This window comes from Nonomuraea sp. KM90 (genome assembly GCF_052246675.1).
In the GTDB taxonomy this organism is placed as follows: Bacteria; Actinomycetota; Actinomycetes; order Streptosporangiales; family Streptosporangiaceae; genus Nonomuraea.
The window spans coordinates 112720-170000 of sequence record NZ_JBQQCB010000007.1; the positions used below are offsets into that span (position 1 = coordinate 112720).

Here is a 57281-nt window from a genome sequence, read left to right on the forward strand (position 1 = left end):
TTCTTCTACGTTTCCGAAAACCTTTAAGTCCAGGAGCACATCATGAGACGAAGGCTGGCCGGGATCTCCCTCCTCGGTGTGTTAACGCTCACAGCGGCGGCCTGCGGCAGCGGCGGCGGCGGGGGCGGCGGCACGCAACCGGCGGACGGTCCCGTGACGATCACCATGTGGACCCGCGCGGCCACCCAGACGCAGAGCGAGCGTCTGGTCAAGGCCTACAACAGCACGCACAAGAACCAGGTCAAGCTCACGGTCATCCCGACCGACAACTATCAGCCCCGCATCGCCGCCGCGGCCGGTGCCAAGCAGCTCCCCGACGTGTTCGCGGCGGACGTCATCTTCGTCCCGAACTACACCTCGCAGGGCCTGTTCATGGACGTCACCGACCGGGTCGCGGCCCTGCCGTACAAGGACAAGCTCGCCCCCTCGCACATGAAGCTCGGCACGCTCGACGGCCGGCAGTACACGCTCCCGCACACGCTCGACCTGTCGGTCTGGTTCTGGAACAAGGACCTGTACGAGAAGGCCGGCCTGGACCCCGAACAGGGGCCGAAGACCCTCAAGGAGTTCGCCCAGCACGCCACCACCATCCAGGACAAGCTGGGCAAGGACGGCAAGGTGCACGGCACCTTCTTCGGCGGCAACTGCGGCGGCTGCTACGTCTTCACCTTCTGGCCGTCCGTCTGGGCCGCCGGCGCGCAGGTCATGAACCCCGAGGGCACCACCTCGCTCAACGACCAGCAGGCGATGACCGACGTGTTCAAGATCTGGCGCGAGCTGTACGAGAAGAAGGCCACCGGCCCGACGGCCAAGGAGGAGCAGGGCCCGACCTGGACCGGCTTCTTCCCCAAGGGCGAGATCGGCGTCATGCCGATGCCCTCCACCACGCTCGGCCTGATGCCCAAGGAGATGAAGATCGGCGTCACCCCGATCGCCGGTCCCGACGGCGGCGAGTCGACGTTCGTGGGCGGCGACTCCGTGGGCATCTCGTCCACCTCCAAGAACGCGGACGCGGCCTGGGAGTTCCTGCCCTGGACGGTCTCCGACGAGGCCCAGGTCGAGGTCATGGCCAAGAACAAGGACGTGCTCGCGCGTACCGACCTGTCCAGCAACAAGTACTCGGCCGAGGACCCGCGCGTGGTGCTGATCAACTCGCTGGTCGCCAAGGGCCAGACGCCGTTCGCGCTGCGCTTCGGCCAGACCTTCAACGACCCGCAGGGCCCGTGGCTGCGCCTGGCGCGCGAGGCCGTGTTCGGGGACGCCGCGAAGGTCACCCAGCTCAACGCCGAAATCACGAAGTCGCTGCAGCAATGAGTTTGACGATCACCCGATCCAGGCGGGCGGCTCACTCAGCGCCGTCCGCCCGGTGGGGGAGCAGGAAGGTCCAGGGCTGGCTGTACGCGGCGCCGACGGCGGTCATCGTGGGCGTGCTGTTCATCGCGCCCCTGGTGCTGGTCGTCTGGATGTCGCTCAACCGCTGGCCCCTGCTCGGCCAGGCCACGTTCAACGCCCCCGCCAACTACCTCAAGATCGCCGACAACCCGCTCTTCATCGACGCGGTGCTGTTCACGCTGAAGTACACCGCGATCACCACCGTCCTGCTGTCGGGGGTGGCGCTCGGACTGGCGCTGCTGGTGCAGGAGCGCCGGCCGGGCGTGGCGTTCTTCAGGACCGCGTTCTTCCTGCCCGGCGCGGTCGGGTTCGCGGCGGCGGGCCTGCTGTTCTACGGGATGCTGAACAACGACTTCGGCCCGATCGACCCGATGCTGCGGGCACTGGGCGTCACCAGCGAGCCGGTCAAGTGGATCGGCACGCCGAACATGGCGCTGTTCTCCACGATCACGCTGGTCATCTGGCGCTTCGCCGGGTTCAACATGCTCATCCTGCTGACCGGCCTGCAGGCCATCCCGACCGAGGTGTACGAGGCCGCCAGGAGCGACGGCGCCAACCGCTGGCAGATCTTCACCAAGATCACCCTGCCGCTGCTGCGCCCGACGCTGGCGCTGATGCTGATCCTCAGCGTCACGGGCTCGCTGCTGGCCTTCGACCAGTTCTTCGTCTTCACCAACGGCGGCCCGGACAACAGCACGGTCTCGATGGTCATGGTCGTCTACCGGGACGCGTTCTTCCGCTTCGACCTCGGCGGTGCGGCGGCGCTCTCGGTCGTGCTGCTCGTGGCCCTCGTCGGGCTCAACACGCTCATGATGCGGAGGCTGCGATGAGCCGGTATCTCACGCTGTCCGCGCTGGCGGTGCTGTTCCTGTTCCCGCTGGTGTGGAGCGGCTACGCCTCGCTGGAGGAACCGTCCAACTACCTGGAGATGGCCCAGTTCGGCGAGGGGGTGGGGACGTACGCGACCAACAGCGTGCTGGTGTCGGTCATGACCGTGGGCGGCACGCTGGTCGTCTCGGCGCTCGGCGGCTACGGCTTCGCCCGCTTCGACTTCCCGGGCAAGAACCTGCTGTTCCTGGCCACGCTGGCGATCCTCATGGTGCCGTACGCGACGATCCTGATCCCGCTCTACGTCCTGCTCGGCTACCTCGGCCTGCAGAACTCCCTGGTCGGGCTCTCGCTGGTGTTCGTGATGTTCCAGCTGCCGTTCGCGCTGTTCATGATGCGCAACGCGTTCGAGGCGGTGCCGCGCGAGCTGGAGGAGGCGGCGCTGGTGGACGGGTGCGGCACGTTCCGGGCCTTCTCCAGGATCCTGCTGCACGCCGTGCGGCCGGCGCTGATCACGGTGGGCCTGTTCGCCTTCCTGGCCTCGTGGAACGACTTCTTCGCGCCGCTCATCCTGCTCAACGACGGCTCGTCGTTCACGCTGCCGGTGGCCGTGGTGAGCATGACGCAGCACACGTTCGGCGCGATCGACTACGGCATGCTCCAGGCCGGCGTCATGGTCATGGCCATCCCCTGTCTCATCCTCTTCATCGTGTTGCAGCGCCACTACGTGCGCGGATTCATGTCAGGAGCTCTGCGTGGCTAACCCTGTCCTGCCCTCATCGGGCGTCCTGTCCCCCCTCGGCCTCGACTCCGTACGCCTGCTGCCCGGCTTCTGGGGAGACCGGGCGGCGCTCAACCGTGAGGTCACGATCGCCCACTGCCAGGAATGGGAGGAGCGCGAAGGCTGGATCGGCAACTTCCGGGGCGAGCGGCCCCGCAGGGGGCGGGAGTTCAGCGACTCGGAGATCTACAAGCTGCTGGAGGCCATGGCCTGGGCCGACCACCCGGGCCTGCCCGCGCTGGCCCAGACCGTGGCCCAGGCCCAGGAGGGCGACGGCTACCTCAACACCCGCTGGTCCGGCAGCCGCTACACCGACTTCGAGTGGGGCCACGAGCTCTACTGCTACGGCCACCTCATCCAGGCCGGGGTCGCCCGGCTGCGCATGCACGGCGAGGACCAGCTGACCCGGGTCGCCGTCCGGGCCGCCGACCACGTGTGCCGCCGGTTCATGGAGGGCACCGAGACCTGCGGGCACCCGGTGATCGAGATGGCGCTCGTGGAGCTCTACCGCGTCACCGGCGCCGAGCGCTACCTGGAGATGGCCCGCCGCTTCGTCGAGCGGCGCGGCCTGCCCGCGCTCGCCGACATCCCCTTCGGCCGCGCCTACTACCAGGACGACCAGCCGGTCAGGCAGGCGCAGGTGTTCCGCGGGCACGTGGTGCGCGCGCTCTACCTGGCCTCCGGGGTGGTCGACGTGGCGGTCGAGACCGGGGACCAGGAGCTGCTGAAGGCGGTCGAGTTCCAGTGGGAGCGGACCGTCGCGCGGCGTACCCACCTGACCGGCGGCATGGGCTCGAGGCATGCCGACGAGTCGTACGGCGAGGACTGGGAGCTGCCGCCGGACCGGGCCTACAACGAGACCTGCGCGAGCATCGCCTCCATCATGCTGGCGCACCGGCTGCTGCTGGCCACCGGCGACGTCCGCTACGCCGACCTCGCCGAGCGCACGCTGTACAACATGCTGGCCACGGGCGTCGCGCTGGACGGGCGCTCGTTCTTCTACGCCAACCCGCTGCAGGTACGCGTGCCCGCGGTGCCGCTCGAAGGCGTCAACCACGCCGCCGAGGGCGGGCTGCGCTCGCCCTGGTTCGACGTGTCCTGCTGCCCGAACAACATCGCCCGCACGCTGGCCTCGCTGCCCGCCTACGTGGCCGGCGCCGCCAGGGACGGGATCGTGATCCACCACCTCACCCCGTCGGAGATCCGCCACGACGGCCTGGCGGTGCGGGTGGAGACCGGCTACCCGTGGACCGGCTCGGTGAGCGTACGCGTGCTGGAGGACGGGCAGGGCCGCATCGGCCTGCGCGTCCCGGCCTGGGCCACGGACGCGACGCTGGCGCACGTGCCGGTCTCGTCCCAGGACGCGCCGCTGCCCGACGGACCCGTCGTCCGGCCGGTGAACCCCGGTTACGCCTACGTCGAGGGCCCCTGGCGGGCCGGCGACGAGATCCGGCTGGAGCTGCCGATGCGGCCCCGGTGGACGTTCCCCGACCGGCGCATCGACGCGCTGCGCGGCAGCGCCGCGGTCGAGCGCGGGCCGCTGGTCTACTGCGCGGAGTCGGTGGCCGACGAGCCGCCGCTCGGCGACCTGACCGCGCGGGTCGACCCGCCGGTGGAGCACCCGGCGGGCGACGGGGCGGACGGCGTGGTGGAGCTGGAGGTGGCGGCCTCGATCGGCTCCGGCGGCAACGGCGGCTGGCCGTACGGTCCGGCGGGCGCGCACGGGGGTGGCGCGGACGTCCGGCTGCGGCTGGTGCCGTACCACCGGTGGGGCAACCGGGGCCCCGCCACGATGCGTGTCTGGCTCCCGACGATCTAGGAGACGTACGTGCGTAAACCGTTGGTGTGCTTAGCCGTGTTAGCGCTCACAGCCTCGCTGGGCGCGGCACCGTCCCTTGCCGCCCAGGACGATCTGGGCATGCCGGTGTTCACGGGTGCCGATCCCGTGCCCGCCGAGCCCGTGGGGTACCACCCGCGCAAGATGATGGAGGAGATCTACCGGAAGGAGAAGGGCGGCGACTCGTACTGGATCGACCGCATGCTCGCCCGGCCCGGGAACGATCCGGCGGGGCCGTGGTTGATGACGCGCGGGCGGGCGTTGTTCATGAAGGAGCACGACCCGCGCAAGCTCGGCTTCGGCGGCTATGTCGCGTACTGGGAGAGCATCGACAACCGGGACGCCTACGAGATCTCGCTCGGTGGCACGCTCACCGAGGACGTGTCCAAGCGCCTGCAGATGCCCAGCCACTGGACCGGCCAGTACGCCGGGGACGGCCTCGCGGTCGGGGTGAAGAAGTTCATCACCCACGAGAACGTGGCCGTGACCACCCTGGAGATCACCAACACCGGGTCCGCGGCGCGGTCGGTGCCCATCACCGTGACCTCGCCCTACACCAAGACCCCCGACGGGGACCGGGAGCTGACCGGCACCGTCTGGAGCAGGAACAAGCTCACCACGATCTTCCCCCGGCTCAGCGGCGACGGGCTGAAGGTCTCCGAGGGCGCGCTCAAGGGCTCGGTGACCGTCGAGCCGGGCAGGACCGTGCGGACCAAGGTGCAGATGGGCTTCGTCACCGCAGAGCTGGCGAGGTCGCGTTCGGAGTATGACGGCTACAAGGGCCGCTCGCCCGAGCAGGCGGTGCGGCGCCAGCTCCAGGACTACAACGCCTGGTGGGCGGAGAACCTGCCCTACATCGACGTGCCCGACGAGAACATCAAGAAGTTCGTCTACTACCGCTGGTGGCTGATGCGCTTCAACTTCCTCGACGCCGACATCCCCGGGAACGACTTCCAGTTCCCGACCTCGGTGGAGGGGGCGCTCGGCTACAACAACGCGATCGTGCTGACCGTGCCGATGTTCGTGCAGGACCTGAAGTACCTGCGGGACCCGATCTACTCGTACGGGCCGTGGGTGTCGGCGGGCGAGGTGTCGCGCAACTCCAAGTACACCGACAACCCGGGCGACCCGGAGAACTGGTCGAACAGCTACACGCAGTACATCTCGGCCTCGGCGCTGGAGAGCTACCAGATCCACGGCGGGCAGCCGTCGATCCTGCGCAACCTGGCCCGGTACGCGGAGAAGGACGTCTACGGGCAGCTCGACGCGTACGACTCCAACGACAACGGGGTCATCGAGTACGCGTGGGAGGCGATGACCGGCAACGACGCCGACGCGGTGTCGTTCCACTACTACGACCGGGCCAACGAGCGGCTGGAGGGCGCCTACGTCTACGCCAACGCGATGGCGGCGGCGCAGGCGTACGAGCTGTCCGGCGACCAGGCCAAGGCCGCCGAGATGCGCGGTGTGGCCGACAAGGTCAGGAACGGCATCCTGACCCTGCTGTGGGACGAGCAGAACAAGGTGTTCAAGCACCGCGACCTGCAGACGGGCAACCTGATCCCGTGGAAGGAGTCCAACAACTACATCCCGTACGCGACGGGGCTGGTGCCGACGGATGACCCGAAATATCGGGAGGCGCTGCGGTTGTGGGCTGACCCAGCGGAATATCCGATATTTCCGGCGTACACCGCCAATCAGAAGGACAAGGCGGAGGCCGCCGCCGCGGGCCACCCGGGCTCCAACAACTTCTCGCAGATCAACTCGACCCGGAACTTCCAGCTGTTCTCCAAGGCCATGCGCCAGTACACCACCCCGTACATCACGGCCGAGCAGTACAAGCAGCTCCTGTACTGGAACGCCTGGGCGCAGTACGTCGACGGCGACACCCGCTACCCCGACGCCAACGAGTTCTGGGCCAACTGGAACCCGCAGACCAAGACCATCGACTACCGCTCCTGGATCCACCACACGATCCTGGGCAGCAGCAACTGGACCGTCATCGAGGACGTCATGGGCCTGCGCCCCCGCTCGGACGGCAAGGTCGAGCTGTGGCCGGTGGACATCGGCTGGGACCACTTCACCGTCAACGGCGTCAACTACCGGGGCAGCGACCTGACCATCGTCTGGGACAAGCCCGGCGACGGCACGAAGCACTACGCCGGGGTGCCCGAGGGTTACTCGATCCTCGTCGACGGCAAGCGCAAGGTCACCCTGTCCGGCCTGGAGCACGCCGTCTGGGACCCGAAGACCGGCAAGGTCGACGGTGGCCCCGATGGGATCAGCACGGTGGTGCACGCCGAGAGGGCGCCGTCCATGAAGGCTCCCGGGCAGGTCGAGCTGGGCGGCGACCGGATCGAGGACCTGTTCCAGAAAGCGGGCGTGAACCTGCGCTCCACCCGTACGAACCTGGTGAGGTCCGCCACCGCCTCGCACGGCGAGCCGGCCGGGGCCGTGGACGGGTTCACGATCAACGAGCCGTACTGGAGCAGCAAGGGCTCGGGCCAGGCCCGGGACTGGCTGGAGGTGGACCTCGGGTCGGCCCAGAAGGTCGACCAGGCCAAGCTGTACTTCTACAACGACCGCAAGGCGGCCGGCCACAGCGAGCCCGCCTTCTACTCGGTGCGGTATCTCGACGGCGAGACCTGGAAGGACGTGCCGGGGCAGGACAAGCGGCCGCTCTACCCCCGGGCGAACCTCAACGAGGTGCGCTTCCCGGCCGTCACCGCGCAGAGGTTGCGGGTGCTGGTCACCCACCGGCCCGGCTTCGCCACGGGCCTGAAGGAGGTGCAGGTCTACCGCACGGGCGCGGACGCCGGCTCGGTCACGAACCGGGCCCCGTCGGTGGTCACCGTGGTCGACCCCACCTTCGGCCGGCCCGGTCAGGCCAGGATCGAGGCCGTGGTCAAGGACGACGCCCTGCCGAAGGGCGAGCTCACCACGCAGTGGACCAAGGTGGACGGACCCGGTGAGGCGTTCTTCACCGACCCGACCGGCACGACCACGGTGGTCGCGTTCTCCGAGCCGGGGACGTACCGGCTGAGGCTGGACGCCACCGACGGTGCGAAGAGCACCTCGACCACCGTGTACGTCACCGCCACGGCCCAGGCCGCGCAGGTGAACGTGGCTCCCAAGGCCACGCCCACCGCCTCCTACACCTCGCCGTGGGAGCGGATCGCCGCGATCAACGACGGCATCGAGCCGCCGCGCTCCAACGACGGGGCCAACCCGCGCTGGGGCACCTGGCCGCAGCAGGGCACGCAGTGGGTGCAGCTCGAATGGCCCGAGCCCGTGCGGGTGAACAAGGCCGAGGTCTACTTCTTCGACGACGGCGGCGGCGTGCGCCTGCCCGCCTCGTGGAAGATCCAGCAGTGGGACGGCGACTCCTTCGAGGACGTCACCGGCGCCGGCGCCTACCCGAAGGCGATCGACACCTACAACGCCGTCTCCTTCGACACGGTCACGACCTCGCGGCTGCGCGTCCAGCTGGAGTCCGGCGGGGCGTCGGTCGGGCTGCTGGAGACCAGGGTGTACGAGGTGCCGCCGGACTCGGTGCGGCCGGTCCACGTGCCCACCCTGGCCGGCACGCTGCCGAAGCTGCCGGACACGGTGGAGACCGCGTACGCGGACGGCACCCGCGGCCGGGCCGCCGTCACCTGGCAGCAGGTGACGCCCGACCAGGTCAGGACCGGCGGCACCAGCTTCACCGTGGCCGGCCTGGCCGAGGGCGTGCGCCAGACCGCCCAGGCCACCGTGTACGTCCGCACCACCTCGGCGGTGACGATCACCTCGATCGCCGAGGAGGCCGTCACGACCCGGGCCGGGGTCGCGCCCTCGCTGCCGAAGGCCGTCGTGGCGACGTACAACGACGGGTCGAAGGACAGCGCCGTGGCCGTCACCTGGGAGGCCGTCGCCCCCGAGCGGTACGCCCAGCCCGGCACGTTCACCGTGACCGGTCAGGTGGCGGGCACCACGATCGCCGCCAAGGCCACCGTCACGGTCGAGTAGCGCCTATTCTGTCCTGGCCCCACCCGTTTCGCGGGGCCAGGACACGGCGTGCGTGCCGGAGATCGGAGGACCGACGAGCGCGATGGCCGGATTCGCCGAGATCGCCGAGAACTCCGGCCGCCCCGCCCCGCGGGTGACCGGCGCGGTCATCCTCGCCGTCGCCATGGCGGTCGCCTCGCCGGTCCTGGGCCTGGCCGCGCTCCTGATCTGGGGCGGGCTGCCCCCGGAGTGGACGCCCGCCAGGACGACGAGCCCGCAGTCCGCGGTCATCTTCACCTTCCCCGCGGTCGGCGCGTTCCTCCTCTACCACCGGCCCCGGCTGAACATGGCCTGGCTCATGTGCGCCGGCGGGCTGGGGGCGGGCGTCAGCGACTTCGCCAACGCGCTGATGTTCCGCGCCGCCGCCGACGGCGAGCTCGCCTTCGCCGGATGGATGCGGCTGCCGACCCAGGTCGGGTGGGCGGTGTGCGGGCTGGCGCTGACGATGGTGCTGCCGTTGTACTCGCCCGACGGCCGGCTGCCCTCGAAGCGCTGGCGGCCGGCCCTGTGGCTGGGCGCCGCCGCCATCACGCTCGGGATGTTGCGGGCCGTGTTCAGGATGCCCCCGCCCTCGCAGGGGTACCCGTACCCGCGGGTCATCCCCAACCCGTTGCAGATCCCCGCGCTGGGGCCGTACTTCGACGTCGTGGGGACCATCAGCTGGGTGAGCATCTACACCGCGATGGCGCTGGCGGCGCTGTCGATGGCGGTGCGGATGCGGCGGGCCGACCCGGTCGTGCGGCGGCAGATCGGGTGGCCGCTGTTCGCGTTCTCCGGCTACATCGTGTTCCTGGTCGCGGCCGCGATCTGGCCCGGCCTGATGTGGCCGGCCATCCTGTGGGCGGGGATCATCCCGTTCGCGGTGGCGTTCGCGGTGATGCGCTACCGGCTCTACGGGATCGACACGGTGATCAGCCGCGGCTTCGTGGCGGCCGGCGTGGTGGCCGTGGTCAGCCTGGTCTACTTCGGCGCCGGCACGCTGTCGAGCGTGCTGGTGTCCGGCTACGACCAGGTGGCCGGGATCGCCGCCGCGCTGTTCGCGGGCGCGTTCTTCCAGCCGCTGCGGCGCGCGTTGCAGCGGGCCGTGGACCGGCTCCTGTACGGCGCGGTCGGCGACCCCGGCGTGCTGGCCGAGCGGCTGACCCAGGCCGTGCGCCGTGGCGACCCGGCCGAGGCGCTGACCTCGGTGGTGAGCGTGCTGCGCGACGGGCTGGCGGTCGAGGGCGTGGCCGTGGAGGTGGCCGACGGCGAGCCCCGCTACGTCGAGAGCGGCCGCGTCGGGCCCGAGCCCCGGGAGGTGCCGCTGATCTGGCACGGGGCCCGCGTCGGGCGCCTGCTCGTCGGCCCGCCGGGGCCGCGCCGCTTCCCCGCCGCCCACAACGAGCGGGTGCTGGCCACGCTCACGCCGTACGCGGCGGACGTGGCCCACGCCGTGCGGATGGCGGCCGACCTGCAGCGCTCGCGGGAGCGCATCCTGACGACCAGGGAGGAGGAGCGCCGCCGCCTGCGCCGCGACCTGCACGACGGGCTCGGCCAGACCCTGTCGGCGATGGCGATGACCATCAACATGGCCCGCCTCAGCCTCAGGAACTCCCCGGAGGCGGCCGACGAGCTGCTGCGGGAGCTGCACGCCGGCATGAGCGCGGTCACCGGCGACATCCGCGAGCTCGTGTACGGCCTGCGCCCGCCCGCCCTCGACGACCTGGGCCTGGCCCGCGCGGTACGCGAGCTGGCCGGCCAGTCGTCGCCGGACACCGAGATCGAGGTGACGGTCGAGGGCGACCTGGCGGACCTGCCCGCCGCCGTGGAGGTGGCGGTCTACCGGATCGTCCAGGAGGCCCTCACCAACGTCCGGCGGCACGCCCACGCGTCACGGACCGCGATCTCCGTCCAGCGGGAGCAGACGGCGCTGCGCGTGCTGGTCATCGACGACGGCAAGGGATTGCCCGAGTCGCACCGCGCGGGCGTGGGCCTGGGCTCGATGCGCGAGCGGGCGGCGGAGCTGGGCGGGATCTGCGTGGTGAAGGGCGAGCCGGGCGTGGGCACCCGCGTCGAGGTCATGCTCCCGCTCCCGGAGCCCTCGCCGGCGGGGCTGAGCGAGCCCGCGCTCCGGGCCGCCACGCCCTGAGCTGGTGCGCTCAGGGCCTCGTCATGAGCTGGTTCAGCTCGGGGTAGGGCAGCGCCCCGGCCACCGCCGTGTACGTGCCCGCGCCGAGCAGCTCGACCGCCGCGCGCCGGGCCACGGTGTAGGCCGCCTCGGCGATCGCCGAGCCCAGGCTGATCCGCGCCACCCCTTCCGCGGCCAGGGCGGCGACGTCGGGCGCTCCTGGCCCGGCGAGGATGTTCAGCGGCGCCCGGACCTTCCCGATCAGCGCCGCGATAGCGGCCAGGTCGGTGAGTCCGGGCACGAACACGCCGTCCGCCCCCGCCTCGACGTAGGCGGCGGCCCGCTCCAGCGTCTCCCCGAGATCCCCGCCACCGCCCAGGAACGTGTCGATCCGCGCGTTGACGAACAGCGGGATCCCGGCCTCGTCCGCCGCGGCCCGCGCGGCGGCCAGCCGCGCGACCTGGTCCTCGACCGGCCGCAGCGGAGCGGGCCCGGTGCGGTCGGCGTCCTCCAGGTTCACGCCCACCGCCCCGGCGCCGAGCACGCCGCGCACGGTCTCCGCCACCCCTTCGGGGTCGTCGGCGTACCCGCCCTCGACGTCGGCGCTCACGGGGACGTCCACGGCCGCGACGACCCGGGCGACCAGCACGAGCGCGAGATCGCGGCCGAGCCGGTCGCCGTCCGGCGCGCCCAGGCTCCAGGCCACGCCGGCGCTGGTGGTGGCGACCGCGGGCGCGCCGGCGGCCTCGACGACGCGGGCGCTGGCGGCGTCCCAGGCGTTGGGGAGCAGCAGGGGCTCGCCGGGCACGTGCAGCGAGCGGAACAGGACGGCTCTGTCCAGATGAGAGGTCATGAAGACCATCCCACCAGCCCGTCCGGCGGGAGGGCTGGCCATTTTCGGACATGAGCGTTCAGTCGTTACGGTTGTGGCGCCTCCGCCGTGACCAGGAGGGACGGCGGAGGCGGCGCGGTCAGGAGGCGGCGCGGGTCAGGAGGCGGTGCAGGTGTAGGGGCCGGGGGCCGAGGTGTCGCCGGTGGGGCGGGAGGCCTGGAAGCCGAAGCCGGCCGAGGCGCCGGCGGCGAGATTGCCGTTGTAGCCGGCGTTGCGGGCCGTGACGGTCTGCCCGTTCACCGTCAGGGTGGCGTTCCAGGAGCCGGTGATCGTGTGGCCGGCCGGCAGCGTGAAGGTGACCGTCCAGCCGGTGATCGCGGAGGAGCCGCTGTTGGTGACCGTGACCGGCTGCGCCACGTACCCGCCGCTCCACTGCCCCTGCACGGTGCCGGTGACGGTGCAGCCGCCGGTGCCGCCGCCCGACGTGGTGGTGAACGTCGTGGTGGGCGAGTTGCCGGACAGGTTGCCGGCGCCGTCGCGGGCGCGTACGTACACCTGGTACTGGGTGGAGGCGCTCAGGCCGGTCAGCGCGATGGAGTTGGTCGCCGTCTGGCCGAGGAGCGGGTCGGTGCTGCCCTGCTCGCGGTAGACGTTGTAGCCCGCCAGGCCCGACCCGCCCGCGTCCGTGGAGGCCGACCACGTCAGGGTGGCGCCGCTGGAGGTCACGCCGGAGGCCGAGGGGGTGCCGGGCGTCGTCGGGTTGGTGGTGTCGGTGCCGCCCCCGCCGAAGAACGTGGCCTCGCGCGCGGTCTGGCCGATGCCGTTCGCGCCGTTGAAGATGCGCTGGCCCCACGAGGTCAGGGCGGAGGGGTTGAAGTTGGTGACCATGTCGAGGTATTCGACGCCGCCGCCGTTGCCGCTCCACGACCAGCCGATGTAGCCGAGGCCCCGCGACTGGGCCTGGGACATGATCGTGTCCTCGTCCGGGTCGCCGTCGGAGTGGTTGTGCCCGAACTCGCCGATGACCAGCGGCAGGCCGGCGGTCTGGAAGGCGCCCAGGTACGCGGTGATCTCGGCGGCCGTGTCGAAGACGCCGTACATGTGGATGGAGAAGACCGTGTTGCGCTGCGGGTCGGCGTTGAAGACGGACTGGGCGTTGTCGCGCATCGTGAACTGCCAGTCCTGGCCCCAGTTGGGCGCGTCCACCATCAGCAGGTGCTGGAAGCCGAGGCCGCGCATGCGGGTGATCGCGTTCGTGGTCGCGGCGGTCCAGGCGGAGACGTTGTTGTTGCCGTACGGCTCGTTGCCGATGTTGACGACGATGAAGTCCTCGGTGCCGGTGAGCGCGCCGCGGACGCTGCTCCAGTAGTCGACCGCCTGGTCGAGGGTGTACGCGCCGCTCTGCTCGCCGTACCCGGTGGTGTCGTGGTTTTCGAGCACGCATATTAACCGGTTCTGCCGGCAGAGGGACACGACGTTGGCCACGTCGGCGGTCCCGTTGGCGGGCCACCGGCCGCCGCTCAGCACCACGCGCACCGTGTTGGCGCGCAGGGCCTTGATGCTCGCGAACGAGCCCGTCTGGCTGGTGTACCAGGTGTGCGCGTGGCTGACGCCGCGCATGACGAACGCGTTCCCGTTGGCCTCGAGGATCCGGGTGCCGCTGACCCGGAGGCCGACCGCGGCGTGTGCGGGAGCCGGGGCGATCAGCATCGAGACGAGGAGCGACAGGAGCGCCGCGACCGCGAGCCCGAGTCGTTTGGTCATGGGGGGTGCCCTTCTCTTGTTAACCGGTTAGGTTCACACGGGCACATGCTCTGCGGAATCGGCTCCGATGTACAGCGCGCCGGGGGATCGCGGTCAGGAATGCCTGGATCGGGGTGAAAGTTTCACTCCGGCTGCCGCAGCGTGGGCAGGCCCGCCGCCAGTGCCTGGAGCGCGCGGAGGAGGGTGGGCAGGAGCTCGGGACAGGCGGCGGCCAGCTCGGGGTGCTCGGCGTAGACCTGGGCGAGCGCGGGGGAGGGATGGGCGATCGGGTAGAGCATGCCGGCCAGCCCGCTGGCGGCGGCGACCAGCTCGAGGCCCTCGCGCTCGGTCAGGCCGGTATCCCTGGCGATCCGGGCGCCCATCTCGCCGGAGACGGCCAGCACCGTGCGCTTGAACGCGTAGGCCGCGGGGACGGACACGTTGTGTTCGAGCGTGGTGGAGGTGTGGCCCATCAGGTCGCACAGCAGCGGCCGCTCCACGACCGTCTCGGCCAGCACCTTCATGGCCTCGGCCGGGTCGGTGATCCCGGGCAGCCGGGCGGCGACGGCCTCGGCCCACTGCTCCCACTCCTCGACGCAGAGCTCGAGGTAGATCTCCTCGCGGGTGCCGAAGTAACGCACGATGTTCGACTTCGCCAGCCCGACCGCTTCCGCGACCGCTCCGAGGCTGACGTTGCGCACGCCGGAGGTGCGGGCGAGCTCGCGCGCGGCGGCGAGGATCGCCTCGCGCCGCTGCTGCTTGTGCTCGGGCCGCCTGGCACGAAGGAAGGTCATGGCGCTCAAAAGCATACTTCTCGATTTAAGAGAACACCGTTCGCTTGTTAAGGGAACGGTGTTCTGTTAGCGTCCGGTCTACAGCGGTATGGGAGGAAGAGCGAGTGACCGAGATACGGATGAAGGTGAACGGCTCCGTCGAGTCCCTCGACGTGGAGCCGTGGGTCAGCCTGCTCGACGCGCTGCGCGAGCGGCTCGGGCTGACCGGCCCCAAGAAGGGCTGCGACCAGGGCGCCTGCGGCGCCTGCACGGTGCTCGCCGACGGCATGCGGATCAACTCCTGCCTGGCCCTGGCCGTCCAGTACGACGGCCGCGAGATCACCACGATCGAGGGCGTGGCCCACCCCTTGCAGGAGGCGTTCGTGCGCCACGACGGGTTCCAGTGCGGCTACTGCACCTCGGGCCAGATCTGCTCGGCCATCGGGATGCTGGCCGAGCACGCGGCCGGCATGCCCAGCGCCGTGACGGAGTCCGGCGAGCTGAGCGAGGCCGAGGTCAGGGAGCGGATGAGCGGCAACCTGTGCCGCTGCGGCGCCTACAACGGCATCGTGGACGCGATCATGGACGTGGCCGGGAAGGACCCGCGATGAGGCCGTTCGCCTACGTCAAGCCCGCCGACGTCGAAGCCGCCGTGCGCGCCGCCACCACCGAGCCGGGCGCGAAATACCTCGGCGGCGGCACCAACCTCGTCGACCTGATGCGCGAGGGCATCGAACGCCCGGACACCGTCGTGGACGTCACCGGCCTGCCCCTCGACACCGTGGAGGAGCTGCCCGGCGGCGGCCTGCGGATCGGCGCGCTCGTCCGCAACAGCGTCCTGGCCGCCGACGGCCGCGTGCGCGCCCGCTACCCGGTGCTGTCGCAGGCGCTGCTGGCCGGGGCCTCGGCACAGCTGCGCAACATGGCCACCGTGGGCGGCAACCTGCTCCAGCGCACCCGCTGCCCGTACTTCTACGACGCCGCCTCGGCCTGCAACAAGCGCGAGCCGGACAGCGGCTGCGACGCCCTCGACGGGTTCAACCGGGGGCACGCGATCCTGGGCGTGAGCGAGAGCTGCATCGCCACGCACCCCTCCGACATGGCCGTGGCCCTGGCCGCCCTGGACGCCGTCGTCGAGGTGCGCGGCGTCAACGGCCCGCGCCGCATCCCGCTCACGGACTTCCACCGCCTGCCCGGCCACACCCCGGAGATCGAGACCGAGCTGGGCCCCGGCGACCTGGTCACCGCGGTCGAGCTGCCGCCGCTCGCCGCCGCCTCGCGCTACCGCAAGGTGCGCGACCGCGCCTCGTACGCCTTCGCCCTCGTCTCGGTCGCGGCCGCCCTGCGGGTGCAGGACGGGACGGTGGCGGAGGTACGCCTGGCGCTCGGCGGCGTCGCCACCAAACCCTGGCGGGCCCGCGAGGCCGAGCGCATCCTGCTCGGCGGCCCGGCGGCCGAGGCGGCCTTCCGCCACGCGGCCGAGACGGAGCTGGCCGCCGCGTCCGTCCGGCCGGGCAACGCGTTCAAGGCCGGACTCGCCGTGTCCACGATCACGGCCACGCTGCGCGAGCTGACGAGCACGGGAGGGACGGCTCGATGAGCACCAAGTACGCCGAGACCGAGCAGGCGACGGCGGGCACGAAATACGTCGGCCGCGCGGTCGACCGGCTCGACGGCCGGGCCAAGACCACCGGCGAGGCCCGCTTCGCCGCCGAGCACCCGTATCCGGACCTGGCGCACGCCGCGCTCGTGCACGCCACGATCCCCCGGGGCCGCATCACCGGCATCGACACCGCCGAGGCGCGGGCCGTGCCGGGCGTGATCGACGTCCTCACCCACGAGAACGCCCCGGCCATGAAACCCGCCCCCAAGGTGAGCTTCCTCGACCTCAGCACGCTCGTCTCGGGCACGTCGGTCAACTACCTGGCCACCGACGAGGTCCACTGGAACGGCCAGCCGGTGGCGGTCGTGGTCGCCGAGACGCCGGAGACGGCCCGGTACGCGGCCTCGCTGGTGCGTCCGGCGTACCAGGAACTGCCCGCCGCGGTGGACTTCGCGGCCGAGGAGCCGAACGCGGTCCCCCAGAAGGGCAGCCTGATCGCCGAGACCAAGGCGGACAAGGGGGACGCGCCGGCGGCGCTGGCCGCCGCGCCGTACGCGGTGGACCTGACCTTCACGACGCCGCCGCACAGCCACAACGCGATCGAGCCGCACGCCACGACCGCCGTCTGGGACGGCGACCGGCTGACCCTGCACGAGGGCACGCAGAACATCCCGTGGCTGCGCAAGCACCTGGCCCAGCGGTTCGGGGTGCCGGAGAAGGCGATCAGGGTGCTGTCGCCGTACGTGGGGGGCGGGTTCGGCGGCAAGGGGTCGGTCTGGGCGGGCACGCTGCTCGCCGTGCTGGCCGCGCGGGCGACGGGCCGGCCGGTCCGCCTGGCGCTCACCCGCGCGAGCGTCTACCACACGGTCGGCGGGCGCACCCCCAGCACGCAGCGGGTCGCGCTGGGCGCGGACGCGGACGGGCGGCTGACCGCGCTGATCCACACCAGCGTGTCGAGGACGGGACGGACCGGCGGGATGGGGGAGCAGATCACCGCGGTCTCCCGGCACCTCTACGCCGTGCCCAACATCCACCTGCGGCAGAGCACCGTCCCGCTCGACCTGCTGGCCAACACGTTCATGCGGGCGCCGGGCGAGTCCATCGGCACCTTCGCCCTGGAGTCGGCCGTGGACGAGCTGGCCTGGGAGCTCGGCGCGGACCCGGTCGAGCTGCGCATGCGCAACGAGCCCGAGCGCGATCCGCTCGGCGGGCAGCGGTTCGCGCAGCGGATGTTGCGGGAGGCGTACGCGCTGGGGGCCGAGCGGTTCGGCTGGCGCGAGCGCGACCCGCGGCCCGGTGCCATGCGGGACGGGCGGTGGCTGGTCGGCATGGGGGTGGCCACGGCGTACCACCCGTCGTTGCGGATGACGGCGAGCGTCACCCTGCGGATGGCCGCCGACGGCACGGTCGTGGTGCGCTGCGGCCTGCACGAGATCGGCGTGGGCGCGGCGACCGTGCAGGCGCAGATCGCCGCCGACGAGCTGGGCGTGCCGCTGGAGTCCGTACGCGTGGAGCACGGCGACTCGGACCTGCCGCCGGGCCCGCAGGCGGGCGGCTCGGTGCAGACCGCGAGCGCGGCGGCGGGCGTGCTGGCCGCCTGCGCCAAGCTGAAGCGCACGCTGCTCGGCCTGGCCCGCCGCGCCCCGGACTCGCCGCTGCGGGGCCGGCGGCTGGAGGAGCTGGCGGCCCGCGACGGCGGGCTGTACCTCGGGGGGCGCGGCCAGACGTACGCGGACATCCTGGCCGCGGCCGGTCGCACTCACGTGGAGGCGGCGGTCAAGGCGAACACGCTGGGGTTCCTCGCCCGGACCCTGCGCGAGCGCCGGAAGTGGGTGAAGGCGGCGACCGGCGCGCAGTTCTGCGAGGTGCGGGTGGATCCCGACACCATGGAGGTACGCGTGTCGCGCTGGCTGGGCGTGTTCGACGTCGGCCGGGTGATCAACGCCAAGACGGCGGCGAGCCAGCTGCGCGGCGGGATCGTGATGGGCATCGGCATGGCGCTGTCGGAGCAGACCCTGATCGACCACCGCGACGGCCGGATCGTGAACCCGAGCCTGTCGGAATATCACGTGCCCGTGCACGCCGACATCCCCCGCATCGACGTGCGCTACCTGGACGAGCCGGACCCGACGATGCCGCTGGGGCTGATCGGGGTGGGCGAGGTCGGCATCACGGGGGCGGCGGCCGCCGTGGCCAACGCCGTGCGCCACGCCACCGGCAAGCGCGTGCTCGACCTGCCGATCACGCTCGACAAGCTGCTGTGAGCACTCGGGCGGCCCGCCCGGCCGCCCGAGCCGCCGCCGCCCCGCGCTCCGGGTCCACCATGGCGGTGACGGTCGCGCCGTCCACCAGGACGAGCAGCTGGTCGGCCAGCACCTCGTCGTCCACCAGCCCGCCCAGGAATTCGCGCAGCCGCCGCTTGTGCCGCCGCACCACGTCCCTGACGGCCTCCGACGTGGCGCCCAGCTCCCCGTACGCGTTGACGAACCCGCACCCGCGGAAGTCGTCCTCGCCGAACCACCGCTCCAGCCACTCGAACACCCCTGCCACGTCGGTGGCATAAGCGGTGAGCGAGGCCATCCACCGCTCGTCCCGCCGCTCCAGGTAGGCCACGACGAGCGCCTCCTTGGACGGGAAGCACTGGTAGAGCCGCTTGAGCGACACGCCGGAGGCGGCCCTGACCTCGTCCATGCCCACGGCCCGCACGCCACGCCGGTAGAAGAGCTCGCCGGCCGCCGTCAGGAGTCGTTCGGCGTGTTCCATGGCACCTCGCTTGAACGGAGAACGGTCGTTCTCTAGGCTAGCTCGGAGAACGACCGTTCTCACGAGGAGGCCTCGCCATGTCACGCCCACCCGTCCCGCCGTTCACCGAGGAGACCGCCCGCGTCAAGGTCCAGGCCGCCGAGGACGCCTGGAACACGTGCGACCCCGACCGCGTCGCCCTCGCGTACACGGAGGACTCGGTCTGGCGCAACCGCGACGAGTTCGTGACCGGCCGCGACGCGATCAGGGCGTTCCTGCGCCGCAAGTGGGACAGGGAGCTCGACTACGCCCTGCGCAAGGAGTTGTGGGCGGTGCTGGGCGACCGCATCGCGGTCCGGTTCCAGTACGAGTCCCGCGACGCCGACGGCCGCTGGTGGCGCAGCTACGGCAACGAGCAGTGGGAGTTCGACGAGTCGGGCCTGATGCGGCGCAGGGAGGCCAGCATCAACGACGTGCGCATCGAGGAGTCGGAGCGGCGCATCTTCGGCCCGCGCGGCGACGACGAGCGCGGGGTGGACGTGCTGCCGCTCAGGTGAGGTAGCGCAGCCACAGGTACGGCACCGACAGCGTCACGGTCACCACCGTGACGACCAGCCCGTACTTGGTGAACTGCCAGAAGCTGATCGGGGTGCCGTTGCGGGCGGCGATGCCGAGGATCACGACGTTGGCCGCCGCTCCCACCGCCGTCGCGTTGCCGCCCAGGTCGGCCCCGATCGCCAGGGCCCACCAGAGCACCTGGGCGTGCTCGTTGCCGCCGTTGGCCTGGACGAGGTCGGCGACGATCGGGCTCATGGTGGCGACGTACGGGATGTTGTCGATCACGGCCGACAGCCCCGTCGAGGCCCACAGCAGCAACATCGTGGTCAGCGCGAGCTGCCCGTGCGTGGCCGCCGCCGCGGCCTCGGAGATCTGCTTGATGACGCCGGTCTCCACCAGTGCCCCGACCATGACGAACAGGCCGGCGAAGAACACCAGGGTGGGCCACTCGACCTCGCGCAGGGCGTCCTCGGTCGTCACCTTCGTCGCCGCCACCAGCACCCCGGCGCCCAGCAGGGCGACGACCGAGGGCTCGTAGTGCAGCACGGGATGCAGCACGAACGCCGCCATGACCAGCGCCAGCACGGCCAGCGACTGCCACAGGAGCCGCCGGTCGGCGATGGCCTCGCGCTCGTTGAGCGTCATGATCTCGGCGGCCAGGTCGGGGTCGTACCTGAAGGACTTCCTGAACAGCCACCGGCACAGCGCCACGAACACCGCCACCAGCACCACGATCAGCGGCGCCATGTGCGCGAGGAAGTCGTTGAAGGTCAGCCCGCCCCGGCTGGCGATGATGATGTTCGGCGGGTCACCGACCAGGGTGGCGGCGCCCCCGATGTTGGAGGCCATGGCCTCGGCGACGAGGAACGGCGTCACGGGCAGCTCCAGCCGCTCGCACACCAGGAACGTCACCGGCGCGATGAGCAGCACGGTCGTCACGTTGTCCAGCAGGGCCGAGGCGCCGGCCGTGATCAGGATGAGCAGCGCCATGAGCCGGAACGGCCGGCCCCTGGCCCGCTTGGCCGCCCAGATGGCCAGGAACTCGAAGACCCCGGTCTGTTTCAGCACCCCGACGATGACCATCATGCCGAGCAGCAGGAAGATCACATTCCAGTCGATCCCGGAATGCTCGTCGAAGAACGCCGCCTGCGCGCCGGTGGCGTGGATCAGCAGCATGATCCCGGCCCCGCCGAGCGCCGCGGCCACCCGGTGCACCTTCTCGGTGGCGATCAGCGTGTACGCCGCCAGGAAGGCGGCCACCGCCACCCACGCCGTGACCGTCACGCCATGACCGGCAGGGGATCAGCGACAAGGCGGCGTACGGGCATCGGCGGTGCTCTCCACGTTCGGCGACCGGGGCATCGGACGGCATACCCCCCGACAACCTATCAAGCACTACAAACCGGTCACGGGATCCGGATCCACCTCGGGTCGCCGTACCGCTGCTCCAGCCCGTCGGCGGGCAGGTAGTCGGGCGCCGTGCACAGCACGATCCGCCCCTGCACCTCCAGATACCGGATCAGCCCCGCCGCCACCGACAACACCGTCTCGACCCCGCCCTGCCCCTGCGGCATGCGCCCGTCGAGCACCCCCACCACGTCGGCGAGCCCGAACTCGTCGGGCAGCAGCGCCGCCACCTCCTTGACGAAGCTCTCGGTCACCCGCGCCTGGATCATCACCGGCCCGGACTCCGACTCGCCGGAGCCCTCACAGCTCGCGCAGCCGCCGCTCTCCCGCGGGTTGATGGACAGCTCGCCGGTGCCCAGGCACATGAGGCACCGGCCGTGCTCGGCGGCGTGCCGGGTGGCCGCCTCCCGGTCGGCCAGCGGCAGGTCGCAGGTGCACGAGAAGGCGTTGTAGGTGCCCTTTTCGTAGTCGTGGTAAGCGATCTCGTCGGGGGCGTTGACCCATTCGACGCGGATGACGTGCTCGTCCATGGAGACTTGTGCGCTCTCGTCTGTCGCTGGTGGCCGGGCACCCAAGATAGCCCGCGCACCCGGAGGCGATCACGGGATCCGGCGAAGCCGTCACGGCGCGTGAGGGCGATTCAGGTCCGGCTCCTCGTGGGGCCTGCCTTTCAGCTCGTGAAAACCTGGGGTTCCGGCCACCAGCAGCGTCCCGTCCCAGAGCCGGCCGGCCTGCTCGCCGGTGGGCACCCGGGACACGACCGGCCCGAAGAACACGACGCGCCCGCCGCCGCCGTCCGTGACCGCCACGATCGGGGTGCCCACGTGGTCGCCGCCGATCAGGGCCATGGCCTCGGCGTGCGAGGCGCGTACGTCGTCGTCGTGATCCGTGGACGTCCCGGCCCCGGCAAGCTCGACCGGCAGCCCGGCCACGGCCAGCGCCTCGCGCAGGTCGCCCAGCCAGTCGCCGGTGCCGGTCGTCCACAGCGCTGTGTACAGCCGGCCCAGCGCCTCCTGGCCGTGATCGCGCCGCACGGCCGCGCAGATGCGGACGGGGACCCAGAGGTATCCCTCCGGGTCCCCTTCCGGGTCGTCGTCGCGCCCCTCGTTGAGCACCGACAGGCTCATCACGTGCCAGCGCACCTCGACCGGGCGCACCTTCCGCACCTCCAGCAGCCACCGCGAGGTCAGCCACGTGTAGGGGCAGGAAGGGTCGAACCAGAAGTCGGCCACCACGGGGCCGCTCGTCTCAGTCACCCTTCCCAGGGTGCCAGCTAGATCTTCCCGACGCCGGACCCCGCCATGACGGCCGCCTTCACCGAGTTCGGGTCGGCCACGGTGTAGGCGTAGTACGAGCTCGGCTCCTGCACGCTCCCGGAGCAGTCAGGAGCCCCCGACTCGTCGGCGAATACGTTGTTCCGGGCCACGCACCGGCCCGCGGGTCCGGCGTACGAGTTGCTCACCGGCTCCTCCACCCGCTCGAAGTAGTTGCCCTCGACCAGGCAGCCGGCGTTCGCCTGGCAGGCCACGCCGACGTCGGTGTTGTAGACGTAGTAGTTGTTGAACACGTGCACCGGCTCCCCGAACCGCACGCGCGGGTTGCGCTGCGGCGTCCGGTCGAACCAGTTGTGGTGGTAGGTGACCTTGAGCCGCCCGACGTCCTGCGCGCCGTTGCCGTCGTCGTGGCCGAGCAGCATGTTCTTGGTGTGGTCGTGCGTGTGGTTCCAGGAGACGGTGACGTACGAGGAGCCGCGCTTGACGTCGATCAGGCCGTCGTAGCCGCCGGCCAGGTCGTTGTGGTCGATCCAGACGTGGTGGCTGAACATCTGGACGTTGATCGAGTCGTCGCTGGCGTTCCTGAAGGCCAGGTTGCGGACGATGACGTTGTGCACGGCGTCGGCCGGGGGCGAGGTGATCGCGTTGTCCGCCGGGAGGCCGATGTTGAGGCCGCCGCCGCTGATGCCCGAGCCGGAGCCGACGCCGACGATCGTCTTGTCGGACGCGACGTCGTACATGCCGGCCGGGACCGTGATCATCCCGCGCACGCAGACCGTCAGGGGGCCGCTGCGGCCGATCGAGGAGATCAGCTCGCTCGCCGTGTCCACCTCGACCGTCGGGCTGCCGGCGCCGCCGGTGGTGCCGTTCTGGCCCCAGGCGTTCACCGAGGCGAACCCGACGGGGGCGCCGGGGGAGGTGCACGTGCCGGTGGGCGGCGGGGTGGGGCTGGTCGGCGGGTCGGTGGGCCCGCCCAGGTCGGACACGAGCACGTCGTCGAACGTGGCGCTCGCGTAAAGACCGGCCAGGCCGGCCCGGCCGGAGGGGAGCGCGCCGTCGGTGGCCGTGACGAGCTGCACGTTGTTCACGAACCCGCGCAGCGTGCTGCCGAACGCCTCCAGCCTGAGGGTGTACCAGGTGCCGGGGACCGCCGAGGCGGCGGCGGAGGCGAGCGTCACCGGGGCGCCGCCGGTCCGCCTGCCCAGGACGACCGAGCCCGCTTCGGTCAGGCCGAGGAAGTAGTAGCTGCTGGTGCTCTGCGCCCTGGCCAGCACCGCGACGTGCCGTCCCGAGCCGTTGAACGCGATCGGCCGCACCCGCGCCTGGACCGCCTGGTCCGTCCACCCGGCGCCGGCCACGGCCCGGGCGTCCGCGCTGGTGCCCGACTGCCGGTACGCCCGGGAGCCGTCGGTCACCACCGACCAGCTCCCGCCCGACCGCGACCAGCCGGCGGCGTCACCGTCCTCGAAGTCGTCGCCGAACAGCGTCGCGGCCGACGCGCTCGGCATCCCCAGCAGGGCCGCCGCGACGAGCAGCGCGGCAGTGGTGGCCGCCGCGAGGGCGGCGAGGGATAAGCGGGTCTTGCGTGCTTTGCGTCTGCGCACTTCGGAGCCTCCGGTTCCGCTGGCGACCGGGCCGCGCTCCGCTCGGGCGAGCGTTCGTACGCGCGGCGAGCTTCACACCTTTATGCAACCGATTGTTAGCCGAGTCAATGCGTATGGTGTGCAGTTTTGTTGCATGTCGGCGATCTACTGCAATCGCTTGCCGCCGTGGCGGATGGTCATTTCCGCCGGTCGGGGATACGCTCCCGCTGAGCCGTTCTGAGGAGTACGCGTGACCCCGCTCCTGCGACAGGTCCTGAGCCAGATCGACGGGCCCGACCCCCGCGTCAACGAGGTGGTGGCGGCGCTCGTCAGCCACCTGCACGCCTTCGTCGAGGAGACGCGCCCCACGCCGGAGGAGTGGCTGGCGGGGCTGGCCTTCCTCGTCGAGACGGGCAAGATGTGCACGCCCGACCGCGACGAGTTCATCCTGCTGTCCGACATGCTGGGGCTGACCTCGGCCGTGGACGACGTCAACAACGCCGGACCGGCGAACATGACCCCCTCCTCCGTGGAGGGGCCCTTCCACTCGCCCGCCCCCGAGCGGAAGCTCGGCGACTGGATCAGCACCGGTCCCGAGCGCGAGCGCGGGGTGCCGACCGTCGTGCACGGGCGGGTGCTCGACTGCGACGGAACGCCGCTGGCCGGCGCGGTGGTGGACCTGTGGCAGGCCAACGACACCGGCCTGTACGACACGCAGGACGACAGCCAGGACACCGGCAACCTGCGCGGCCTGTTCACGACCGACGCCGACGGGCTCTACTGGTTCCGCACCATCCGCCCGAGCAGCTACCCCGTCCCCACCGACGGGACCGGCGGCACGCTGCTGCGCGCCATCGGGCGCCACCCGATGCGGCCCGCCCACCTGCACTACCGGGTCACCGCCGGCGGCCACCGGCCGCTGATCACGCACGTGTTCCTGGCCGGCGATCCCTATCTGGAGTCCGACGCCGCCTACGCGGTGAAGGAGGAGCTCGTCCGCGAGCCCCGGCCGGGGGCCGGTGAGTGGGGGATGGACGGGGCGTACGAGGAGATCGAGTTCGACGTCAGGCTGGTGCCCCTCGGCTGGACCGAGGAGAGGGCGAACCCGGCCTGACGAGAGCGGCCTCCCCCCGAAACTCGTTGGAAAACTGTCGGACCCCGGTGGTAGAAAACAGTTTCGATGTTCACCGAGCCGGGCCGGGGGAGGCCATGTCTGTGACCACCAGCAGCTCGGAGTTCTCGGTTTCCGGTCCGCCCTACAGCCGGCGCGGCCCGGTCCGCTGGCTCTGGTCCCATCTGCGCCGCCATCCGGTGCACCTAATCGGGTTTCCTCGGCGGCTCGCTCGTCATGACGGTGCTCAACGCCGCGGTGCCGCAGCTCACCGGCGCCGCCTTCGACGCCGTGCTCGGCGGGCGGGCCGATTCCGGCGCCGTGCTCGGGCTGATCGCGCTGGTCCTGCTGGCCATCGTGACGGCCCGCGGCCTGTTCGACCTCGTCGCCCGACTGTCGAGCGAGGTCCTGGCCAAGCGGCTGGAGCGCGACACCCGCGACGAGCTCTACGTGAGCCTGCTCGGCAAGAGCCAGACCTTCCACAACCGGCAGCGCGTCGGCGACCTGATGGCCCGCGCCGCCAACGACATCAGGCAGCTCTCCATCATGATCACGCCGGGCGTAGACCTGATCGTCGACTCCGGCCTCACCGGCCTCGTGCCGCTGTTCTTCATCGCCGCGATCGACCCGCGGCTGCTGCTGGTGCCCGGCGTCTTCGCGGTCTTCTTCGTGGCCGCGCTCTGGCACTACATGCGCCAGCTCAACCCGGTGGCCACCCGCATGCGCGAGCAGTTCGGCGACCTCAACGCCGGGCTCAGCCAGGCCGTGCGCGGCATCGAGGTGATCAAGGTGATGGCGCAGGAGGGGCAGGAGCGCAAGCGGTTCCGCGCCTACGCCCGCCTCTACCGCGACTCCTTCGTGCGCAACGGCCTGGTGCAGGCCCGCTACCTGCCGACGCTGCTGTTCGCCGCGGCGGTCGCCGGAGCCCTCTGGCACGCCCTCTACCTGCAGGGCATCGGCGCGATCACGGTCGGCGACCTGGTGGCGTTCATGGGGCTGATGGTCATGCTCGGCTTCCCCACCCAGATGTCGATCTTCACCTTCTCCCTGGTGCAGATCGGCATCGCCTCCGCGCGCCGGATCCTGAGCATCGTGACCTCCGAGGCCGAGCTGATGCAGCGCGGCGACGGGCACGCCGCGCCGATCAGCGGCGAGATCGTCTTCGACGACGTGACCTTCGGCTACGACGACGGCGAGCCGGTGCTGCGCGGGGTGACGTTCACCGTCAAACCCGGCGAGACGGTGGCGATCGTGGGCGAGACGGGGGCCGGCAAGAGCACGCTGACCAAGCTGGTACCGCGCATCTACGACGTCACCTCGGGCCGGATCCTGGTCGACGGCGTCGACGTACGCGACTGGGACCTCGACTCGCTGCGCTCCCAGATCTCCACCATCGAGCAGGACATCGTGCTCTTCTCCCGCTCCGTGGCCGAGAACATCGCCTTCAGCCTCGGCCAGCGGGCCGACCGCGAGGCCGTGGTCAGGGCGGCGGAGGACGCGCAGGCCGCCGAGTTCGTGGCCGAGCTCGACGAGGGCTACGACACGGTCATCGGCGAGCGCGGCGTCACGCTGTCCGGCGGCCAGCGGCAGCGGCTGGCTATCGCGCGGGCGCTACTCACCGACCCCGCGATCCTCGTGCTCGACGACTCCACCAGCGCCATCGACTCCGCCACCGAGGACAAGATCCAGCAGGCCATCGGCCGCATCCTCGACGGGCGCACGACGCTGCTGATCACCCACCGGCTCTCCCAGATCCGCTGGGCGGACAAGGTGCTGCTGCTGCGGCGCGGCGAGCTGGTCGACTGCGGCACGCACGACGAGCTGATCGAGCGGAGCCGCCTCTACCGGCGGATCTTCGCCCACTACGACGAGGCCGGCGTGGGGCCGGACGACGACGCCCCGGTCCTGGCGAGCGAGCAGGGGAGTGCGCGCTGATGGGCTTCATCATGGACGGCCTCGAGGCCGAGGACTACGACCGCACCTACAACGACCGCGACCTGCTGCGCCGGATCCTGTCCTACTTCCGGCCCAAGGCCGGCGCGATGTTCCTGGTCGCGGGCATGATCGTGCTGTCGTCGCTGAGCCAGGCCGCCGTGCCGCTGCTGGCGAGCTGGGTGGTCGACGCCATCGCGGACGGCACGATCGCCCAGGTCGGGTGGCTGTTCGTGGTGGGGCTGCTGGTCGCGGGCGGGCTCGGATGGGTCTTCAACTTCGTCCGCCAGTGGTTCAGCTCCAGGGTCACCGGCGACGTCGTGCTCCAGCTGCGCGAGGACGCGTTCGACGCCGTGTTGGAGCGCGACCTGTCGTTCTACGACGAGACGCCGTCCGGCCGGATCGTCAGCCGGGTGACGTCCGACACCGACGACTTCGCCACGGTCTCCACGCTCACGATGGACCTGATCAGCCAGGTGCTGATGGTCGGTTTCGTCACGGTGCTGCTGTTCGTGCGCAGCGTCGAGCTCGCCCTGCTGACGCTGCTCGTCGTGCCGATCGTGGTGGGGCTCGCGCTGCTGTTCCGCCGCCTGGCCAGGGCCGGCACCCGGCGGGCGCAACGCTCGCTGAGCCGGGTCAACGCCAACCTGCAGGAGACCATGGGCGGCATCACGGTGGCCAAGAACTTCCGCCAGGAGCAGCAGGTCTACGACGAGTTCCGGCCGATCAACCGGCAGAGCTACCAGGTGACGCTGCGGCAGGGGTTCGTCTTCTCGGCCATCTTCCCGGTGCTCTTCCTCGTGGCCGGGCTCGCGACGGTGGGTCTCGTGCAGCTTGGCGGCCTGTCGGTGCTGGGCGGCGGCATCTCCGCCGGTGACTGGTACCTGTTCCTCCAGGGGGTCTCGCTCTTCTGGTTCCCGCTGACGTCCATCGCCGCGTTCTGGTCCCAGTTCCAGCAGGGCCTGTCGGCCTCCGAGCGGGTCTTCGCCCTGATCGACGCCCCGCCCCGCGTGGTGCAGACCGACGCGCAGCCGGCCGGTGAGCTGGCCGGCCGCATCGAGTTCGACGGCGTCACCTTCGGCTACGACCCGGCCCACCCGGTGCTGCGCGGCTTCGACCTGCGCATCGAGGCGGGCGAGACCGTGGCGCTGGTCGGCCACACCGGGGCCGGCAAGTCCACGCTCAGCAAGCTGATCACCCGCTTCTACGAGTTCCAGGAAGGCCGCCTGCTGATCGACGGCCGCGACATCCGCACCCTCGACCTGGCCTCCTACCGCCGGCAGATCGGCGCCGTGCCGCAGGCGCCGTTCCTGTTCAGCGGCACGGTCGCCGACAACATCCGCTACCCGCGACCCGAGGCAAGCGATGACGAGGTGCTGGCCGCGGCGTCGGCGGTCGGCGGCGGCGACTGGGTCGAGGCCCTGCCCGACGGCCTGCGGACCGACGTCGGCGAGCACGGCCGCGCCCTGTCCATGGGGCAGCGGCAGCTCGTCGCGCTGGCCCGCCTGCTCATCCAGGACCCGGCCATCGTGGTCCTCGACGAGGCCACGGCCAGCGTCGACCCGCTGACCGAGGCGCAGATCCAGGAGGGGCTCGACGTGGTGCTGGCCGGCCGCACCTCGATCGTCATCGCCCACCGCCTGTCCACGATCGAACACGTCGACCGCATCATCGTGCTCGACCACGGACAGATCGTGGAGGAGGGCGACCACGCCACGCTCTTGGCCCGGGGCGGCCGCTACTGCCAGGTCTACAACACCTACTTCCGGCACCAGTCGCCCAACTACCGCGCGGGCGCCGGATTCGTCCCGGTCAGCTCACCGTGACCGAGCAGGCCGCGTCTCCGCGTCTCCGCCCAGTCGCCCAGTCGCCCAGTCGTCCAGGTGCCCAGTCGCCCAGGCACTCGCCCGCCCGCTCGCCCGCCCGCGTGCTCGCCCACCCGGGACATCACCACCCGGCCGCGCTGTCTCGTCTCGCAACGGGTCTCCCCGCCACCGGCGAGCGAGTGACGTCCCACCGGGTCGCCGCCCTGCTCGGTGGGGGAGCCCTCGTTCGTCAGGTGTTGTCGCGCAAGGCGCGGAGGGTTTCGGCCTGTTCGGCGGTGACGCCTCGGGCGCGCTGCTCGACGGCCTCCTCCGGGGTGAGGCCCGCGCCGGCCCAGGAGGCGGTCTCCTCGAACGGGATGCCGGCCTGCCACCAGGCCCGCGCGACCGCCATCGGGTTGAGTCCGCGCTGGAGGTAGCGCTTCGCCTCGGCGGGTCTGAGCCCGAGGTCCTGCCACATGCGCGCGGTTGAGGCGTCGACGCCGTGCCGGGCCCATGCGATGGCCTCGTCGTCGAGCCAGTCGTCGTTGATGTAGCCGAACAGCAGGAAACCATCGGCGTTCCCGGCCCGTGCGACGAACCGCTGGGTACGGTCCTGCGGATCGCCGGTCCGGGCTCCAACTCCGGCTCCGGCCCCTCCTCCGGCGAGGGACATGAGGCTGCTGAACGCGTCGCCGGGTGCGGACGTGTCGTCGGCGGGACGTGGCCGGCGTCCGAGCCTGACGTCGAAGGCCTGGTCGGGGGTAAGGCCCCGGCGTTTGCAGCCGATGGCCTCGTCGGGGGCGAACTCGTACTCGTGCCAGAGGAGCGCCTCGGCGGCGGTGAGCCCCGCGGCACGGCAGACGGCGAGCGTTTCGGGGGTGACGCGGGCGGTGGCCCACTGCGTGGCCAGGGCCGGGTCGGCGATCCCGGCCCGCCGCCAGGCGGCAGCCTGTGCCGCGGTGAGCCGCCACCTCCACCAGAAATGTGCCTCGTCGGCCGCCATCCCGGCCGCGCGGTACGGGGCCGGGTCGAAATCGTCGCCCGGCGTGCTGAACGACATCGTCATGACGCTCCTGAATCGATGAGTACGGTCTCCGCCCACGAAGGCGCCTGCCCGGCCGCGTCGAGCAGGCCGACGATCACCCGGGTCCCGGCCGGCGGGCGGTCCGGCCAGGGGGTGCGGCCATCGGTGATCGCGATGATCACGTCCGGCGGCGGCCGCCGCGCCAGAGCCGCGACGAACCCGGCCCGCAGATCGGTGCCCCCACCCCCACTCAGCCGCAGACGAGGGGTGGTGCCGGAGTCTTCGGTTCTGCCTGGCGGCGGGCCGGAGGTGGGGTCGGGATGATCTCCAGTGCCGTCTGGTGGCGGTTCGGGGGTGGTGTCGAGGGCTCCGGTGCGCCGTAGGGCGAGGGTGCCGTCGGCTCCTTTGGCTCGGCTCGGGTACAGGTCGGAGACTCGGCTGAGGATCTGCGGTCGGTACCCCGGTCACGAGCGCCGCCAGCACGTCGGGCGAGGCCCGTACGGCATCGCAGGCGGCGATCAGCCGCGCCGCCGCCTCCCACGACCGCGGGCTGGGCCACCCCTGCCCGCCCGCGCCCTGAGCCGGCACTCGCACCGCCAGCGCGGGCCGTACCTCGAGGAAGGCCGCCACCGTCGCCCGGGCGCGCGCCATTTGCTCGTACGACGCGGGCCGCTCGAACCCCGTCAGCGGCGGAAGCGGGAACCCCACGGCCAGCCCGCGCGCGATCCGCCGGCCGTCGACCGGCCAGTCGAGGTGCACGAGCCGGTTGGCCAGCGGCGGCGCCAGGTCCCACCCGTCGGCCGCCTCTTCGGGCGGATTGGCGGCGGCCACGATCCGTACCTTGTCGGGCAGCCGCACGTCGCCGACCGCCCGCTCCAGCACCACGCGCAACATCGCCGCCTGCACCGCAGGTGGGGCGGTGGTCAGCTCGTCCAGGAAGAGCAGGCCGTGCCCGGCCGTGACCAGCCGTTGCGCCCATTCGGGCGGCGCCATGCGGACCGTGCCGTCGGAGATCAGGGGCAGGCCCGCGAAGTCGCTCGGCTCGCGGATGGAGCCGACGACGACCTCGACGGGCCAGTTCAGGGACTCGGCCAGCGCCAGCACGGCGGAGGTCTTGCCGGTGCCCGGGCTGCCCCACAACAACGTCGGTACGCCCGCCGACACCGCGATCGACAGCGCCTCCTGCGCGACGTCGCTCACCTGCTCGCCAGCCCGGGCAGGCCGAGCTGCCGCTTCAGCAGCTCCAGCTCGTGGGCGGGCACCTCGCGGCGCATGGTCTCGACGTTGTCCCGCAGCGGGTCGGCGGTCATGCGCACCTCGCCCACCCCCTGCCGGAACGCCTCCGCGTCCCACGGCAGCGCGACGACCGCGGACTCGGCGATCCGCGTGACCTCCTCTGGCGCCGGCGGGTCGGCGATGCCGAGCCGGGTGGTGAGCCGGTCGCCGATCAGCAGCCCGGCCAGGTAGCCGCGCGCCGCCGCGGGGTCGCGTCGCGGACGGGGGTCGGCGCCGTGCACCCAGGCGGTGACGACCTCGGCGACCAGCCGGGCGGCCGCGTGGCTGGGGCGGTCGGACAGGCCGAGGTCGCCGAGGTCGTACTGGTTCGCGGAGATCACCAGCGCCACCCGGTCCTCGGTCCAGCCACGGGTGAAGTGGCTCCAGCCCCAGAGGTACTCGCCGCCGTGGCCGATGTAGGGGTGCTCGCCGCCGAAGACGTTGAACACGAGCCCGACCGAGTGGTCCTGGGCCGGCCCGGCGAGGGTGCCACCGGACGCCTGCGCCGTGATCATCTGCTCGGCCGTCCCCGGTTCGAGGACGCCGCCTCCGCCGTTGAGCAGCGCGAGCACGAACCTGGCGTGGTCGGACGGCGTGCTGAGGGCGGAGCCGGCCGGATAGTCGCCGGGGTACAGCTCGGGGAGGGTGAAGGTGCAGCCGGGCAGGGTCGCGTACCCGGTGGAGCGGCGGGCGAGCAGCTCGGCCGGTACGAAGTCGGGGTGCTGCGCCCTCGGCAACACCGTCGACTCCATCCGCAGCGGCCGGAACACGTTCCGCCGCACCCCTTCGGAGAGCGTGGCCCCCTCGGGATCGAGCAGCTCGACGAGCCGGCCGACCACGGCGATCCCGACGTTGCTGTAGGTGTACCGGGCACCCACCGGCCCCACCCAGAACGGCGCCACCGTGCCCCCGTAGGCGTCGGACCTGCCGGCCTCGAAGACCCGCCGCAGGTGCTCCTCCAGCGGCGCGGGCGGCACCCGAGCCCAGTTCCCCAGGTTGACGCCCAGCCCGCTGCGGTGGGTGAGCAGGTCCCGCAGCGTGATCGGCCGTTCCCCGTACGGGTTGACGACGGGGAAGTGCTCCTCGACCGGGTCGTCCAGCCCGATGAGCCCGCGCTCCACGAGCTGCATGGCCGCCACCCCGGTGTACGCCTTGCAGTCCGACCCCGTCGGCCCCACCGTGTCCACCGTCATGGGCCGGCCGGTGGCCAGGTCCGCCAGCCCGTACGCCCTGGCCAGCGCCACTTCCGTGCCCACGCCCACCGCGACCGACAACCCCGGCGTCCCGTAGTGCCCCATGATCTCCGGCACGTACGCGTCGAGCGCCTCGGCCAGCAAGTCAATGTCCATGGCGTCAAGGCTGTCATTGACGCCATGGAATCGTCAAGGCGTACGTTGACAGTCATAATGGTCTGGTGCCAGAGCTACCCGATCTCTCCGCCCTGCTGTCGATCGTCGACGAGCGCAGCGCGGGTGCCGACGCCCTCACCCGACTCACCGTCGCCGAAGGCGTGCTGTCCGACCTGCAGGGCGTCGGTGACCGGCTGCTCGGTTACCTGGTCGAGCTGGCCAGGGCGGAGGGCTGCTCGTGGTCGGACATCGGCGACCACCTGGGCATCAGCCGCCAGGCGGCCCAGCAGCGCTACGGCCGCCGCTGGTCCAGCCTCACCGTCGCCGACCTCGCGCAGTCGGGGGCGTTCGAGCGCTACACGGGGCGGGCCAGGCAGACGGTGGAGCGGGCGGAGGCACACGCCCGCCGCCTGGGCCAGCTCGCCGTCGGCGCCGACCACCTCCTGCTCGGCATCCTCGACGACCCCGGCACCCTCGCCGTGCGAGCGATCGCCGCCCAGGGAGTGGACCCGGCCACGCTCAAGGCCGACCTCGAACAACGCCTGTCCACCGGCCCCGGGTCCCCGGCGGCCGTCCCGATCGGCGCCGAGACCCGGCGTGCCCTGCAGGCGGCGCTGGCGGAGAGTGCGGAGCTCAGGCACAACTACATCGGCACCGAGCACATGCTCCTCGGCCTCCTGCGCGACAAGTCCAGCCCGCTCCTGCGCGAGCGCGGCATCACCCTCGAACCGACCCGCGCCGCCGTCCGCGCGGCCCTCGAAGCGTTCCTGCGCTCGCGGGAGGGTTAGGACGTCCCCCGCGCCGCCGTGGGGTCACCGCCGAGCGGCTGCCTCCAGCAGGATCTCCACCAGCTCCCGCGGCGCGCCGCGCATGAGGTTGTGCCCGCTGTCCAGCGCGTACGTCGTCCACGCCGGGTCCTCGCGCAGCCGCTCGTAGACGGGTGTGAACGGGGACGGGGTCTCCCAGCCGGCGGCGTACACGTACGTCCTGCCGCGGACCTGGGCGAGCCCGCCGGTGAGCCGGAGCGGCTGCAGCAGCGAGGCGACCGGGTGCGGGGTGGCCCGAGGATCGAAGAACGGCAGCGGCCGCACCGCGTAACCGCTCTCCACGACGTCGGCGTACCAGCGCCGCTCCTGGTCGGAGACCACGTTCCAGCAGGAGTCGCCGTCCCCCGGCACCATGGCGTCCAGGTACACCAGCCCGCGCACCCGCCCCGGCACCCGGTCGGCCACCCCGGTGATCACCATGCCGCCGTAACTGTGCCCGGCCAGCACCGCGTCCTCGACGCCCTCGGCCTCCATGAGGCCGATCACGTCCTGGAGGTGCGTGTCGAGGTTCACCCCGCCGTGGAGCAGGTGGCGGCGCTCGCTGAGCCCGGTCAGCGTCACCGGGAGCACCTGATGCCCCCGGCTCCGCAACTCCTCGGCGAGCTCGGCGAAACACCAGCCGCCATGGCACATGCCAGGAACGAGGACGAACGTCGCCACGGAACACCCCTACATCGAACCGATCGGTACGATAAAGGATGCTAGCACCCCATCGAACCGATCGGTTCGATTCCCCGCCGCCCGCTCACCCCCTGAGCGGGCGCAGGGCGGAGCCCCAGGCGAGGACCTGGTCGAGGACGACGTTCAGCCGGTCCTCGTGGACGGCGGCGGGCTTGAAGCCGTCCGCGAAGTCGGTGTTGAGCGACAGCCCGACCTGGTTCGACACGGTGGCCACGCTGAGCAGCCCCAGGACGTGCCGCAGGTGCGAGATCGCCCGGGGCGCGCCGTCCACGCCGTAGCCGACGAACCCGGCCGCCTTGTTGGTCCATTCCGTGTACAGGAAGTCGAGGGCGTTCTTGAGCGCGCCGGGGTACGAGTTGTTGTACTCGGGCGTCACGATCAGGAACGCGTCCAGGGACGACACCTTGGCCGACCAGCGCCTGGTGTGCTCGTGCCGGTAGATGCCCGTGGCCGGGTGCTCGGGCTCGTCCAGGTTGCCCAGGTTGTAGTCCTTCAGATCGACGAGCTCGTACTCGGCGTCGCCTCGTTTGCCCGCCAGATCGCGGACCCAGTGCGCCACCGCCTCGCCGTTGCGGCCGGGACGGGTGCTGCCCAGGATGATGCCTACCTTCAGCATGTCAATGCTCCCTCAATCGGTTACTCGAACCACCGTAGGGAGACTTGCTGAGATACTGAATGCGCTGCTGTCCAAGGTTTATAAGCCATCGTCTCAGGAGCTAGACTTCGCGCATGGACATGCTGAGCGACGTGGTGGCCTTCATGCGGTGCGGGCGCCCCGCCTCCGCCCGCATCTCCTGGCGCGCGCCCTGGGGCGTGTCGTTCCACGCGGCGCGCGGGTCCGCCGGTTTCCAGGTGGTGCTGCGCGGGTCCTGCTGGCTCCTTCCCTCGGACGGCGAGCCCGTTCCGCTGAGCGTGGGCGACCTGGTGTTCCTGCCGCACGGCGACTCGTTCGGGCTGGCCGACGATCCCGCGCGACCGCTGGTCGAGGCGGACTGCGCCCCACATTCCGAGCTGTTCGCCTCGGCCGACTTCGGCGGCGCCGGGGCCGAGACGGTGATCCTTTCCTGCGGCTACCAGCTCGACCTCGACCGGACGCATCCGATCCTGGGCTCGCTGCCCGGCGTGATCCACCTGCCCTCGACGCTCGGCAGCCATCCGGAGCTGCGGGCCGCCGTCGAGCTGCTGGCCGCCGAGATCGAAACCCCGCGCCCGGGCACGGACACCGTCGTGTCGTCCCTGCTCGAGATGTTGCAGCTGTACGTCCTGCGGGCCTACTTCGAGACCCAGGACGAGCCCTGCACGCTGTCCGGCTGGGCCGCCGCGCTCGCCGACCCCGGTGTCGGCCGCGCGCTCGACGCCATCCACCGCGACCCGGCCCGCCGCTGGACGGTCGAGTCGCTCGGCGCCCACGCGGGCATGTCGCGCGCCGGCTTCGCCCGCCGCTTCACGGGGCTGGTCGGGCAGCCGCCGCTGGCGTACCTGACCTGGTGGCGGCTGGTGAGCGGGGCCCGCATGCTGCGGGAGTCCGACGCGTCGGTGGCGGAGGTGGCCGAGCGGGTGGGATACGGGTCGGAGTTCGCCTTCGGCAACGCGTTCAAGCGCGAGTTCGGCGTGGCGCCCGGCCGATACCGCCGCCAGGCCGTGGCGGCCTGATAGGCCAGGCACCGGTCCGGCCGGCAAGGGTCATCCCCCGATGCCGGTCACCCCGATGAGCAGGGGCAGGAGCACGATGATCAGCAGGGCCCCGAGGACGTCGAAGCTCACCCCGGAGCGGATCATCGTCGTGATCGGCACCACACCCGATCCGTACGCGATCGCGTTCTGCGGCGTCGACACCGGCAGCATGAACCCGAACGACGCCGCGAACGTCGCCGCCAGCGCCGGCACGAACGGGTTGATCCCCGCCGCCAACGCGACCGGGATGATGATCGGCACCACCACGGCGGCGGACGCCGTGTTGCTGGTGGTCTCCGACACCAGCACGGCCAGCACGACGGCGAAGGCGGTGATGGCGAACACGCTGCTCAGCCCGAGCGCCGAGGCGGCCGAGGAGCCGATGGTCCTGGCCAGCCCGGTGTCCTCCAGCAGGGAGCCGAAGATGATGCCGGTGCCGAACAGCACGATCGTGCCCCAGTCGATGCGGGCCGCGTCGCTCCAGTTCAGCGTGAACTCGCGCTTGCCCCAGTCGGTCGGCAGCACGAACAGCAGGGCCGCCCCGAGCACGGCCACGATGCCCTCGTTGAGCCGCCCGCTGACGGTGGTGTAGAGGGCGGACTCGGTGCCGGCGAACAACGCGACCAGACCGGGGAAGACCCACAGGAAGACGGTGACGCCGAAGGCCACGAGCGTGTTCTTCTCGGCGCGTGAGAGCTTGCCCAGGGAGGCGCGTTCGCGGCGCACGTACTCCTCGACGCCCTCGATCCTGCGGATCTCCGGCCGGTTGAGCAGGAGCAGCACGGCGGCGAGCGCGACGAACATGAGCAGGCAGACCGGCAGCGCGGTGATCATCCACTGCGCGAACGAGATTCGCCGGCCGGTGGCCTCCTCGATGAGGCCGCGGCCGATCAGGTTCGGCGGGCTGCCGACGGGCGTGAGCAGGCCGCCGACGCTGGCGCCGTACGCGAGCATCAGGACCAGCGCCGCCCCCACCCGCAGCCGCAGCGGGTTGAAGTCGGCCGCGACCAGCCCGCGATCCTGCAGGAGCTTGGCGATGACCGCCAGCATGCCCAGCGCCGTGGGCAGCAGCATGGCGACGGTGGCGGTGTTCGAGACGAACGCCGACAGCAGGCCCGTGATCGCCCCGAACGCCACGATCAGCCGGAACGTCGAGCGTCCCACGCCCGGCAGCGACAGGATGCGGAAGGCGAAGCGGCGCGCCAGGCCCTGTTTGAGCATGGCCTGCGCCAGGATGAACGCCCCGATGAAGGTGAAGATCGTGGGGGAGCCGAACGGGGAGAGCGCGTCCGCCGCGGAGACCACCCCGAGCAGCACGATCGCGCCGACGCCGATGAGGCCCCCGACCGGGATGGGCACCGGCTCGGTCACCCACAACACGATCACGCCGAGCAGGACCGCCGCCAGCGTCTGCTGCTTGGCGTCCATGCCGAGAGGCAACAGCAGGAAGACCACCGTGATGAGCGGCGCGAGCCACATCCCGGTGGTGCGCCGGCCCTTCTCGAACCTCTCCTCGGCCGGCGTCAGCTTCTGCTCGCCGAGGCCGCGGTAGGTGGCGTGGCCCAGGAGGGCCTGGTCGACGTCGGTTTTCGGTGGACCAGGGGTCATCGCCAGCTCCTAACGTTTCCGCCCGTCATTCAAGGTCCGGGTGGCGGCCAGGTCCAAGACGCGTTAGCTACTTGGGTTATAGGTCCCCCCTATAGGAGCGTTCAGTGGACGTCCGGCAACTCGAGTATTTCCTCGCCGTCGTCGATCACGGTGGGTTCAACAAGGGTGCCAAGGCGCTGTTCATGGCGCAGCCCTCCCTGTCGCAGGCGATCAGGATCCTGGAGAAGGACCTGGGCAGCCAGCTTTTCCACCGTATCGGCCGCCGCGTGGTGCTCACCGATGCCGGGCGGGCGCTGATCGAGCCGGCCCGGCAGGTGGTGCGCAGCCTGGCGGCGGCCCGCGCGAGCGTGGCCGCCGTGCAGGGGATGGTGTGCGGCAGCGTGGCCATCGCCTCGATGCCGTCCCCGGCGGTGGAGCCGCTGAGCAGCATGATCGACCACTTCCGCGACCGGCATCCGGGCGTGGAGGTGGCGATCAGGAACGCGCCGGTGCCGCAGGCGGTGATCGAGCTGGTACGTACGGGGGTCACGGAGCTGGGCCTGCTGTCGGCCTGGGAGCCGCCGGTGGCCGTGGACGTGGAGCTGTACCCCGTGGAGGAGCAGCGGTTCGTGCTCGTGGCCCCGCCGGACGGCCCGTTCGAACCGGCGCGGTCGCTGCCCCGCGAACGCCTGGCCGGGCAGCGGCTGATCGTCGGCGAGCACGGCACGGGGCTGCGCCGGCTCGTGGAGGAGATCCGGGCCTCGGGGGTGGAGCTGTCGATCGCGGTGGAGTCGGAGCACCGGGAGGCGTTCCTGCCACTGGTGCTGAAGGGCGTGGGGATCGGCGTGCTGGCCGAGGCGTGGCGGACGCTGGCCGAGCGGGCGGGCGCGCTGGTGTTCGACCTGGACCCGCCGGCGTCGCTGCACCTGGCCCTGGTCAGCAGGAAGGGCTGGCTCACCCCGGCGGCCGCGGAGTTCCTGGAGATCGCCACCTCTTATAGGCACGGCCTATAGGTCGTATCGTCCGCCGGTCTTGGACGTTCGCGCGGGCCGCCGCTTGAATCGGGACCATGACGACGCATGACATCGCCGTGATCCCCGGAGACGGCATCGGGCTCGAAGTCACCCCGGCGGCCCTGGAGGTGGCGCAGGCCGCGGGCCGGCGGCACGGCTTCGGATTCCGGCTCACCGAGTACGACTGGTCGTGCGAGCGGTACCGCCGCGAGGGCGCCATGATGCCGGCCGACGGCCTGGACCGGCTGCGCGGCCACGACGCGATCTTCCTCGGCGCGGTCGGGGCGCCCGGCGTGCCCGACCACGTGTCCCTCTGGGGCCTGCTCATCCCGATCCGCCGGGCCTTCCGCCAGTACGTGAACCTCCGCCCGGTCCGCCTCTTCGAGGGCATCGAGAGCCCCGTACGCGCCTCCGACCTCGATCTCGTCGTGGTCAGGGAGAACACCGAGGGCGAATACAGCGAGATCGGCGGCCGGATGAACCGCGGCTTCCCGGAGGAGATGGCCGTCCAGGAGGCGGTCTTCACCCGGGCGGGCGTGACGCGCGTGCTCGACTACGCCTTCGACCTGGCCGCCCGCCGCCGGAGCTACGTGACCTCCGCCACCAAGTCCAACGGGATCGTGCACACCATGCCGTTCTGGGACGAGCTGGTCAGGGAGCGTGCGGCCGGGCATCCGGGCGTGCGCTGGGACCAGGAGCACATCGACGCGCTGTGCGCGAAGCTGGTCCTGCAGCCGTCCCGGTTCGACGTGATCGTGGGCTCGAACCTGTTCGGCGACATCCTCAGCGACCTGGCCGCCGCCGTGGCGGGCAGCATCGGGATCGCCCCGTCGGCCAACCTCAACCCGGAGCGCGAGTTCCCGTCGATGTTCGAGCCCGTGCACGGCTCCGCGCCCGACATCGCCGGGAAGGGCGTGGCCAACCCGATCGGCGCCATCTGGTCGGCGGCCATGATGCTGGAGCACCTGGGGCATCGGGCGGCGGGCGACGAGATCGTGGCGGCCGTGGCTGCCGTCCTGGCCAAGGGGGACGTACGCACGCGGGACCTGGGCGGCACGGCCGGCACCGGGGAGTTCACCCGCGCGGTGCTCGACCGCCTGCCGGGGTGAGCAGGTGGCCGGCCTCGACCTGGTGCAGGTGGACGAGCAGGTCGTAGGAGCCGGCCAGGGCGGTCTTCGGGTCGTCGGCCGACCAGTACAGGCCGTACGAGCGCGTGGGGCGGGCGGTCTCGAACCAGTCGCGGTCCGGGACGGTCCGCAGATCGAGGGCGAAGTCCCGGAACGGCACCTGGTCCAGGACGTGCTCGTTGTGGCCCGGCGGGGCGGGCGGGACGGTGTAGACCCGGGGCTCCTGGGCGGTGAAGTCGGGCAGCGCGTTGACGGTGCCCTGGTTGAAGGTCAGGCCGATGCTCACGTAGTCCGCGCCGAGGCGCTCGCGCAGGAACGCCCCGGCCGGCTCGGGGAACTCGTCGGGGTGGTCGCTGGTGTAGGCGACGTGGCCGTTGCCGGCGCCCAGCAGGATCTTGCCGCCGGTGTGGTCGAGCAGCCAGGCGGTGTTGTCCGCCATGATCCGGTCGCGGTAGCGCATCCGCTCGGGGAACTGCTCGTCCGGGTAGGCGTACGCGGTGAAGCTCTGCGCGATCGCGGTGGCGTTCTGCCGGGCCCACGCGCTTCCTCCGTGCTCGCGCACCAGGTCGAGGGCGGCCCGCGCCCGGTCCGCGTCGGCCTGGCGTAGCGGCTGCTCCTTGGTGAGCTGCCCGAACATCCACCGGCCCGTCTCCTCGGTCGTGCCGGGCCTGAGCGGCGCGTACAGCTCGGTCAGGCGCTCGGCGAGCTCGGGGCAGCCCGCGACGACCTGGTCGAACGCCTCCCGGCCCGGGTAGCCGAGGTCGTTGCCGGCGAACCTGAGCCGGGGGCGGCCGGCGGCGTTGTGCTCGCGCATCCAGTGGAGGAGGTCCAGGTACTCCTGGGTGTTCCAGAAGACGTACTGGCCCTGGAACTCCTCGCGCATGATCTGCTCGGGGTCGCCGACGCCGTTCGTCACGTAGTCGTTCAGGCGCAGGCCGGTGCTCCAGCTCGCCTCCAGCACGAACGTGGTGAAGCCCTTGGTCTCGGCGAGGTGCCGGAAGAGGCGGTGCTTGAGGGTGAAGAACTCGTGGGCGCTGTGGCCGGCCTCACCGAGCCCGACGATCCGGGCGCTTCCGATCATCTCCTCCAGAGCGGTCATGTCGTTCAGGGGGCGGGCGTGGCTGCTCAGCATGTCGTCTCCTCGACTCGGCGTACGGGAGAAACGTAGCCGTTGTTTGCGCATTTGCGCAAGACGATTGTCTAAGGCGCTCGTGCCAACCATCGAGTACGCTGCTCCAGCATGGGAAACCGGGAAGACCTCCTCGCCGGAGCCAGGCGTTGCCTGGAGGAGAAGGGCTGGGGGCGCACCACCGTGCGCGACATCTCGGCCGCCTCCGGCGTCAGCATGGCCGCCATCGGCTACCACTTCGGCTCGCGCGAGGCGTTGCTGAACGCGGCGCTCATCGAGGCCGTCGACGAGTGGGGCACGCAGGTCGGCCGCACCCTGGCCGCGTTCGGGGCGGACGGCAGCGGCCCCGCCGAACGCTACGAGGCGATGTGGGCCGCGATCACGGCGTCCTTCACCACACACCGGACGTTGTGGCTGGCCACGATCGAGGCACTGGTCCAGGCCGAGCACTCCGACGACCTGCGCCGCTACCTCGCGGGCGGGCAGGCCCTGGGACGCCGGGGGCTGGCGGCCACCCTCCTGGGCACGCCCGAGGACGACGTCGACGACCGGAGCGTGCACACGCTGGGGGCGGTGCAGATGGCGCTGCTCACCGGGGTGGTGACGCAGTGGCTCACCGACCCCGGCCAGGCCCCCGACGCCGCGGAGATCGTCGCGGGCCTGCGCGCGCTCACGGACGTCATCGACGACGGAGGTAGGGCAGGCACTACCTGAGCCTTCCCGCCAGCGGGATCGAACCGGACCGTTGATCGTCCGTAGGTTCTAGGGCATGACCACGCCATGTCTTCGCCGGTGGACCGGCGCCTCCGCCCTCGCCCTCGCCGTCCTGTGCGGCCCCGTCGCCACCGCCGCGCAGGCGGACTCGTTCCCCGTCCAGGACACGCTGGACGACCTCGTCAGCGAGGACGGGTTCCCCGCCGCGCTGGCCTCCGTACAGGACCGCGACGGGACCATGCGCGACTACACCGCCGGCCAGGACGACCCGCCGGCCGACGGCTACGTGCGCATCGGCAGCAACACCAAGACCTTCACCGCCGTGACCGTCCTGCAGCTGGTCGGGGAGGGCAAGGTCGAGCTGGACGGGCCGGTCGAGAAGTATCTGCCGGGCCTGCTGCGCGGCAAGGGCATCGACAGCCGCCGCATCACCGTACGCCGGCTCCTGCAGCACACCAGCGGCCTGCCCGAGTACACCGACTTCCTGGCCAAGGGTGCCCTGCCCTACCAGCACACCTACTTCCAGCCCCGCGAACTCCTGGACATGGCGCTGCGCAAGCCGGCCCAGTTCGCGCCGGGCGCCAAATGGGCCTACACCAACACCAACTACATCGTCGCCGGCCTGCTCATCGAGAAGGTCACCGGCCGCCCCGCGATCGAGGAGATCACCAACCGCACGGTCAAGAAGCTCGGCCTGACCCGCACCTACTTCCCGAACGTCGGCGACCAGGCCCTCCGCACCCCGCACGCCAAGGGCTACCACCGGGACGACCCGAGCAAGCCGATGACCGACGTCACCACATTCGACCCGTCCCAGGCGTGGACCGCCGGACAGATGATCTCCACCCCCAGCGACCTCAACCGCTTCTTCACCGCCCTCCTCGACGGCAAGCTCCTCAAGCCCGCGCAGCTGAGGGAGATGCGCACCACCGTCAAGGTCCCGGAGCTCGGCCCCGGCGGCGCGTACGGGCTGGGCCTCAGCAGCGTCAAGCTGTCATGCGGCGGCCGGGCGTGGGGCCACGGCGGGGCGATCCCCGGCTACTACACCACCAACGCCGCCACCGACGACGGCCGCGCCGCCGCCATCGCCGTCACCCACCTGCCCACCACACCGGCCGCCCAGAAGCACGTCGAGCAGGCCCTCGACACCACCTTGTGCACACAGCCCTGAGCCACTTACCGACCTTCATCCACACCAGGCCCTCCACCTCAGCTCGGCACGCCCCCCTCCACCTCAGCCCCGCACGCCCGTCCACCTCAGCTCGGCACGCCCTCCACCGTCAGCCGCGCGCGGGTGCGCCGCCCTCAGCCGTGTGCGGCCTCTCGCTCCCAGCGGTGCGTCGCCCTCCGCCTCAGCGGTGCGGGGCGCTTCGCCCTCAGCCGTGCACGCCTATCGCCCCCCCCGCGGTGCGTCACCCTCCGCCTCAGCGGTTCGGGCGCTTCGCCCTCGGCCGCGTGCGGCCTCTCGTTCTCAGCCGTGGGCGGGGCTTTGTCCTCATTCCTGAGTGTGGGCGGGGTGATGAGCCACCACGTCGTCACCGCGCCCGGGCCAAGCCATGACCAGCAGCCGCTGCCCCACGTTCTCATGACCCTTCCAGTCCAACCAGGCGTAGTGGACGCGGATGCGGTAATGCCCCGCGCCGCGGACGGCCAGGTCAGGCAGCTCGACGCCGACCAGACTGTCGGAGAGCACGATGCGGCCCGTCGGGCTCTCGTATCCGACCTCGACAACGCGATCCCAGCCCTTGACCTCCACCGGCGGCCGGCGGGTGTACGTCTCGGTGGTGACGCAGACGCGGTATGTGGTGTCGACCTCGATGCGAAGGTGGCCGGGCGCGGCGGTCACCAGCTCGGAGCCCGGCCCCACCAGCCCGTAGTCCGGCATGCCCTCCCCTTCGTACGCCTCCAGCACGGTCTCGGGCCAGACCGGCCGCTTCTGCCTGATGGCCCGCACGGGTTTGATCAGCGGCCGATGTCGCGGGGCATGATCGCACTTGGCCTGCTCCTCGGCCTCCCACGCCAGCATCTCGGCCTCCTCCTCGGCGGCCGCCTTGTCGGTGTCCGCATCGGCCTTCGGGCAGACGCCATAGAGGAGGCCGGCCTCTTGGAGCGGGTCGATGCCGTGCGCCTCGCGGAACGCGGCTGCCTCCCGGGCATCGCCGCGGGTGTAGATGCCGCACATGCGCCGCCCGTACGCGATCAGTTGAGGATCGGGCAGGGCCTTGCCGAACGGCAGGCTGCTTCTCCGGACCATGCAGACGAACTCCTGCTCGCCGGTTTTAGGGCTTTTGCGGCCGTCCATGGCCTCGCAGTCGCTCGCCGTGGTGATCGGGCCGGGCGCATGGTCCGACACCGGCACCAGAACGAGCACCAAGGCCGTACTCACACTTGCCGCGACCACCTGATACGGCCTGCGCCCGCCGCCGTACCCGAGGCGGTTGCCGTACGCGAGGCGGCCGTTGCCCACGAGGAGGAGAAGCAGGGCCGAGCCGGTGAGGGCGGCGCTGTACCAGAGCGGTGAGATGCCGACCTCGGACCCCAGCAGCTGATCCGGCGACATCCGGACACTGTCGTAGCCCTCCACGAGCTCGTAGCCCGCGGGGGCCGCCGTCATGCCCTCGCCCTCGGCTGTCGCCACGCTCACCACTCCGGCCACCGCCGCGACCAGTAGAGCCCAGATCGTCCCGAGCACGAGCCGCATTGTCCGCACCAGTACGGCCGCCAGCACCAGCCCCGAGGCCCCGCCGATCCCGACGAGGAGGTCGAACGAGAACCAGAGCTGCCACAGGAACCAACCGCTCCCGGTGAACCAGGACGCGATCGCCCCGCGCGACCCGATCCAGGTGAACATCCCGTTCGCGCTGTTGACCACGGCGGGCAGAAGCGGCAGCACGACCGCGACCACCTGCACCGGCCACCATCGCAACGGGCTTCCGGCCGTGGTGGGTCGCGGACTTCTGGGCCGGTTACCGACCTCCCGCGCGGTCCGCGCGAGCCATACCGACGTAACGACACCGATTGCCAGCCCGAGACCCTCGTGCCACACAAATGTCGAGTAGAACGGGCCCGCGAGCTGTGACACGAGGCCCGGCCCGACGGCGGCCGCCACTCCTGCCCACAGCGTGCCCCGCCGCCATCTGCCGTCCTTCGCCTGCGCAACCAGGGTCAGCACGATCCACACCAGCCACGGCATGGTGCCCAACGGCAGAGCGTCCTGGAGGAACCCGCCGTTGATCCCGATCGAGTCCAGCACTGTGTACGCGACCGCCAACCCCGGTTGGTGCAATCCGGCCACGAGCGCGAACAGCCGGAGTGTCCGGGAGACCCCGCGCATCGCCCGGTACAGCAGCACGACGACGGCGACCTGCACGATCTCCTCGGGCACATCTGTCCAGGGCATCCGGTCGGCGAGCTCGATCACCGCCCACGCGTACAGCGCGATCCGCAGCAGCCACGCCTCCCGGTCCGGCTTCCCGCCGTCCTGCCACTTCGGCAGGAACTGCCAGAGCGCCCAGGCGTGCAGCATCCCCACCAGGATCAGCATCACGATGACGTCCATGCGGGGCTCCTGGCGCCACACGGTGGAGCCCCAGTAGACGAGCAGTTGGGAGAGCCGGATGTCGCCGGTCACGAGGGCGACGACCCCCGACGCGCCGACCAGGACCGCGAAGACGGCGACGACGATCAGGCCAAGGCGATAGCGGAGCACGAGCGATTCCTGGCAGGGAAGAGGGGCGGAGTAACGGGGACAAGGTGGATGGGGGACGGGCGGACGGGTGAAGGCGGAACGCGGCGATGCGGGGCACGAAGGCCGGGGCAGGAGGGCCGGGAGGGCGGCAGGACGCGGGGACGTGGGGGTAGGAGGACGAGGGGAAGGGGACGTGGGTACGGGACCGCGAGGACCGGGGGACGGGCAGGGCAGGAGGACGGGGGACGCGAGAACCGGGGGACGGGAGGAGCGAAACGCCCAACCTAGCGGTGCCGCCGTCCCGAAGTCGATCAACTCACCCACCACGAACCACCACGCTGGCGCCGCACCGACGGCTCAGGGTCAGCCGGCCAACTCCTCACCCCCTACGGCAAGGGGCGGCACGCGTTGGGGCAGCAGGGCGCTCCTGCCGATCAGCCAGTCGGCCAGGCGGTCCCGCTCGACGAGTAACAGGGGCTGGCGTGCGTTGAGTGCCTCCTCCCGCGCTTGGCGGGTGAGGCGGCCCGAGGTGATGAGCACTCCGGTGTGCCCGGCGAAGGCATTGGCCAGCGCTCCGAGAAAGTTGCGGACCTCGGGTGCGCCGACGGTCCGGCTGTAGCGCTTGCACTGGACGGCGTACGGAGTCCCGCCCGGCGCCACGGCGGTGATGTCCACGCCGCCGTCACCGCTGCGCCCCCGCTCGCGAACGCGCCGGAATCCTTCGGCGATCATGCGCTCGGCGATGAGGTGCTCGAATTGTGGGCCGGTCATGAGATCGACCTTCGCCAATTCCGCATTGGCGGCGAGGAATTGTCGCCGACGGGCTTGGATGACCCGATATCGCAGGAAAAGGGCGCCAGCGAAGGCGGCAATCAGCAGCGCGGTGATGCCCATTGCGGCACCGGGATATTCGGCGGCGAATTCGGCCACGAGGACAGCCGCGATGACGACGCCCACGAGGCCGGTCAGCAACAACTGCTCCTTGCCGCCCGGCTTGGACCGCTTCCTGCGACGACCGGATCGCCTCGCCATCATGTCCTCCCGAGGATCGGTGCTGATGGCGAGTATGAACGGTGGCACCGACAGAATCGGGCCCCGAGCTTTGCGCAGAAATGGCGGCTTTTGGGAAAGCCTGGCGATATTGGTGGGACAAGAGTTCTTGTGTTGGGGTCGGGGCGGGGCGCCGGCCGGGCCCTGCCGGCCGAACTTTGGGTGACCTCCCGATGGCCATGCGGCAAACCCCCTTTTTCTCCGGAAAACACGGCTGTTAGCGTCCGCACATGTCAGTACCGGATCTCAACGCCGCGCTGGAGCGCATCCCCGGCTGGTTCTGGCCCGCGGACCAGCGCCTGTTCGAGTGGTTCCTGTCGGATGACGCCGCTCGTGGCGACGTTCTCGAGCTCGGTACGTACCTGGGCAAGAGCGCCGTCCTGATCGGCGGCCACGTACGCCAGGGGGAGACCTTCACCGTCTGCGACCTGTTCGAGTCGGACGCCCCCGACGCGGACAACGACGCCGAGACCTCCAGGTCGTACTCCGCGCTCACCCGCCGCCAGTTCGAGCAGAACTACCTGAGCGTCCACACCACTCTTCCCGAGATCGTGCACGGCCCGACGTCGGTCATCCTCGACCACGTCGAGGCCGACACCTGCAGGTTCGTACACGTCGACGCCTCGCACCTCTACACCCACGTGAAGGCCGACGTGGAGGCGGCGCGGACCGTGCTCAGGGCCGGTGGGGTCGTCGCCTTCGACGACTATCGCAGCGAGCACACGCCGGGCGTCGCGCTCGCCGTCTGGGAGGCGGTCGCCGGTCTCGGCCTGCAGCCGATCTGCGTGAGCTCGCAGAAGTTGTACGGGATGTGGGGCGACCCGGTGCCCGTGCAGCGTCGGCTGCTGGACTGGCTCGGGGAGCGCCCCGAGCTGTGGCACACGACCGACGTGCTCGGGGACCGCCGGCTCGTACGCGTCAACCACCGCAAGAAGCCGAAGCCCGCGGTACCGGTCAGCGACGTGGACCGGCTCACCACCGAGTTGCGGCGCACGACGGCGGAGCTGAAGAAGGTCACGGCGGACTCGCAGAACGCCGTCCAGGCGTTGAGGAAGGCCACCAGAGAGGTCAGCCTGCTCGGCCCCGTCGCCCACCGCGCCGCCGGCTGGATCCGCCGCCGCTCCACCCCTGGCAAGTAGCCGCCACCCCATGCCACGCCTGGAAGCGGCTCCGCCCAAGCGCCGGGAGGTAGCCGCGATCACCCTCCCATGAACGCGCCGACCTGCTCGGCGAACTCCTCCGGACTCACGATCCGCACCCCCAAGGTCTCGGCCTTGGCCCGCTTGGAGCCCGCCTTCTCGCCCGCCACCAGCAGGGACGTCTTGGCGGACACGCTGGAGGACGCCTTGCCCCCGGCCCGTTCGATCAGCTCGTTGACCTCGTTGCGCGACAGCGCCGCCAGCGGCCCCGTCATCGCGCCGGTGACCACCACCGACATCGACGCCAGCGGCAGCTCGACCACCGACCCCCCGGACTGCCCGGGCTCCTCCAAGTTCTCGGATCTCACGGCGGGCGGGGTGGCACCGGGCTCGGTCATGTTCACCCCGGCCTGGACGAGCTTGTCGATGAGCGGGCCCAGCTCGATCAGCTCATCGACCACGACCGGCGCCTTCTCCGGGCCGATGCCGTCCACCTGCTGGATCGCCTCGGCGTCGGCGGCCCGGATGGCGTCCATGGTGGCGAAGTGGCGGGCGATGCGCCGGCTCATCGAGCGGCCGGTGCCCCGCACCCCGAGCGCCGCGAACACCCTGCTCAGCGGCCGCGTCTTGGCCTGCTCGATGGCCGCGAGCAGGTTGTCGGTGCTGGTCTCGCCCATGCGCTCCAGCCCGAGCAACTGCTCCCGGGTCAGGAAGAACAGGTCGGCGAAGTCGGCGATCAGGCCGGCGTCCAGTAGCTGCTGGATGCGGTTCACCGCCAGCCCCTCGATGTCGAGCGTGTCGCGCTCGACCGCGTACGTGATGGACGCGATCGCCCGGCACCCGCGCCCGCGCACGCACCGCCAGCGCTCCTGCGAGGTGTCGATCGCGTCGCCGCAGGACGGGCAGACCTCCGGGATCGCGATCGGCTCCTCCGCACCGGTGCGCAGGTGGACCACCGGCGCCTCGACCCGGGGGATCACGTCGCCCGCCTTGTAGACGGTCACGCTGTCGCCGAGCATCAGGCCGCGCCGGGTGATGTCGGCGACGTTGTGCAGGGTCGCGTATGTGACGTTGCTGCCGTCCAGCTCGACCGGCTCCAGCACCGCGCGCGGGGCGATGATGCCGGTGCGTCCGGTGTTCCACTCCACGCGGAGCAGCTTGGTGATCTTCTCGGTGGCGGGCAGCTTGTACGCGATCGCCCACCGCGGCGCCCGCGAGCTGAACCCGGCCTCGGCCTGGTCGGCCGCCAGATCGCACTTGATCACGATGCCGTCGATGCCGAACGGCAGCGCGGCACGCGCCGCCCCGATCTCCCCGACGCGCTCCTGCACCCGCTCCAGCGTCTCCGCCACGATCCCGGCCACCGGCGTGGCGGCCGTGGTCTGCACGCCCTGCGCGGCGACCCAGTGCATGATCTCGCTGTGCGGCAGCTCGCGCAGGCGTACGGCCAGCTCGGAGCCGTCGCCCGGGGGCGGCAGGACGCCGTAGCCGAAGAACGTCAGCTCGCACACGTAGGGCCGGTCCTGCGCCCGCAACGTGCCCGCGGCGGCGCTGCGCGGGTTGGCGAACGTCGTGCCGTCGTGAGCCTGCCGCTTGGCGCACGCCTCCTCGAACTGCGAGGTGGTCATCATCACCTCGCCGCGCAACTCCACGGTGACCGCGTCGGCCAGCCGGTCGGGCAGGCCGACGATGGTCCCGATGGCGTGCGAGACGTCCTCACCCGCGGTGCCGTCGCCGCGCGTGACGAGCTGCGCCAGGCGGCCGTTACGGTAGCGGGCGGAGATCGCCAGCCCGTCGAGCTTCGGCTCCACGCTCCACCGCGTGACCGGCCGGCCGAGCCGACGCTCCAGCCCGGCCGCCCAGTCGGCGAGCTGCTCGGCGCCGAACACGTTGTCCAGGCTGAGCATCGGCACGGTGTGCGGCACGTCGCCCACCACGGCCCCGCCGGCGACCTTGCCCGTCGGCGAGGCCGGCAGCACCGACTCGGGATGCTCCTCCTCGTACGCCTGGATGCCGCGAACCAGCCGGTCGTAGGCGTCGTCGTCGAGCGTCGAGGTGCCGTCGGCGTAGTAGGCGGCCGCGGAGTGCACGGCCCGCTGGACGGCTTCGGCGTAGGCCGTGTCGTCGGCCAGCGCGGTGATGGGGGGCGTCTCGGTCATGGCTTCATCATGGCGAGTGCCACCGACAATTCCACCCCCGACGATCACCACTCCCACACCTCGCTTCGCAGGTAGGCCGCCTCTTGCGAGATCGGTTCACGCTCCACGGGCGTACGCCGCCGTGGCAGGCCTGCTCGGCTCACTCCTGCCCGGCGACGCTCCGCAGGTAGGCCGCCACGCGATGCCTGCCACCGTAGTCGGCCCAGCCGAGCGGCGTCGCATCATGCTCGGCGTCCTTGATCGTCGGGTCGGCCCCGAGCTCGATCAGCGTCCTGGCCGTCTCGACGTCGTCGTTCCAGGCCGCCGCGTGCAGCGGAGTGGACCGGTGCAGGTGGTTCACGTCGAACCCGAGGCCGGCGAGCAGGCGTACCGCCGCCGGTTTGCGCTGCCCGGCCGCGCTGTGGATCAGCCCCGGGGCGCGAGCGAGCGCCCGGGCCGCCGCCTCCGGACCGAACGCGGCCACCGCGCCGGCGTCGGCGCGCATGCAGGCGGCGGTGAACGCGTCGTCCTCGTCCAGCGTCGCCGTGGCGCCCGCCTCGGCGAGGAGCTCCGCGACCTCGGTGTGCCCGTTCAGCAGGGCCAGCGCGTACGGCGTGCGCCCCCGGTACGCCGGATGCTCGCCGAGCCCGTCCACCTCCGCCCCGTGCGCCAGCAGCAGCCGCGCCCGCGCCGGCCCGCCCCGCAGCGCGGCGGTGGCCAGCTCCTCGCGCAGCAGTTGCCGCGGGGACTGGATCGTCGGCCCCAGCCGCGCGCGCCACGGCCCACCCGCCCCCCGCCCCAGCCCGAACTCCAGCAGCAGCCGAAGATGGTCGACGTCGTCCGAGAACGTCCCGCCGAGCCCGAGGTTGTAGAGCGCCTGGCCGTCGTTGGGATCCGCCCCGGCCTCCAGCAGCAGCCGCGCCAGCGCCATCCCCTCCGGATGCGGCGGCTGGTCACCCTCCCCGCCCCCGAGCGCGCCGGTGAGCGCCGTGAACGGCGAGGTCAGCCCGTCCCACAGGAATCCGGTGTTCGGATCGGCACCGTGTTCGAGGAGAACCCGGGCCGCCGCCACGTGATGACCCGGAGCCTTGAGCCGCGCATAGGCCAGGTACAGCAGCGGCTCCCACCCGAAGGGCCCGCCCTGCGACCGCGCGAGCCCGGGATCGGCGGCCAGCGCCGCGGCCAGCGCGCCGGCCGACCCGGTGGCGGCCATGGTGAAGACGTTCGCGGTGGAGAGGTCCGGCTGCCGGGCCAGCAGGAGGTCGGCCTCGTCGGTCCGGCCGGGGTGGTCGGAGCCGTACGTGAGGCAGGCCAGCCGCAGGAACTCCTCCGGCAGGTCCGCCCGCGGCGGGACCTCGTGCGGCGAGCGGGAGTAACGCTCGACGGTGGTGAGATGCTCCGTCAGCCTGGGCCAGCTCGCGAAGCCGTACATGCGGGCGGTGACGAGCTGCGTGTCCGACAGCTTGAGCGTCGCGGGCGGCCGGGGATGGAACTCGGCGACGAGCCCGCGCGCCTCGGGAGCTCCCGCGTCCACCTGCTTGAGGAGGGTCTTGGCCTGCTTGCGGAGCCGTTCGAGGCTGGGGTTGTCGGGCAGACGATGGATGGGCACGATGGCCTCCTTTCCGTCTGGCCTGGTGTCCGCATGGTCAGGCCGGAAAAGAGGTCGGGCCGAGGTCGCACGGTGAACTCCAGGTGGGCTTCGCCCTTCCCGCGGACCGGTGGCGCCCTGCGCGCGCACCACCCACCATACGCCTGCTCTCCTTCGTACGGGAGAAGGCAACGCCGCTTCCTATCCGGCTAGGAGCCGTCCTCCTAGTGCGATAGCCTCATGCCATGGCTGATGACCTCCCCCACACATGCGCCAGCTCGCCGAGGTCGCAGCCATAGTGGCCACCGCAGGCGCCACCGCCGACTGGCTTTACCACCTCAAGGGCGACATGTGCGCGCTGCGTGTGATCAAGGGTGGAATCATCTCGGTCCCCATCTTGATCCCTGCCGACCCGGACCGCGATCCCGAGCTCTTCCGTGAAGCCATCAAGCGCCTGAAGGCGGTCATCGAAAGGATGAGTCGATGAGCAAGTCGATCACCTATGTCATCACCTACGAGCACGGGAGATGGGTGTCGCGTTGCCCCACAGGGGAGACCGAGGGCGTCGGCGTGGCCGGCTCCTTGTCACAGCTGGAGCGTGACCTGGCGGAGGTCCACGCCTGGGCCTGGCCCGAGGACGTCCCTGGCGTGGAGTTCGTGTTCGACCTGCCCGCGGAGGTGGCGGGGGTGGTGGCCGAATATCACCGCGAGAAGGAGTTGGCCGAAGCCCACACCAAGCGTGCCGCCGAGCTGGCCGTCAAGGTGGCCAAGACACTCACCAGCCACTGGTCGGAGCCCGACACGGCACGCGTCATGGGCATGTCCAAGCAGCGCGTCCACCAGCTGAAGGTCAGCGCCTGAGAGTGAGGCGCTCTCGTGCCAGGCGATCGGAAGAACCGTCGTACAAGCGGGACGAGGAGAGCCGACGAGCTCGCCGCCTACCTCGCCATGGTCTGACCCACTACGCTCGTGACCTCGCAGATCCGCCGCACCACGAAGGACGTCTGGGCATGGGCAAGCTGGTACGGGACCGCATCCCGGAGATCATCCGGCGCACCGGCGAGGAGCCGGTGATCACGGTCCTGGGGGAAGCCGAGTACCGCGCGGCCCTGCTGGCCAAGCTGTTCGAGGAGGCGACCGAGGTGAGTGAGGCCTCGCCGGAGGAGGTGGCCGGGGAGCTCGCCGACGTGTACGAGGTGCTCAGGGCGCTGGCGGCGGCCCACGGGCACGACTGGCAGGAGATCGAGAAGGCGGCGGAGGCCAAGCGCGCGGAGCGCGGCGCCTTCAAGGACCGCCTCTACCTGGCCTGACCCCCACCGCTCCGGCGACACACGCCCGGGGACAGTGGGGCGCGGGATGGTCAGGTGGTGCGGACGGCCGGCGGGTTTCAGGCGGGTTTAGGCCACCGGCTCGTCGAAGACGTCCTCGACGGACTTGGCGGTGGCCGCGCGGGTCACCCAGGTGCGGAGCTGAGCGAGGTCGGCGCCGCTGACGATGCGGGTGCGGGTGTCGTCAGGGACGTCGAGGCCGCGGGTGGCCAGGACGAGCAGGAGGATTCTGGCGGCCATCTCTTTCCTGCCGGCGGTCCGGCCTTCTTCCAGGCCGCGGGTGAAGGGGCTGTGGGCCAGCCAGGTGGCGGACGTCATGATCTCTTCGAGGTGCCACATCTCCGGTGAGTGCAGGTCGGAGTCGGGGATGCCGTGCGGGCCGAGGACCTGCGCCTGGAAGTGGTAGCCGGTCAGCCCTGAAGTGATCGGTCGCGCGTAGTGGGCGGCGATCTCGTGGTCGGGGCAGACGAGCAGGACCGTGACGTCGCAGTCCAGCCTCAGCCACAACGCGGCGGCGTCGCGGGCGAGTCGCTCGGCGGTCCTGGTGGTGTCCTGCGGGATCTCCACGATGATCGCGTGCGCGGGGGATCGCGGTGGGCCGAGGGTCAGGGCCAGGGTGCCGTCGTACGGGTCCAGCCGGGCCGGGGTGGCGAAGGGCAGGTCCACGGCCATGAGGTCACGCAGGATCTCGACCGCCAGCTGAGGGTGGTCGTGGAACAACTGGATGAGGACGTCGTATCGGGGGGACGGCACGCCGCTCATTGTGACATGAGAGACGCGGACAGTGATGGTGATCCAGGGAGACGGAGGGTGGAGGCGGTGCCGAGACCCGGGTGCGGGGTGCTCCTCCTGGCCGGAGGGCGCGCTCTCCGGCCAGGAGATGGAGGTGCACGAGCGGTCAGCCGGTCTTGACGGCGGACAGGTCGAACTCGAGGGTGATCTTCTCCGACACCATCACGCCCCCGGTCTCCAGCAGGGCGTTGAAGCTGACCCCGTAGTCCCTGCGGTCGATCACCATGCCGCCCTCGAACCCGGCCCGCTTGAACCCCTGCGTGTCGACAGAGGTGCCGGTGTAGTCGAGCGGAACGGTCACCTGCCGGGTGACGCCGTGGATGGTCAGCGCGCCGGTGACCTCGAAGCTGTCGCCCCCGACGTGCTTCACGCCCGAGCTGGTGAACGTGATGTGCGGGTGGGTGACGACGTCCAGGAAGTCGCCGGTGCGCAGGTGGCCGTCACGCTGGGCGTTGCCGGTCTCGACGCCCGCGGCGTCCAGGACCACGCGGACGCTGGAGGCGGCCGGGTCGGCGGCGTCCAGGTGGACGGTGGCCTCCACGATGGGGAAGCTGCCGCGCACCTTGGTCACCATCGCGTGCCGGGCTGCGAAACCGAAGCGGCTGTGCGCCGGGTCGATGGTGTACGCGCCGGTGAGGTCACTGGGAAACATGCCATACTCCTTCAGTGCTGAAATATTCAGCACGACAGTACATCTAGATATTCCAGTGCGCAACTATTGAGTACGATGCCGATGTGACGAGATGGCTCGCTGACGACGAACAACGTGCCTGGCGCGCCTTCGCGCTGGCCACGCGCCTGCTGACCGACCGCCTGGAACGCGACCTGCAGACGGCGGCCGGCATGCCGCCGACCTACTACGAGCTGCTGGTGCTGCTCTCCGAGGCGCCACAGCGCACCCTGCGCATGAGCGAGCTGGCGCACTGGACCAACTCCAAGCCGAGCCGCATCTCCCACGCGGTCAACAAGCTCGAACAGAGCGGCTGGGTGCGCAGGGAGCACTACGAGGGCGACCGGCGCGGCTGGCTGGCGGTGCTGACCGACGAGGGCCTGGCCGCGCTGGAGACCGCGGCTCCGGCCCATGTGGAGAGCGTGCGTGCCCACCTCGTCGACCTGCTCACTCCCGAGCAGATCCATCAGCTGGGCGAGATCAGCCAGGTTCTTCTTGAGCACCTGACCGAGGAGAAATAGGCAGGCGGGCGCTGTGCCGGGTGAAGCCGGCGGCCTGCACGGCGAGGATGAGCCCGCGGGCGGCGGTCAACGCCGTCCACAGGCCGGTCAGGCTCCAGGCCGCCGTCACGGGTGTCATGGCGACGGCGAGCAGGCCGTACCCGAGGACGGCCGAGCCCAGGCTCCAGCTGGAGCGCCTGAGCCCCATCAGGCCGGCGGACAGCACGATCCCGCAGTTGTTCGCCAGGGCGTAGATCAGGAGGAGCGGCAGGAGGGGGAGGGCGGCGGCGAGCACGCGGGGGTCGGAGGTGAACGGTCCGAGTGCCTCCGCGCCGAGCAGGAGCAGCGCGAGCCCGGCGGCGAGCGTGCCGGCGGAGGCGATGGCCAGGGCGGCCCGGTTGGCGCGGCGGGCGTCGGCGGGGCCATGCGATCGGGCGATCTCCGGCGTCACGGCCTGGGCGACGGCGAAGGCGGCCAGGCCGAGGAGGCCGTCGAGCGCGGCGAGGATGGCGTGGGCGGCGGCGGCGTGGGGGCCCGTGCGCGCGGCGGCGTAGGTGGCGCCCCCCATCACCGCGAACTTGAGGACGATCGAGGCGGACATCGGGATGCCCAGCCTGGCCATGCGCAGGATCTGGCGAGGGCGGGGACGCCGGGGGAGCAGGGACTGGCCGGCGAACTCGGGCCGGCCGAGCAGGAGGGCGTTCGAGAGGGTGAGGGCCAGGGCGGTGGAGGCCAGGAGGGCGAGGGCGGCGCCGTGCGCGCCCATCGGGGGCACCAGAGCGAGGAGGAGGATCACCTCCGCGGCCGTGCTCGTCAGGCCCGACCTCAGCACGAGGCGGCTGTGCCCGAGCGCGATCAGCACCCCGTTCGCGCCGCCGCCCGCGGCGGCCAGCAGCACCTGGAGGGCGAAGATCTGCGGCAACGCGCCCAGGTCGTAGGGCACGCCGCTGAGGCGGGCGATCAGCGGGACGGCGAGCATGACGCCCGCGCCGACCACTCCGATCCCCAGGGACAACCAGCGCGCGTCCTTCAGGATGGGCAGGGCCTCGGCGGGGCGGTCCCGGCAGGCCGCGACGAACGGGGACATCCCGCGCAGCCCGCCGGACACGGCCGCGGTGACCGGGTTGAGCACCGCGCAGACGAGCGCGAAGGCGGCCAGTTGCGCCGTCCCCTGGTGCCCGAGCAGGGCGGTGCCGAGGAGCTGGGCGATGATCCCGGCACTCATGGACAGGAAGAGAGGGAGCGCCGCGTTCAGGATGGTGCGGTGAGGAGAGGGCATGAAAAGCAAAATCCCGAGCGGACCTGGCTCGGGATTCAAGATCATTATATCACCCTCCGGTGGCCAGGCGCGCGGGGAAGCCGCCGGTGGCGATGGGGCCCCAGCGGTCGATGTGGATGCGGATCAGCGACTTGTCCTGGCGGCGCATGGCCTCGCGGTACTCGTCCCAGTCGGGGTGCTCGCCGGCGATGCAGCGGTAGTAGCCCACGAGCGCTTCGAGCGCCTCGGGCATGTCGAGCACTTCGGCGCGGCCGTCCACCTGCACGTACGGGCCGTTCCAGTCGTCGGACAGGACGCAGATCGACACGCGCTCGTCCCGCCGGGCGTTGGTCGCCTTGGCGCGGTCGGGGTACGTGGAGACCACGATCCGGCCGTCCTCGTCGACGCCGCAGCTCACGGGGGAGAGCTGCGGGCGGCCGTCCGTACGGGTGGTGGACAGCAGGCCGTGGTGCCGGGGGCGGAGGAACTCGAGCAGTTCGGGCAGTTCGACGCGGCGGGCGGTCGCGATGTTCGGAGCCATCTCGGATGCCTTTCGAGTATGTCCTTCGAGGTCAGACTTCGATCTGATCCTTTCACTTCTGCCCGAGGCAAGGCCGAAACAGGGGCGTAACGGGCGTACTGCATGATCGGTGGCAACCTTCCGGCCGGTGACGCGAGGAGAGCCATGAGCGTGCCGAAGAGCCCGAGCGACGTACGCGACGCCCTGATCGCGAGACTTGGACGACGGAGTTTCCTGCGCGCGGCGGCGGCCGTGGGCGGGGCGGGCGGTGGGCTGCTGGCCGCCTCGCGCGCCGCGACGGCCGCCACGGGCGGCACGCCGACGCTGCCCCGGGAGATCCTGCAGCCCCGCAAGGGCCCGATCCACGGCAAGCACTACCTCCCCTCCGCCGTCGAGCAGGTCAGATGGGGGTACGTGCCGTCGGTGGGCAGCGAGCCGGTGCTCCGGATGCGGTCGGGGGAGACGGTCACCATCGACACCGTCTCGCACGAGGGGATCCTGGAGGACCAGGGCCGCGACCCGGTCGCGTACTTCGGCGGGCACGGCGTGCCCCGCGCGAACGTGCTCCAGGACGCCGTCGCGATCGCCCGCGACTACTCCCGCACGGCCCGCGACTTCGACGTCGACGGCCCGCACGTCGTGACCGGCCCCGTCCACGTGGACGGCGCGCGGCCGGGGGACGTGCTCAAGGTCGAGATGCTCTCGCTGCTGCCGCGCGTGCCGTACGGGGTCGTGTCGAGCCGGCACGGCAAGGGCGCGCTGGCCCGGCAGGCCGGGGGCGGCGCGCCGGACGGGATCACCCTGGAGGAGGTCATGCCGCCGGTGGCGACCGACGGGCGGCCCACCGGCGACCCGACCAGGTACGGCAACGTGTCCGTGTTCACCCCGGTACGCCGGGGGCGGAGGGGCGTGCCGAGCGGGGTCATGAAGCGCGGGAGGTCGGGGGAGGTGACGTTCCCGCTGCGCCCGTTCATGGGGATGATGGGCGTCGCGTTCGCCTCCGCGAGCACGCCGACCGATCCCGCGCTCAACTCGATCCCGCCCACCCTCGGCGGCGGCAACATCGACATCAACCTGCTGGGCGTGGGCGCCACCTTCTACCTGCCGGTGTTCGCCGATGGCGCGCTCTTCTACACCGGTGACCCGCACCACGCGATGGGCGGCGGGGAGGCGGCGCTGACCGCGATGGAGGGCTCGCTGCGCGGCACCTTCCGGCTCACCGTGTGCAAGGCGGGCTCCGGCGACGCGCCCTCGGTCGCCTTCCACTACCCGTTCGCCGAGACCCCGGACGCGTGGCTGCCGATCGGCCTGTCCGACCCCGACGGGTCGCGGAACGGCCAGGTGAACGATCTCGACGTCGCCATGCGGCGCGCGGTCGTCAACGCGCTCGACTTCCTGGAGCACGACCAGGGCATGGAGCGCGCGGTCGCCTACGCCTACCTGTCGGCCGCCACCGACTTCGAGGTGTCGCAGGTGGTCGACCGGACCACGGGCGTGCACGGCGTGATCCTCAAGGAGCACTTCTCGGACTGACCGCGTAGCCGGTCCCATGGAGGGGCCGAAATTACCGTGTTATGAAATTTCAGTTGTTGACCGCTCCCGGCACGCGCGCGAACGATCGGGCATAAGCGCGCTACGAGGGAGCGGTCGGGATGAAAGCCGTACGTCTGCACGAGTACACCAAGCGTCCGGTCGTCGAGGAGGTCCCGGAGCCCCGGGCCGGCGGCCCGCTGGACGTGCTGGTCGAGATCGGCGGGGCCGGGCTGTGCCGTACCGACCTGCACATCGTCGAGGGGCAGTGGGCGCGGAAGTCCGGCGTGCGCCTGCCGTACACGATCGGGCACGAGAACGCCGG

General features: G+C 71.4%; 48 protein-coding genes (1 of these 48 running past the window's edge). 26 read left to right on the top strand and 22 right to left on the bottom strand.

All coding sequences use genetic code 11. The features are described 5' to 3' along the window. The first annotated feature begins 42 nt into the window (after positions 1 to 42). From ACTWPW_RS10920 to ACTWPW_RS10945, 6 genes are read left to right on the top strand one after another with little or no spacing between them, the layout of a single operon-like run. Complete coding sequence (locus ACTWPW_RS10920; RefSeq protein WP_443168598.1) at positions 43 to 1314, top strand: ABC transporter substrate-binding protein; 1272 nt, start codon at positions 43 to 45, stop codon at positions 1312 to 1314. Continuing rightward, positions 1311 to 2222, top strand: a complete 912-nt coding sequence (locus tag ACTWPW_RS10925) for a carbohydrate ABC transporter permease (RefSeq protein ID WP_375116841.1) — start codon at positions 1311 to 1313, stop codon at positions 2220 to 2222. Before ACTWPW_RS10920 ends, ACTWPW_RS10925 begins: the two co-directional genes overlap by 4 nt. Then, positions 2219 to 2983 (top strand): carbohydrate ABC transporter permease, encoded by a 765-nt coding sequence (locus ACTWPW_RS10930; RefSeq protein ID WP_364116854.1) that lies wholly within the window; start codon positions 2219 to 2221, stop codon positions 2981 to 2983. Before ACTWPW_RS10925 ends, ACTWPW_RS10930 begins: the two co-directional genes overlap by 4 nt. Beyond that, positions 2976 to 4820 carry a glycoside hydrolase family 127 protein gene (locus ACTWPW_RS10935; RefSeq protein ID WP_443168599.1) on the top strand — a complete coding sequence of 615 codons (1845 nt, stop codon included), beginning with the start codon at positions 2976 to 2978 and terminating at the stop codon, positions 4818 to 4820. The genes ACTWPW_RS10930 and ACTWPW_RS10935 overlap by 8 nt, the downstream gene beginning before the upstream one ends. Before the next feature lie 36 nt (positions 4821 to 4856). After that, positions 4857 to 8846, top strand: coding sequence for an Ig-like domain-containing protein (locus ACTWPW_RS10940; protein ID WP_443168600.1), 3990 nt, complete (start codon positions 4857 to 4859; stop codon positions 8844 to 8846). Positions 8847 to 8898: 52 nt separating this feature from the next. Further along, a complete protein-coding gene (locus tag ACTWPW_RS10945) occupies positions 8899 to 11013 on the top strand; it encodes a sensor histidine kinase (protein WP_443168601.1) in 2115 nt (704 codons plus the stop codon). A 10-nt stretch (positions 11014 to 11023) separates the two neighbouring features. On the opposite strand, the gene ACTWPW_RS10950 is transcribed toward ACTWPW_RS10945, so the two are convergent. The 3 genes from ACTWPW_RS10950 to ACTWPW_RS10960 form a co-directional block, all read right to left on the bottom strand. After that, positions 11024 to 11845: an isocitrate lyase/PEP mutase family protein gene (locus ACTWPW_RS10950; RefSeq protein WP_443168602.1), complete on the bottom strand. Its 822-nt coding sequence runs from the start codon at positions 11843 to 11845 to the stop codon at positions 11024 to 11026. Between the two features lie 135 nt (positions 11846 to 11980). Beyond that, positions 11981 to 13588, bottom strand: a complete 1608-nt coding sequence (locus ACTWPW_RS10955) for a cellulase family glycosylhydrolase (protein ID WP_443168603.1) — start codon at positions 13586 to 13588, stop codon at positions 11981 to 11983. A gap of 122 nt (positions 13589 to 13710) precedes the next feature. Beyond that, entirely contained in the window at positions 13711 to 14361 is a 651-nt protein-coding gene (locus ACTWPW_RS10960; RefSeq protein WP_375116835.1) for a TetR/AcrR family transcriptional regulator, read from the bottom strand. A 119-nt stretch (positions 14362 to 14480) separates the two neighbouring features. Between ACTWPW_RS10960 and ACTWPW_RS10965 the strand changes: the two genes are divergently transcribed. The 3 genes from ACTWPW_RS10965 to ACTWPW_RS10975 are packed head-to-tail and all read left to right on the top strand — an operon-like array spanning position 14481 to position 18207. Then, entirely contained in the window at positions 14481 to 14951 is a 471-nt protein-coding gene (locus ACTWPW_RS10965; protein ID WP_443168679.1) for a (2Fe-2S)-binding protein, read from the top strand. Continuing rightward, a complete protein-coding gene (locus ACTWPW_RS10970; protein ID WP_375116834.1) occupies positions 14948 to 15940 on the top strand; it encodes an FAD binding domain-containing protein in 993 nt (330 codons plus the stop codon). The genes ACTWPW_RS10965 and ACTWPW_RS10970 overlap by 4 nt, the downstream gene beginning before the upstream one ends. Then, positions 15937 to 18207, top strand: coding sequence for a xanthine dehydrogenase family protein molybdopterin-binding subunit (locus ACTWPW_RS10975; RefSeq protein WP_443168604.1), 2271 nt, complete (start codon positions 15937 to 15939; stop codon positions 18205 to 18207). The genes ACTWPW_RS10970 and ACTWPW_RS10975 overlap by 4 nt, the downstream gene beginning before the upstream one ends. Here ACTWPW_RS10975 and ACTWPW_RS10980 read toward each other — a convergent pair. Further along, a complete protein-coding gene (locus tag ACTWPW_RS10980; RefSeq protein WP_443168605.1) occupies positions 18185 to 18706 on the bottom strand; it encodes a TetR/AcrR family transcriptional regulator in 522 nt (173 codons plus the stop codon). The genes ACTWPW_RS10975 and ACTWPW_RS10980 overlap by 23 nt on opposite strands. 77 nt (positions 18707 to 18783) lie before the next feature. Between ACTWPW_RS10980 and ACTWPW_RS10985 the strand changes: the two genes are divergently transcribed. Beyond that, positions 18784 to 19242 carry a DUF1348 family protein gene (locus ACTWPW_RS10985; protein WP_443168606.1) on the top strand — a complete coding sequence of 153 codons (459 nt, stop codon included), beginning with the start codon at positions 18784 to 18786 and terminating at the stop codon, positions 19240 to 19242. On the opposite strand, the gene ACTWPW_RS10990 is transcribed toward ACTWPW_RS10985, so the two are convergent. From ACTWPW_RS10990 to ACTWPW_RS11005, 4 genes are all read right to left on the bottom strand, one after another. Then, complete coding sequence (locus tag ACTWPW_RS10990; protein WP_443168607.1) at positions 19235 to 20527, bottom strand: ArsB/NhaD family transporter; 1293 nt, start codon at positions 20525 to 20527, stop codon at positions 19235 to 19237. The two genes, ACTWPW_RS10985 and ACTWPW_RS10990, sit on opposite strands and share 8 nt — an antisense overlap. Positions 20528 to 20649: 122 nt before the next feature. Next, entirely contained in the window at positions 20650 to 21180 is a 531-nt protein-coding gene (locus ACTWPW_RS10995) for a hypothetical protein (RefSeq protein WP_443168608.1), read from the bottom strand. Between the two features lie 90 nt (positions 21181 to 21270). Beyond that, positions 21271 to 21906, bottom strand: a complete 636-nt coding sequence (locus tag ACTWPW_RS11000) for a mycothiol-dependent nitroreductase Rv2466c family protein (protein WP_375116828.1) — start codon at positions 21904 to 21906, stop codon at positions 21271 to 21273. Positions 21907 to 21923: 17 nt separating this feature from the next. Then, on the bottom strand, positions 21924 to 23528 hold the full coding sequence (locus tag ACTWPW_RS11005) for a pectate lyase family protein (RefSeq protein ID WP_443168609.1): 1605 nt from the start codon (positions 23526 to 23528) through the stop codon (positions 21924 to 21926). A 229-nt stretch (positions 23529 to 23757) separates the two neighbouring features. On the opposite strand from ACTWPW_RS11005, the gene ACTWPW_RS11010 reads away from it, so the two are divergent. From ACTWPW_RS11010 to ACTWPW_RS11020, 3 genes are all read left to right on the top strand, one after another. After that, a complete protein-coding gene (locus ACTWPW_RS11010; RefSeq protein ID WP_443168610.1) occupies positions 23758 to 24621 on the top strand; it encodes a dioxygenase family protein in 864 nt (287 codons plus the stop codon). A 234-nt stretch (positions 24622 to 24855) separates the two neighbouring features. Continuing rightward, positions 24856 to 26553, top strand: coding sequence for an ABC transporter ATP-binding protein (locus tag ACTWPW_RS11015; protein ID WP_443168611.1), 1698 nt, complete (start codon positions 24856 to 24858; stop codon positions 26551 to 26553). Then, positions 26553 to 28376: an ABC transporter ATP-binding protein gene (locus ACTWPW_RS11020; RefSeq protein WP_443168612.1), complete on the top strand. Its 1824-nt coding sequence runs from the start codon at positions 26553 to 26555 to the stop codon at positions 28374 to 28376. The genes ACTWPW_RS11015 and ACTWPW_RS11020 overlap by 1 nt, the downstream gene beginning before the upstream one ends. Positions 28377 to 28605: 229 nt before the next feature. Here the strand turns inward: ACTWPW_RS11020 and ACTWPW_RS11025 are convergent, their stop codons facing one another. Both ACTWPW_RS11025 and ACTWPW_RS11030 read right to left on the bottom strand, forming a co-directional pair. Further along, positions 28606 to 30579, bottom strand: a complete 1974-nt coding sequence (locus ACTWPW_RS11025) for an AAA family ATPase (protein WP_443168613.1) — start codon at positions 30577 to 30579, stop codon at positions 28606 to 28608. After that, positions 30576 to 32003 carry a serine hydrolase domain-containing protein gene (locus ACTWPW_RS11030; protein WP_443168614.1) on the bottom strand — a complete coding sequence of 476 codons (1428 nt, stop codon included), beginning with the start codon at positions 32001 to 32003 and terminating at the stop codon, positions 30576 to 30578. Before ACTWPW_RS11030 ends, ACTWPW_RS11025 begins: the two co-directional genes overlap by 4 nt. Before the next feature lie 65 nt (positions 32004 to 32068). Between ACTWPW_RS11030 and ACTWPW_RS11035 the strand changes: the two genes are divergently transcribed. Further along, positions 32069 to 32791 carry a Clp protease N-terminal domain-containing protein gene (locus ACTWPW_RS11035; RefSeq protein WP_443168615.1) on the top strand — a complete coding sequence of 241 codons (723 nt, stop codon included), beginning with the start codon at positions 32069 to 32071 and terminating at the stop codon, positions 32789 to 32791. Between the two features lie 24 nt (positions 32792 to 32815). On the opposite strand, the gene ACTWPW_RS11040 is transcribed toward ACTWPW_RS11035, so the two are convergent. Continuing rightward, positions 32816 to 33490, bottom strand: coding sequence for an alpha/beta fold hydrolase (locus ACTWPW_RS11040; protein WP_375116818.1), 675 nt, complete (start codon positions 33488 to 33490; stop codon positions 32816 to 32818). 85 nt (positions 33491 to 33575) lie between these two features. Further along, a complete protein-coding gene (locus tag ACTWPW_RS11045; protein WP_443168616.1) occupies positions 33576 to 34127 on the bottom strand; it encodes an NADPH-dependent FMN reductase in 552 nt (183 codons plus the stop codon). Positions 34128 to 34240: 113 nt separating this feature from the next. Between ACTWPW_RS11045 and ACTWPW_RS11050 the strand changes: the two genes are divergently transcribed. Next, on the top strand, positions 34241 to 35164 hold the full coding sequence (locus tag ACTWPW_RS11050) for an AraC family transcriptional regulator (RefSeq protein ID WP_443168617.1): 924 nt from the start codon (positions 34241 to 34243) through the stop codon (positions 35162 to 35164). Positions 35165 to 35194: 30 nt separating this feature from the next. Here the strand turns inward: ACTWPW_RS11050 and ACTWPW_RS11055 are convergent, their stop codons facing one another. Continuing rightward, positions 35195 to 36793 (bottom strand): SLC13 family permease, encoded by a 1599-nt coding sequence (locus ACTWPW_RS11055; protein ID WP_443168618.1) that lies wholly within the window; start codon positions 36791 to 36793, stop codon positions 35195 to 35197. A gap of 104 nt (positions 36794 to 36897) precedes the next feature. Between ACTWPW_RS11055 and ACTWPW_RS11060 the strand changes: the two genes are divergently transcribed. Together ACTWPW_RS11060 and ACTWPW_RS11065 are read left to right on the top strand one after the other, a co-directional pair. After that, the gene (locus tag ACTWPW_RS11060; RefSeq protein WP_443168619.1) at positions 36898 to 37785 is read left to right on the top strand and encodes a LysR family transcriptional regulator; all 888 of its coding nucleotides are present in this window, start codon (positions 36898 to 36900) and stop codon (positions 37783 to 37785) included. Positions 37786 to 37841: 56 nt separating this feature from the next. Beyond that, entirely contained in the window at positions 37842 to 38894 is a 1053-nt protein-coding gene (locus tag ACTWPW_RS11065) for a tartrate dehydrogenase (RefSeq protein ID WP_375116813.1), read from the top strand. Here ACTWPW_RS11065 and ACTWPW_RS11070 read toward each other — a convergent pair. Continuing rightward, on the bottom strand, positions 38860 to 40044 hold the full coding sequence (locus ACTWPW_RS11070; protein ID WP_443168620.1) for an erythromycin esterase family protein: 1185 nt from the start codon (positions 40042 to 40044) through the stop codon (positions 38860 to 38862). The two genes, ACTWPW_RS11065 and ACTWPW_RS11070, sit on opposite strands and share 35 nt — an antisense overlap. Positions 40045 to 40152: 108 nt before the next feature. On the opposite strand from ACTWPW_RS11070, the gene ACTWPW_RS11075 reads away from it, so the two are divergent. Continuing rightward, positions 40153 to 40755: a TetR/AcrR family transcriptional regulator gene (locus tag ACTWPW_RS11075; protein WP_443168621.1), complete on the top strand. Its 603-nt coding sequence runs from the start codon at positions 40153 to 40155 to the stop codon at positions 40753 to 40755. A gap of 55 nt (positions 40756 to 40810) precedes the next feature. After that, positions 40811 to 41926 (top strand): serine hydrolase domain-containing protein, encoded by a 1116-nt coding sequence (locus ACTWPW_RS11080; RefSeq protein ID WP_443168622.1) that lies wholly within the window; start codon positions 40811 to 40813, stop codon positions 41924 to 41926. Positions 41927 to 42250: 324 nt separating this feature from the next. On the opposite strand, the gene ACTWPW_RS11085 is transcribed toward ACTWPW_RS11080, so the two are convergent. Further along, a complete protein-coding gene (locus ACTWPW_RS11085) occupies positions 42251 to 44464 on the bottom strand; it encodes a hypothetical protein (RefSeq protein WP_443168623.1) in 2214 nt (737 codons plus the stop codon). A 342-nt stretch (positions 44465 to 44806) separates the two neighbouring features. Beyond that, positions 44807 to 45523 (bottom strand): restriction endonuclease, encoded by a 717-nt coding sequence (locus ACTWPW_RS11090; RefSeq protein ID WP_443168624.1) that lies wholly within the window; start codon positions 45521 to 45523, stop codon positions 44807 to 44809. A gap of 200 nt (positions 45524 to 45723) precedes the next feature. Here ACTWPW_RS11090 and ACTWPW_RS11095 point away from each other — a divergent pair, with 200 nt between their 5' ends. Further along, positions 45724 to 46632, top strand: coding sequence for a class I SAM-dependent methyltransferase (locus tag ACTWPW_RS11095; protein ID WP_443168625.1), 909 nt, complete (start codon positions 45724 to 45726; stop codon positions 46630 to 46632). Positions 46633 to 46691: 59 nt separating this feature from the next. Here ACTWPW_RS11095 and ligA read toward each other — a convergent pair whose 3' ends face one another. Both ligA and ACTWPW_RS11105 read right to left on the bottom strand, forming a co-directional pair. Continuing rightward, complete coding sequence (gene ligA, locus ACTWPW_RS11100) at positions 46692 to 48791, bottom strand: NAD-dependent DNA ligase LigA (RefSeq protein ID WP_443168626.1); 2100 nt, start codon at positions 48789 to 48791, stop codon at positions 46692 to 46694. Between the two features lie 139 nt (positions 48792 to 48930). Then, on the bottom strand, positions 48931 to 50379 hold the full coding sequence (locus ACTWPW_RS11105; RefSeq protein ID WP_443168627.1) for an ankyrin repeat domain-containing protein: 1449 nt from the start codon (positions 50377 to 50379) through the stop codon (positions 48931 to 48933). A 247-nt stretch (positions 50380 to 50626) separates the two neighbouring features. Between ACTWPW_RS11105 and ACTWPW_RS11110 the strand changes: the two genes are divergently transcribed. The 3 genes from ACTWPW_RS11110 to ACTWPW_RS11120 all read left to right on the top strand — a co-directional run bounded on the left by ACTWPW_RS11110 (position 50627) and on the right by ACTWPW_RS11120 (position 51668). Beyond that, entirely contained in the window at positions 50627 to 50845 is a 219-nt protein-coding gene (locus ACTWPW_RS11110; RefSeq protein WP_443168628.1) for a hypothetical protein, read from the top strand. After that, the gene (locus ACTWPW_RS11115; protein WP_375116803.1) at positions 50842 to 51219 is read left to right on the top strand and encodes a hypothetical protein; all 378 of its coding nucleotides are present in this window, start codon (positions 50842 to 50844) and stop codon (positions 51217 to 51219) included. The genes ACTWPW_RS11110 and ACTWPW_RS11115 overlap by 4 nt, the downstream gene beginning before the upstream one ends. Positions 51220 to 51368: 149 nt before the next feature. Next, positions 51369 to 51668, top strand: coding sequence for a hypothetical protein (locus ACTWPW_RS11120; RefSeq protein ID WP_375116802.1), 300 nt, complete (start codon positions 51369 to 51371; stop codon positions 51666 to 51668). Between the two features lie 87 nt (positions 51669 to 51755). On the opposite strand, the gene ACTWPW_RS11125 is transcribed toward ACTWPW_RS11120, so the two are convergent. Together ACTWPW_RS11125 and ACTWPW_RS11130 are read right to left on the bottom strand one after the other, a co-directional pair. Next, complete coding sequence (locus tag ACTWPW_RS11125; protein ID WP_443168629.1) at positions 51756 to 52439, bottom strand: hypothetical protein; 684 nt, start codon at positions 52437 to 52439, stop codon at positions 51756 to 51758. 145 nt (positions 52440 to 52584) lie between these two features. Then, positions 52585 to 53130: a YceI family protein gene (locus ACTWPW_RS11130; RefSeq protein WP_443168630.1), complete on the bottom strand. Its 546-nt coding sequence runs from the start codon at positions 53128 to 53130 to the stop codon at positions 52585 to 52587. A gap of 83 nt (positions 53131 to 53213) precedes the next feature. Here ACTWPW_RS11130 and ACTWPW_RS11135 point away from each other — a divergent pair, with 83 nt between their 5' ends. Next, the gene (locus ACTWPW_RS11135) at positions 53214 to 53669 is read left to right on the top strand and encodes a MarR family winged helix-turn-helix transcriptional regulator (protein ID WP_375116799.1); all 456 of its coding nucleotides are present in this window, start codon (positions 53214 to 53216) and stop codon (positions 53667 to 53669) included. On the opposite strand, the gene ACTWPW_RS11140 is transcribed toward ACTWPW_RS11135, so the two are convergent. Together ACTWPW_RS11140 and ACTWPW_RS11145 are read right to left on the bottom strand one after the other, a co-directional pair. Then, the gene (locus ACTWPW_RS11140; protein WP_443168631.1) at positions 53629 to 54927 is read right to left on the bottom strand and encodes an MATE family efflux transporter; all 1299 of its coding nucleotides are present in this window, start codon (positions 54925 to 54927) and stop codon (positions 53629 to 53631) included. The genes ACTWPW_RS11135 and ACTWPW_RS11140 overlap by 41 nt on opposite strands. Positions 54928 to 54976: 49 nt before the next feature. Continuing rightward, the gene (locus ACTWPW_RS11145) at positions 54977 to 55447 is read right to left on the bottom strand and encodes a PPOX class F420-dependent oxidoreductase (protein WP_364116778.1); all 471 of its coding nucleotides are present in this window, start codon (positions 55445 to 55447) and stop codon (positions 54977 to 54979) included. 144 nt (positions 55448 to 55591) lie between these two features. On the opposite strand from ACTWPW_RS11145, the gene ACTWPW_RS11150 reads away from it, so the two are divergent. Together ACTWPW_RS11150 and ACTWPW_RS11155 are read left to right on the top strand one after the other, a co-directional pair. Further along, a complete protein-coding gene (locus ACTWPW_RS11150) occupies positions 55592 to 56959 on the top strand; it encodes an acetamidase/formamidase family protein (protein WP_443168632.1) in 1368 nt (455 codons plus the stop codon). 119 nt (positions 56960 to 57078) lie between these two features. Beyond that, on the top strand, positions 57079 to 57281 hold the 5' portion of the coding sequence (locus ACTWPW_RS11155) for an NAD(P)-dependent alcohol dehydrogenase (protein WP_375116796.1). Its footprint extends 832 nt past the window's final position; the window shows 203 of its 1035 coding nt (coding positions 1-203); the start codon lies at positions 57079 to 57081; its stop codon lies beyond the right edge, outside the window.

Excerpts from the sequence above, each read along its gene's own strand:
- ACTWPW_RS10920 (WP_443168598.1), top strand. The coding sequence starts at position 43 with ATGAGACGAAGGCTGGCCGGGATCTCCCTCCTCGGTGTGTTAACGCTC.
- ACTWPW_RS10925 (WP_375116841.1), top strand. The coding sequence starts at position 1,311 with ATGAGTTTGACGATCACCCGATCCAGGCGGGCGGCTCACTCAGCGCCG.
- ACTWPW_RS10930 (WP_364116854.1), top strand. The coding sequence starts at position 2,219 with ATGAGCCGGTATCTCACGCTGTCCGCGCTGGCGGTGCTGTTCCTGTTC.
- ACTWPW_RS10950 (WP_443168602.1), bottom strand. The coding sequence starts at position 11,845 with ATGACCTCTCATCTGGACAGAGCCGTCCTGTTCCGCTCGCTGCACGTG.
- ACTWPW_RS10955 (WP_443168603.1), bottom strand. The coding sequence starts at position 13,588 with ATGACCAAACGACTCGGGCTCGCGGTCGCGGCGCTCCTGTCGCTCCTC.
- ACTWPW_RS10960 (WP_375116835.1), bottom strand. The coding sequence starts at position 14,361 with ATGACCTTCCTTCGTGCCAGGCGGCCCGAGCACAAGCAGCAGCGGCGC.
- ACTWPW_RS10965 (WP_443168679.1), top strand. The coding sequence starts at position 14,481 with ATGAAGGTGAACGGCTCCGTCGAGTCCCTCGACGTGGAGCCGTGGGTC.
- ACTWPW_RS10970 (WP_375116834.1), top strand. The coding sequence starts at position 14,948 with ATGAGGCCGTTCGCCTACGTCAAGCCCGCCGACGTCGAAGCCGCCGTG.
- ACTWPW_RS10975 (WP_443168604.1), top strand. The coding sequence starts at position 15,937 with ATGAGCACCAAGTACGCCGAGACCGAGCAGGCGACGGCGGGCACGAAA.
- ACTWPW_RS10980 (WP_443168605.1), bottom strand. The coding sequence starts at position 18,706 with ATGGAACACGCCGAACGACTCCTGACGGCGGCCGGCGAGCTCTTCTAC.
- ACTWPW_RS10985 (WP_443168606.1), top strand. The coding sequence starts at position 18,784 with ATGTCACGCCCACCCGTCCCGCCGTTCACCGAGGAGACCGCCCGCGTC.
- ACTWPW_RS10995 (WP_443168608.1), bottom strand. The coding sequence starts at position 21,180 with ATGGACGAGCACGTCATCCGCGTCGAATGGGTCAACGCCCCCGACGAG.
- ACTWPW_RS11015 (WP_443168611.1), top strand. The coding sequence starts at position 24,856 with ATGACGGTGCTCAACGCCGCGGTGCCGCAGCTCACCGGCGCCGCCTTC.
- ACTWPW_RS11020 (WP_443168612.1), top strand. The coding sequence starts at position 26,553 with ATGGGCTTCATCATGGACGGCCTCGAGGCCGAGGACTACGACCGCACC.
- ACTWPW_RS11030 (WP_443168614.1), bottom strand. The coding sequence starts at position 32,003 with ATGGACATTGACTTGCTGGCCGAGGCGCTCGACGCGTACGTGCCGGAG.
- ACTWPW_RS11045 (WP_443168616.1), bottom strand. The coding sequence starts at position 34,127 with ATGCTGAAGGTAGGCATCATCCTGGGCAGCACCCGTCCCGGCCGCAAC.
- ACTWPW_RS11050 (WP_443168617.1), top strand. The coding sequence starts at position 34,241 with ATGGACATGCTGAGCGACGTGGTGGCCTTCATGCGGTGCGGGCGCCCC.
- ACTWPW_RS11055 (WP_443168618.1), bottom strand. The coding sequence starts at position 36,793 with ATGACCCCTGGTCCACCGAAAACCGACGTCGACCAGGCCCTCCTGGGC.
- ACTWPW_RS11065 (WP_375116813.1), top strand. The coding sequence starts at position 37,842 with ATGACGACGCATGACATCGCCGTGATCCCCGGAGACGGCATCGGGCTC.
- ACTWPW_RS11070 (WP_443168620.1), bottom strand. The coding sequence starts at position 40,044 with ATGCTGAGCAGCCACGCCCGCCCCCTGAACGACATGACCGCTCTGGAG.
- ACTWPW_RS11075 (WP_443168621.1), top strand. The coding sequence starts at position 40,153 with ATGGGAAACCGGGAAGACCTCCTCGCCGGAGCCAGGCGTTGCCTGGAG.
- ACTWPW_RS11080 (WP_443168622.1), top strand. The coding sequence starts at position 40,811 with ATGACCACGCCATGTCTTCGCCGGTGGACCGGCGCCTCCGCCCTCGCC.
- ACTWPW_RS11095 (WP_443168625.1), top strand. The coding sequence starts at position 45,724 with ATGTCAGTACCGGATCTCAACGCCGCGCTGGAGCGCATCCCCGGCTGG.
- ligA (WP_443168626.1), bottom strand. The coding sequence starts at position 48,791 with ATGACCGAGACGCCCCCCATCACCGCGCTGGCCGACGACACGGCCTAC.
- ACTWPW_RS11110 (WP_443168628.1), top strand. The coding sequence starts at position 50,627 with ATGCGCCAGCTCGCCGAGGTCGCAGCCATAGTGGCCACCGCAGGCGCC.
- ACTWPW_RS11115 (WP_375116803.1), top strand. The coding sequence starts at position 50,842 with ATGAGCAAGTCGATCACCTATGTCATCACCTACGAGCACGGGAGATGG.
- ACTWPW_RS11120 (WP_375116802.1), top strand. The coding sequence starts at position 51,369 with ATGGGCAAGCTGGTACGGGACCGCATCCCGGAGATCATCCGGCGCACC.
- ACTWPW_RS11130 (WP_443168630.1), bottom strand. The coding sequence starts at position 53,130 with ATGTTTCCCAGTGACCTCACCGGCGCGTACACCATCGACCCGGCGCAC.
- ACTWPW_RS11140 (WP_443168631.1), bottom strand. The coding sequence starts at position 54,927 with ATGCCCTCTCCTCACCGCACCATCCTGAACGCGGCGCTCCCTCTCTTC.
- ACTWPW_RS11145 (WP_364116778.1), bottom strand. The coding sequence starts at position 55,447 with ATGGCTCCGAACATCGCGACCGCCCGCCGCGTCGAACTGCCCGAACTG.
- ACTWPW_RS11150 (WP_443168632.1), top strand. The coding sequence starts at position 55,592 with ATGAGCGTGCCGAAGAGCCCGAGCGACGTACGCGACGCCCTGATCGCG.